Below are 57,671 nucleotides of genomic sequence, written 5' to 3' on the forward strand. Positions count from 1 at the left end.
CAACCCTTTCGACTGGCGGTTAACCATTCGAGCTTAGTTGGGACTCCTCCGCGAGGTTCTGCGCGTGCTGGACAACCTGCTTGAGGATGTTGCACTGCCGCTCGAGTTCCTTGACGCGGGTGTTGCGTTCGTTCTCCTCGATCTTCGCCGCGGCCAGCGTGGCCTGCAGTGACTCGTTGAGCGACCGTTGGGTCTGGTTGGCGATACCGCGGTAGTGGTCACGCAATTGGCGCTGGATGCCTTTGAGCCGGTCGCGGGATTCCTTGCCGACCACGAAGGCGACGTCGTCGACGAATTTGCGCATGTTGGTCTTGGCCTCGTTGCGCACCCGCGCCATGCGGTTCTCCATGTCCTCCTTGTAGGCCTTGCGGCCCAGCACCAGGCCCGCGCCCAGCGACAGCGGGTTGAACATGCCCAGACCGGCGAACGAGGTGAGCATGCCGAACATCAGCACGCCACCGTAGGAACCACGCATCCCGGTGACGACCTTGTGACCGGCCTTGATGGGCTTGGCTTCCAGCCGGGCCAGGGATTTGAACTCACCGAATCCGGCACCCATGTCGCGGGCGTCGATCTGCGGCATCTGGACCGCTTCGAGCCCGGCCTCGGTGAATGTGCGGGCCACCTCGGCGGCCAGCGCCTCAGCGCGCTGATAGGCCCACACGAAGTTGTCCCCGACCGCGGTGGCCACCGCGTCTTCGAGTTCGGCTCCGATCTCGGCCCAATGGACGGTCGGGTCGGTGGTGTCGATCACCTTCTCGGTGTGGGCACTGATGTTGCGGAACCGTTGGCGCAGGTCGTGGTCGACGTCGGCGGTCAGATCAGAGATGCCGTCGTTGAGCACCTGCTGCCATAACGCGGTCTGCTGCAGGGCTTCCTGGGCTTCCTCCTTGCGGCGTTCCAGGTCGGCGGTGAGCCGCCCGCGCTCGTCCGGGTCGTTGAACGCCGACAGCTCGGAGTTGACCGCGAGGAGTAGATGTTCTGCCGCCGAGAGGATTTCGGCCACCACGTGATCGCGGACCCGGTCGTTCTCGCGGGACAGCACGCGTTCGGAGAGGAACTTCACGATCGCGGGGAAGTTCGATTCCTCGTTGAGCTCTTTGTCATTGAGCGAGATGGCGTGGCTGCGCAGAACCGAGGAGACAGGTGTGACGGGGACGTTCAGACCGGCCCGCTGCAGGTGCGCGACATTGGCCCCGACGATCTGCCGCCAATGCGGGTACAGGTCCGTCTTCGTCGCGACAATCGTTGCTACCGGGCAGATTTCGAGGGCTTGACGGATGAATGTCAGCTCCGGCTCGGTGAACTCCTGGCTGGTGTCACTGACCATCAGCATGGCGTCGGCGTCGGGCAGCAGGCCCAGGGTCGCCGACAGGTGCGGCTGGCCGTGCCCGCCGACGCCCGGGGTGTCGACGAACGCCAGCCCGCCCTTGAGCAGGGGGCTGGGTGCGGTCACCTCGACGCGCAGCACCTCGCGGCCGCCGGCCTGCGGTGCGCGGCGCAGGTCCTGCGTGAGGTCCGACGGGGGAATCTCGACCAGTTCGGGTTCGGCACCGTCGGGCCGGGCCACCACCAGACGCGCCGACGGCTGTTCTCCGTAGGCGACGACGGTGGCCAGCACGGTGCTCTCGTCATCCCCGACGCGGGCCACCGGGATGTTGAGCAGCGAATTGAGCAGCTGACTCTTGCCCTGTTTGAGTTGGCCGGCGATCACGACGCGGATCTGCGGGTCACTGATGCGATCCTTGGCCACCCCGAGGCGTTCCACCAGATCGCCACGGTCGTTGGCCGCGGCGATCTTGGTCGTGTGGTCGATGAGCTCGACGATCACCTTGACCGGTCTGGCCGGCCCGCCGGCCGCGACCTTGCGGGGGTCGCTGGGTTGCGTCATGGATGTCCTTCCCTGCTGCCGGCCTCAACCGTAAGCGCGCGAAGGGGGTGGGGACCATCCGCGTATCGGATGGTCCCCACCCACTGCGCTATTGGGTTGTGCCGGTTCAGAACGCGTCGAAGCCGGTGTCGTTGTGCGAGGCGACGTCAGTGTCGGTGTCGTAGCTGTTGCCCGAGCCCAGCGCCGAGCTGGTGTCGTTGTGCGACCCGAACGAGGTGTCGTTGTGCGACGCCGTGTCGTTGCCCGAGGCGATGTCGTTGCCCGACGCCAACGCGGTGTCGTTGCCCGACCCGATGTTCGACTCGTAGGACGAGGAGTTGTCCTCCCAGCTGGTGCGGGTGTCGGTCTCGACCGCGGTGTGCACCGAGTTGTCCTGGGTGTTGTCGCTGCCGTAGTCCCCGCCGACCGAGGTCTGGTTGCCGCCGACGGCGTTGGTGTCGTTGTCGGTGAGGATGATCGAACCGGCATTGCCGCCGTCGCCACCCGAGGCACCACCGCTGCCGATGCCGATCAGGCTGTCGCCGCCGCTGGCACCGCCCCCGTGCCCACCGCTCATATCGACATCGCTGATCACCGGCCCGTCATTGCCCGAGATCAGGTCGCCCCCGGCAGTCTGCGAGTTGTCCTCGATCTCGTTGTCCTCACCGACCGCGACGTTGGAACCGGCACCGGCCCAGATGTCACCGTTGTTGGTGGTGTTGCCGTCGCCGAGCACCGCGCCGTCACCGCTGACGATGTCACCGGCGTTGTCCCCGTCGACCACCACGCCGCCGTTGGTGGCGGTGTTGGTGCTCTTGTCACCCAAGGTGATGTCACCGAAGCCGAGGTTGAACGCGCCCTGCTGAGCATTGGCGCCGGCGTCCTGGTTGGGGCTCATGATCGGAACATCGTTGTGGCTGGCGAAATCGGTGTCGTTGTGGCTGGCCACCTCAGGCGCGAACTGCGTCTGCGGCGAGAACGGCGAGGCGACCGGTGCCGCGAACTGCGACGGGATGCTGTGGTGGTCGGCGACCGCACGCTGCAGACCCACCACGGGGTTGCCGCCTCCGAGCAGGACGCCTGCCGGGGCCGCGGTGGCGGCGACGGCATGCAGCTGGGCGGCGGTGACGTTCGGCAGGCCGGCGTCGCGCAGGCTGCCGTCCGGGTCGGAGATGAACGACGCGGCAGAGGCCGGGCTGCGGAACAGGTCCAGGATGAAGTCGATCAGGGAGATAGCCATTTTTCAACTCTTTCAGTTGTCGCTGGGAAGTCTCTTGAGGAGTTCCCCCGCCGGTCTCTCCGGCGATCTGGAGACCACGTTATGGGCCCGCCGAGGCACCGGAAACGGGGTCGGATCCCCTCCCCGTTAGGGAGCAGTCCGGGCTCACCGCAACAACCCCGATAGGGGATTAGGGGGCCGATAGGGGATGGCGTTGTTCTGGCGATGGTCTGTGCAGGTGAGACGCAAAAACGCGCACGACCGGGGATGGTCGTGCGCGTTCGGAGCCTGCTACGGCGGTCGGGTTCAGTCGAAGATGTCGAACCCGGCATCGGTGTGGTGGTCGTCGATGACAGGCTGTGCCCAGTCGTGTTCGAGTGCTGGTTCGTCGACCGGCGCATCTTCGATCACCGGTTCGCTGACGTTCAGGGGTGCATCGTCGAACGTGGGATGGGTGAGCCCGCCGTCGGAAAGCTCATCCAGGCCCGACACCAGATCCTGGCCCGGCTGCTCGATGACGTGCCCGGCCGGTTCATCGGTCGGGACGTGGAGGTCGAAGGCATCGAACGCGGCCGTGGCGGCGCCGCTGGCCCATACATTGCCTGCTGTTTCCGCGCCCAATCCGTCGAGCCCACCCGCAGGCGCTCCCATGGAAAGCGATTCGGACACCACCGGAATCAGCTGATTGACATCAGCACTGGTGACATCGGTCAGATGCGCGTCGGCGATGGCCTGAGCCGGATCGGCCGCGTAGCGGGCGGCGGCGTCGGAATCGCGCACCAGGGACATGACAAAGTCGAGTAACGAGTTTGCCATGACATACCTTCTTCACTGGTTCCCTGGATACGGCACGACGCCGATGATGACTCGATGTTAACGAGCTGTGAACCGGCTGGGATCGGTGCCGAACCCACCCCTATCCCGGGCCGATTAGGGGACTGACCGTTAGGGGATTCGCGCCACTAGGGGAACAATCACCGGTCGGCGGGGGTACAGCCGTTAAGGTGAGGTTCGCCCAGACAACAGGAGTGACGCCTGATGACCGACTCACTGGGGTTGTCGATCGGGGTGACCAATCTGGCGGCAGCCCGCGAAGGCCGTCCGCCGGTGCTTCACCCATCGATTCTCACCCTGTCCCACGACCGCGCGCCCGAGGTCGGCGAATACCGCGGCCACGGCATGGCGCTGACCGGGTTCGTCGAGCGGGTGGGCGACCCGGTGCCCATCGTCGCCCCCGACGGCTCCCAGCATCGGGGCGAACTGGTACTCGCCGAGGCTCTCGACGCGATGGCCCGCGAAGCTGGTGGTGGCAGGCCCGTCGTGATCGCGTTTCCGGCGTACTGGGGTCCCGGCACGATCGCCGCACTGCGCGGCGCATTACACACCAAGCCCGCTCTGGCGCCCGACGGCGTACCGGCGCTGGTGCCTGATTCACTGACCGCGCTGGCCGCGCTGCAGATAAGCCCCGGCCTACCCGCTGACGGCGTCGTGGTGCTGTGCGACTTCGGCGGCAGCGGCACCAGCGTGACGCTGGCCGACGCCAGTGCTGATCTCGCGACCGTCGGGCAGACCGTGCGTTATCCGGACTTTTCCGGCGACCAGGTCGATCAGGCGCTGCTCAACCACGTCATCAGCGGTATTGCCACGGCCAACGATGCCGACCCGGCGGGTACGGCGGCGGTCGGGTCACTCGAGCGGCTGCGCACGGAATGCCGACGCGCCAAAGAACGACTCTCCGCCGAAACCGCCACCGCGGTGCCGGTCGAGCTGCCGAACTTCAACTCCGACGTCAGGGTGACCCGCTCCGAGCTCGAGCAGCTCATCGCAGGCCCGGTGGCCGCATTGCTCAACGTCGTCGAAGACACGTTACAGCGCAACAACATTGCGCTGTCCAGCCTGTCCGCCGTGGCCACTGTCGGCGGCGGCGCCGCGATCCCGTTGGTCACGCAGCGACTGTCCGAACGGCTGCGGGCGCCGGTGGTGACCGCGCCCCAACCGCAGATCGGCGTGGCGGCCGGAGCCGCACTGGTCGCCGACAAGGTGATCGATGCAGGTGCGCCCACGGGCATGGCGCCCGGGATCGACGCTGCCAGTGCCCCTACGGGATTGGGGCCCGCTGCGTGGGCGGCAGGCGCGGCGGGGGCGACCGCCGCCCAGCCCACGGCCGGCAGCCCCGAGTCCTCGACGTTCGGCGCGTTGGCCTGGTCGCAGGACGATGCTCCAGGCGATGAGCCGGTGCCCTACGCGGGGGCCGACTACAGCTACCCTCCCGACTCCGGACCGACCGCGGCGCGGCCACCCGTGGCATTCGCCCACGAAGAAGAGGCCTACCACACCGAACCGGGGCCGCTGCCCTGGTACAAACGGCCGCCGATCCTGTTCGGCGCGGCCGCGGCGGCCGCATTACTCGCTGTCGGCGGGCTGGCCGTCACCCTGACCGGAAGTACCGGAGATTCCGCGCCGGTGACCGAGACCAGCACCACGTACTCGATGGAGCCCTCGCCGGAAGGCCCACCTCCCGAACCGGTTACGACCGTGACAGTCGGACCCGACGGCCAGCACACCACGACAGTGGTGGTCCCGCCGCCTCCTCCCCCGGAGACGACGACCACGCAACCCACCACAACCACGACCAGCCCCACCACGACCACCACTACGACGACAACGACAACGACAACCACGCCGACGACGACCACAACGCGGACCACAACCACCCAACCCACAACGACGCAACCGACCACCACCGCGCCGCCGACCACCACGCCGGAGCCGATCACCACCACCGCCGAGGTACCGGACGACGGCGCCTAGGCAGGCCCGCCGAGACCACCATGGCCAATCCCCCGCCGGAACGCCCCATGGATCTGCCGCCGGCCGCGCATGACGCCGTCAGCACGGTGGCCGGTGCGCCGACGGTGCCCGTCAAGCTGCTGGTGTCCGGCGGGATCGGAACGGGCAAGAGTGCGGTCCTTGCCGCGATCCGGACCGCGCTGCGCGAGTCCGGGCGGACCGTACTCACCCGTCCGCCGCGCCCGGAGGATCCCGCGGACGTCGCATTCGTCGTTGATGATGCCCACCTGCTCGACGACGCTGAACTCGACCGGCTCACCGAGCTGAGCACCGATACGGCGTCGACCATCGTGGTCGCGACCGAACCACTCGCCCACCATGACTCGTTGCGCGCATTGGTGACGGCGCTGGAACGGGAGAACCCGGTGGTGACGCTCGGTCCCCTGCCCGCGGCAGAGGTGAACCGCCTCCTGACCGACGCATCCGAAACCACGGTCTCACCGAACAAAGTCCGGGCAGTGCTCGCCGCGACCGCGGGCCTGCCGTTTCTCGTGCAGGCGGTGGCCGGCGCCACTGCCGCACCCGAGGATGCCGCCCGCTTCGCCCTCATCGAGCGGCTGCGCCGCATCGACGAACACACCCGCGACACCCTGCTGATCACGTCGCTGAGCCTGGAGCTCGGTCCCGATGACGTCGCCGCGGCATTGCGACTGCCCAATGCCGAAGCGTTGACCCTGGTGGACCGGGCCCGCGCAGGAGGTCTGGTCGAGCCTGCCCACGATCGCCGCTTCCTGCGACTGGTCCACGCGTGCATCGCACAGATCGCCGGAACCGCCCGCCACCGCGACATCGAATTTTCCCTGCTGGGTTCCCAGTTGGAATTGTCCACGCTGTCAGCCGAACTCGCGGTGCGACTGGCAGAACACGGATTACGGGATGATCGCCTGGCCGATGCGCTCACCGAGGAGGCGGCGCGGCTACACGGCGAGCCGGCCCGCGCGGCCCGGCTGTACCGGGCCGCGGCCCAGGCCGGGTCGTCCGCGTTGCATCCCCGACTCGCCGATGCGCTGGCGTTGACCGGTGACTGCACCACCGCCGGCCGGATGGCCGACGAACTTCTGGGCTCCGACGATCCGGCCGAACGCGCTGCCGCCGTACGCATTGCCGCGAGCATCGCCATCCACGACGGCAGTGCCGCCCAGGCCGCTGACTTGTTCCGGTGGCTCGGGCCGTACCCGGACGCATCGATCAGTTCGGCGGGCGCGGTCGTCACGCTCGCCGCGGGTGATCTCGACGCGGCGCACACCGCGCTCAGCGCAGAACGCGCCGGCCCCCCGACCTCGACCGCCCGTGCGGCGCGCAGTCTGGCCGATGGTCTGTTGTTGTCGTTGGACGAGCCGTTCGCCGTGGCCGTCGCGCGGCTGGGGCAGTCCATCACCTCCGACCAGCAGTTCGACGGCGTCGCCCCGGATACCCCGGCGGCGTTGGTGACGCTGGCCGCCCTGCACGGCGGGGATCCGGTGCGGGCGCGCAGTGTCATCGGACGCGCGGTGCGTTCCGGCGACGCCGCCGACGAGGCGTCGTTCACCGCACCCCGGCACCGCCTGATGCTGGGGTGGGTACGGATGCAGGACGGACAGTTGGGCGCCGCGACCGCCGATGCGGTCGCCGCTGAAACCGGTGTGGCCCTGCATCGGCGGGATGCGCTGTGGGCCGCGGCGCTGCGCACCGCGATCGCGCGTCGCAGCGGGGACAGCGGCGCGGTGAAGAAGCACTGGTATGCCGCGATGGAGGTGCTGGCCGAGTACTCGATCGACCTGTTCTCGTTGCTGCCGCTGGGCGAATTGTGGGTGGCCGGGGCCAGGATGCGTCAGGTCGACCGCCTCGAACACACCTTGAGCCAGGCATTTGACCTGCTGGAATCGTTGGGCAAGCCGGTGCTGTGGTCGGTGCCCCTGCATTGGGCCGGGGTGCACGCCGGGATCCTGGCCAATTCACCGGAAGCGGTGGCCCCACACGGCCAGGCGCTGACCGCGGCGGCAGTCCACAGCACGTTCGCCCGCGCGCTGGCCAACGCGGGGCGCAGTTGGTTGCGGGTGCTGGCCAACCAGGTTGACACCGACGAAGTGGTGGCGGCGGCACGCGCGCTCTCCCAGTTCGGCCTCACCTGGGACGGCACCCGACTGGCCAGCCAGGCGGCGTTGCAGACCCCCGATGCCCGGGTTTCGCAGGCAATGTTGCAGCTGGCCAGGGATCTCAAGCAGACCAGCGCGGGCGACGACGCTGCGGTGGCGGTGACCACAGACCGGCCGCTCGCGACGCACGCACCGGGTAGCTCACCGGCCCGATTGTCCGACCGGGAGCGCGAAGTCGCGGAGTTGTTGCTGCTGGGCATGCCGTACCGCGACATCGGCAGTCAGTTGTTCATTTCGGCGAAAACCGTCGAGCATCATGTGGCCCGCATCCGCAGGCGGCTCGGCGCGGAATCACGCTCGGAAATGCTGTCGATGCTGCGGGCGATGATCACACCGCACGGTTGACGACAGGCAACGAGCGAACAGCACCCTGCCGTGCAGCTGAGAGCTGTACCACAGTGACCTCCAAGTTAGGCAAGCCTCGGTAGCGGTAATAAACACCCAAATGTCACTATGAGCTGAAGGAAGCTAAGTTACCGACGGGTAACCAGGCCCAAGTTACCCGCGAGTAACTCGCGATATGGAGGCGTTTCTGTGGAGAGTCTCGAACACACGCTGGTTCTGTCGAGGCTGGTTCTTGGCGTGCTCGCCACGCTCGTCGTGCTGGTGTTCGCCGGCAAACGTGTGCTGTGGCTGACGAAGCTGATCAGCTCCGGACAGATCGTGGGCGACGAGCGCGGCCGCAAGGACCATCTCGTCCAGCGCTTCCTGAATCAGAACAAGGAAGTCTTCGCCCAGTCGAAGCTACTGAAATGGTCGATCCCCGGCCTCGCGCACTTCTTCACCATGTGGGGCTTCTTCGTCCTCGCGACGGTGTATCTCGAGGCCTACGGTGTGCTGTTCAATCCCGAATTCCACATCCCGCTCGTCGGCCGGTGGGCGGTACTGGGCTTCCTGCAGGACTTCTTCGCCGTCGCGGTGCTGGCCGGGATCATCGTCTTCGCGATCATCCGCATCCGCAAGAACCCCGAGCAGCTGGGCCGCGAATCCCGGTTCTACGGCTCGCACAACGGCGGTGCCTGGACCATCCTGTTCATGATCTTCCTGGTCATCCTGACCTACGCGATCTTCCGCGGCGCGGCCGTCAACGTGCTGGCCGAGGACTTCCCCTACCAGTCCGGCGCATTCTTCTCCGACGGCATGGCCGCACTGCTCGCCCCGCTGGGCCACACCGCCAACGTGTGGATCGAGACCATCGCGCTGATGGGCCACATCGGCGTCATGCTGGCCTTCCTGCTGATCGTGCTGCACTCCAAGCACCTGCACATCGGCCTGGCCCCGATCAACGTCACCTTCAAGCGCCTGCCCGACGGCCTCGGGCCGCTGCTGCCGATGGAGAACAAGGGCGAGCCGATCGACTTCGAGGATCCCGCCGAAGACGCGGTGTTCGGCAAGGGCCGGATCGAGGACTTCACCTGGAAGGCCAACCTCGACATGGCGACCTGCACCGAGTGCGGTCGCTGCCAGTCGCAGTGCCCGGCCTGGAACACCGGCAAACCGCTGTCGCCGAAGCTCCTGGTCATGAACCTGCGCGATCACCTGTTCGCCAAGGCGCCCTACATCATCGAGGGCAAGCCGATGCCCGAGGAGGGTTCGGTCGACTTCGCCACACTGGACCACAGCGAGCACCGCCACGGTGTGTCCGAAGACGGTTTCGAACGCGTCATGGGGTCGGGCCCCGAACAGGCGCTGCGCCCCCTCGTCGGCACCGCCGAACAGGGCGGTGTGATCGACCCTGACGTGCTGTGGTCCTGCACCAACTGCGGTGCCTGCGTCGAGCAGTGCCCCGTCGACATCGAGCACATCGACCACATCGTCGACATGCGTCGCTACCAGGTCATGGTGGAGTCGGAGTTCCCCGGCGAACTCGGCGTGCTGTTCAAGAACCTGGAGACCAAGGGCAACCCCTGGGGCCAGAACGCCAAGGACCGCACCAACTGGATCGACGAGGTCGACTTCGACGTGCCGGTCTACGGCCAGGACGTGGACAGCTTCGACGGTTACGAGTACCTGTTCTGGGTCGGCTGCGCCGGCGCCTACGAGGACCGCGCCAAGAAGACCACCAAGGCTGTCGCCGAGTTGCTCTCGGCAGCGGGAGTGAAGTTCCTGGTGCTGGGCACCGGCGAAACCTGTACCGGCGACTCTGCCCGGCGCTCCGGCAACGAGTTCCTGTTCCAGCAGCTCGCCGCGCAGAACGTGGAGACCATCAACGAGCTGTTCGACGGTGTGGAGGCGGTCGATCGCAAGATCATCGCGACCTGCCCGCACTGCTTCAACACCATTGGCCGCGAGTACCCGCAGCTCGGCAGCGACTACACCGTGGTGCACCACACCCAGCTGCTGAACCGCCTGGTGCGGGACAAGAAGCTGGTGCCGGTCAAGTCCACCGGCGGCCCCGAGGTCACCTACCACGACCCGTGCTTCCTGGGTCGCCACAACAAGGAGTACTCCGCGCCGCGTGAGCTGATCGACGCCTCCGGTGCGACGCTGACCGAAATGCCGCGCCATGCCGACCGTGGCCTGTGCTGCGGTGCAGGCGGCGCTCGGATGTGGATGGAAGAGCACATCGGCAAGCGCGTCAATGTGGAGCGCACCGAAGAGGCGATGGACACCGCCTCGACCATCGCGACCGGCTGCCCGTTCTGCCGCGTGATGATCACCGACGGTGTCGACGACGTCGCCGCGGCGCGCGATGTGGACAAGGCCGAAGTGCTCGACGTGGCCCAACTGCTGTTGAGCTCATTGGACAAGTCCGCCATCACGTTGCCGGAAAAGGGCACCGCGGCAAAGGAATCCGAGGCCCGTGCGGCTGTCCGCGCCGAGGCGGAGGCCAAGGCCGAAGCCGCCGCAGCTGCTGCGGCACCTGCGGTCGAAGAAGAGGCACCGCAAGAGGCTCCGGCAGAGACGACGGCCGCAGCCAAACCGGTGACCGGGCTGGGAATGGCGGGCGCCGCCAAGCGTCCCGGCGCGAAGAAGACGGCCGCACCCGCGGCATCGACCGAGGCGCCTGCCGCGGCTCCGGTCAAGGGCCTCGGCCTCGCCGGCGGCGCGAAACGTCCCGGCGCCAAGAAGACGGCAGCCGCCGCACCCGAGGCTCCGGCGTCTGAAGCTCCCGCGGCCCCCGCTGCACCGGCCGCACCGGTCAAGGGCCTCGGCCTCGCGGCCGGAGCCAAGCGACCCGGCGCCAAGAAGTCCGCTGCCCCGGCCGCGTCGGCGCCTGCTCCGGAGGCGCCTGCACCAGAAGCCGAAGCACCGGCCGAACCGGCCAAGCCGGAGCCCCCGGTGGTGGGACTGGGCATCGCCGCGGGCGCACGTCGGCCGGGTGCCAAGAAGTCCGCTCCGGCTGCCCCACCGGCCGCTGCCGAACCGGCCCCGGAGCCTGAGCCTGCCCCTGAGCCGGCCGAAGAGAAACCGGCCACACCGGAGCCACCGGTGGTCGGCCTGGGCATCAAGCCGGGCGCGAAGCGTCCCGGCAAACGCTGACATCACTACTTTTCCAGTGGCCAGTTACGACACGCGTTCAACACGATTGCGTGTCATAGCTGGCCACTGGCCGTTAAACGATTGGACAACGGTGCGACCATGGTGGACGTGACTACCAATCAGGTGCCGTGGCAGAACACCGGGCAACACCCCAAGCCACGCACCTTCGCCCAGTCGTCGAAGCTGCAGGACGTCCTGTACGAGATTCGTGGGCCGGTACACGAGCATGCCTCGCGGCTGGAGGCTGAAGGTCACCGCATCCTCAAGCTGAACATCGGCAACCCCGCGCCGTTCGGCTTCGAAGCCCCCGACGTGATCATGCGCGACATGATCCAGGCGCTGCCCAACGCACAGGGCTACTCCGACTCCAAGGGCATCCCCAGTGCGCGGCGTGCGGTGTTCACCCGCTACGAACTCGTTGAGAACTTCCCCAAGTTCGACGTCGACGACGTATTCCTCGGCAACGGTGTCTCCGAACTGATCACCATGACGCTGCAGGCACTGCTGGACAACGGCGATCAGGTGCTGATCCCGGCGCCCGATTACCCGCTGTGGACCGCGTCGACGTCGCTGGCCGGCGGCACCCCGGTGCACTATCTGTGCGACGAGACCCAGGGCTGGAATCCCGATATCGCCGACCTGGAGTCCAAGATCACCGACCGCACCAAGGCGATCGTGGTGATCAACCCGAATAATCCGACGGGCGCGGTGTACAGCCGTGAAACCCTCACCCAGATCGTCGAACTGGCGCGCAAGCATCAGCTGCTGCTGCTGGCCGACGAAATCTACGACAAGATCCTCTACGACGATGCCCAGCACATCGCGCTGGCGTCGCTGGCGCCCGATGTGCTGACGCTGACGTTCAACGGGTTGTCCAAGGCCTACCGGGTCGCCGGCTACCGGTCGGGCTGGCTGGTGATCACCGGCCCGAAGGAACACGCGAGCAGCTTCATCGAAGGCATCAGCCTGCTGGCCAATATGCGGCTGTGCCCGAATGTTCCTGCCCAACATGCCATTCAGGTGGCACTCGGCGGCCACCAGAGCATCGACGACCTGGTGCTGCCGGGCGGGCGGCTGCTCGAACAGCGCGACACGGCGTGGACCAAGCTCAACGAGATCCCCGGGGTGTCCTGTGTGAAACCCTCAGGTGCGCTGTACGCGTTCCCACGGCTGGATCCCGAGGTACACGACATCGCCGACGACGAGCAGCTGGTGCTCGATCTGCTGCTGCAGGAGAAGATCCTGCTCACCCAGGGCACCGGATTCAATTGGCCCACACCGGATCATCTGCGCATCGTCACGCTGCCCTGGTCACGTGACCTGTCCGCGGCGATCGAACGGCTGGGCAACTTCCTGGCCGGCTACCGCCAGTAGGCACCCAAGGCGTACCTCTACCCTGTGCGGGTGACGCATTCGCATTCCCACTCGCACTCGCTGAGCGGCCCGGCCCCCCTGGGACCCTTGGCCGCCCGGATCGTCGTCGGGTTGTTGGTCGCGATCGGCGTCGCCGTGATCGCCGGTGCGGCCCTGCTCTGGCCCAGCCAGCAGAAGGTCGACATCCCGCTGCCATTCCAGAACTCCGCGGGTGGCGCGGTGACCACCGAGGCCGGCCATGTGCTGTCCAGCAGTTTGGCCGGCTGCGGCAGCCCGTCGGCCGGGGCGGTGCTGACCTCGGATCCGATCCCCGCGCCGGAGGGGGGCGGCCAATGCGTACAGAACCTCGTGACCATCGACTCCGGCCCCAACAAGGGCGCCAACACGCTGCTGGAATTCAGCGGCGGGCCCGGCCAGCCCCCGCTGGCCGCGGGCGACGACGTCCGGCTCAGCAGGCAGATCGATGACGCGGGGTCGACCAGCTACGCGTTCTTCGACTACGAGCGGGCCTGGCCGCTGATCGTCATGGCTGCGCTGTTCGCGGTGGTGATCGTCGCGGTCGCGCGCTGGCGGGGGCTGCGGGCCATGGTCGGCATCGTGGTGGCGTTCGGAGTGCTGGTGATCTTCCTGTTGCCTGCCCTGCGCGATGGGGCCGCGGCCGTGCCGGTATCACTCGTGGCGTCGGCGATCATCCTGTACGCGGTCATCTATCTCGCCCACGGAGTCAGCCTGCGGACCAGCGCGGCACTGCTGGGGACCCTCACCGCCCTGCTGTTGGCGGCCATACTCTCCTGGGCGGCAATCGAACTGGCCCACCTGACCGGACTGTCCGAGGACCAGAACAACGAGGTCGCGGCATACCTGGGCAATGTGTCGATCACCGGCCTGCTGTTGGCCGGGTTCATCATCGGCTCGCTCGGTGTGCTCAATGACGTCACGGTCACCCAGGCGTCGACCGTGTTCGAGCTCGCCGAGCACGGCGGCACCCGTCGGTCAATTTTCGTCGGGGCGATGCGGGTGGGCCGCGACCACATCGCCAGCACGGTGTACACCCTGGTGCTGGCGTATGCCGGTAGTGCGCTGCCACTCCTGCTGCTGTTCAGCGTCGCCAACCGGTCCCTCGGCGACGTGCTGACCGGTGAGAGCGTGGCCATCGAGGTCGCGAGGTCCGCGGTGGGCGGCATCGCGCTGGCCTTGTCGGTGCCGTTGACCACGGGGATCGCCGCGGTGCTCGCGACGCCCAAGGCCGCGCCACACTGACTCAGCCGGTCAGGTCCTGCTCGGTGAGTTCGGTCGCGGCCAGTGCGGCGGCCAGGTTGTCGTGACGGAACACCGAGGTGACATGGTCGTGCACCACCCGAAACGCGGCCGCATCGGTGGTGGTGCCGCCGTCCGCGTCGGTGATGGTCTGTTCGACGACGACCACGCCGTCATGCACGTACATGCGTCCCGGCGTCACGGTGGCGTCCACAGACTCCGCCCAGTCGCGCAGCGCCGCATGTCCCTGCGCAGCTCCGGCGGAGTCCCCCACTTCGATGTCGTCACTGCACAGGGTGAGCAGGGTGTCGAAGTCCTTGTCGTTCAGCGCGTCATGCCAGGCCAGTACCGTTGCGATCTCCGATGTGGTCATGAACGAAACGTACGCCACTCAGAACGGTGTGCGTTCGAGCCATCCGTCCCAGACCGCGGTGTCGCCGAAGACCTGCAGACCCAGGTCGGCCACCGTGCTCCGCCTGGTGGTGAGCAGCAGCAGGTCTTTGGCAGGCCCGCGCACCGCGACGCTGCCCTTGCCATGGTTGTGCGACCACCAGATTCCCTCTTCGTCGTTGACGACCGTCCACTCCCCTGTCGGTCCGAGACCGTCGTCAGTGGCGTGCAGATGCACGCTCTGGCCCCGGTCCACCGGCACACGGTGGTACTTCGTCGCCTCGACGCAGACCCGTTCCAGCCATTCGCTGATCGCGTCGGCGGCCAGTTCCGATGACAGTTCGTAATCGACGCCGAGGGCCAGCGCTGCGTCCGCGCGGTGCACGGTCACCTCGTGCACCCGTCGCCGGATCCACCAGCCGGCCGGTTTCGGCCCGAGAAACGTCCAGACTTTCGCGTCAGCGCCCACCCGGTCGACGGCCTTGACCACCAGCTCGGCGCCGTCGTTCAGCCATGCCATGGCACCGTCGGGATCGTCGGGCGGTTTACCATCGGGAACCTCACGGGGATCCAATTCGGTATGTCTTCGATCCTCGATTATCTGTGCAGCCCAACGGTTTCCACGACCAACATGACGGAAAAGCTGCTTGAGCGTCCAGTCCGGGCAAGAGGGCACGGGGGTGGCGGGATCGCCGGAGGCGATCAGTTCCCCGAAGGCCCGGGTCTGGTCGAGCAGCACGGCTCGGAAGTCCACATCACGAATTTACCGCTGCGCGCGCATTGCCGAGCGCGATCGGCAGAGTCGACCAACCGCGCAGCACCCGGGTGTCGCGGCGGACCTCGCCGCCGGCGAGTCGGGCGTCGGGATAGCGCTCGAAGAAAGCCCGCAGTCCGACCTCACCTTCGGCGCGGGCCAGCGCCGCACCCAGGCAGTAATGCCGCCCACCGGAGAACGAGAGGTGCCGTCCGGCGTTCTCCCGTTCGATGTCGAACCGGTGCGGGTCGGCGAACACCGCCGGATCACGGTTGGCCCCGCCCAGATGTAGGACGATCAACTCGCCGCGCTCCACCGCGGTACCGGCAACGTCGGTGTCGCGGCAGGCGGCGCGGGCGCTCAACTGCACCGGGGATTCGAGCCGCAGGATCTCCTCGACTGCGTTCGGCCACAGCTCGGGGCGGGCGGCCAGGGTGGCGAGGTGCTCGCGATGGTCCAGCAGCATCCGGATGCCGTTGCCCAGCAGATTCACGGTCGTCTCGAATCCCGCCGCCAACACCAATCCGGCGAGGGCTTTCAGTTCCGGTTCGGTCAGTGGTTCACCGGCCGCCCCGGCATCGGATGCCTGGATGAGCTGACTCATCAGGTCTTCGCCCGGGTTTCGGCGCAACTGCCGCAGGTGGGTGCCCAGCCATTCGTCAAAACCGGCAATGCCCCTGTTGACCTGCTGGTACTGGGGCCACGACAGGCCGATGTCCAGACCTGGCGCACCGAGCTCACCGAAGTGCAAGATGTTCGGCCGGTCCGGTTCGGGGACCCCGAGGATGTCTCCGATCACCGCGACGGGCAGCTTCGAGCAGTAGCGGTCGACCACATCCACGGTTTCGCTGCCCAGTTCGTCGAGCAGTTCGGTGGCGGTCTCCTCGACCCGCTCGCGCAACCGGGCCACCGCACGGGTGGTGAACACCGAGGAGACCAGCTTGCGGTAGCGGGTGTGGTCGGGGGGTTCGACCGACAGCAGCGAGGGCGGTTTCAGCGGGTGCAGCAGCCCGTTCTCGGTCTTGGCGACGACCCAGCGCAGCGACCGGGGCAGATTGCCGCCGAGTTGGGATACCCGGAAATCCTCCGAGCGCAGCAGGTCATTGACCACGCCGTAGTCGAAGGTCAGCAGCACCGCGCGACAGCGGATCACCGGGCCGCGGCCACGCATCTCATCGGCGAAGCCTGCCGGGTCAGCCCGGACCTGCGGATCGGCGATCAGTCTGGCCTGCGGGTCCCCGTTGCGCATCCCCACGGCCGACAGGCCGCGTACCACGCCGTGCAGGGCCAGCCACCGGATCCGTTCCCGCATGGGCCGAGCCTACGACCGGCCGAACTGTTGGACAAGCGTCAAACAGACTGCCTGCCCAGCGCGTGCATCCGCCACCCCGCCGCCTGCCAGCGTCCGACATCGAGACAGTTCCGGCCGTCGACAACAACTTTCGCGCGCACCGTGCCGGCAAGAGCCGCCGGATCCAACTCGACGAACTCGGCCCACTCGGTGAGCACCAGGACCGCGTCCGCACGGTCGCAGGCCTCGATCACCGACGTCGAGTAATTCAGCGTGGGAAACACCCGCTGGGAGTTCTCCATCGCCTTGGGGTCGTAGACGTTGACGGTCGCACCGTTGAGTTGCAGCATGCCCGCGACGTTGAGCGCGGGTGAGTCCCGTACATCGTCGGACTCCGGCTTGAACGCCGCGCCGAGGACGGCGATGTTCGCGCCGAGCAGTGATCCGCCGCAGGCGCGGGTGGTCAACTCGACCATCGCGGTGCGGCGGCGCATGTTGATGCTGTCGACCTCCCGCAGGAAGGTCAACGCGTGGTTGGCGCCCAGTTCGCCGGCGCGGGCCATGAATGCGCGGATGTCCTTGGGCAGGCAGCCCCCACCGAATCCCAGGCCGGCGTTGAGGAATCGGCGGCCGATGCGCGGGTCGTAGCCGAGCGCGTCGGCCAGCAGGGTGACGTCGGCGCCGGCCGCCTCGCACACCTCGGAGATCGCGTTGATGAACGAGATTTTCGTGGCCAGGAACGCGTTCGCGGAAACTTTGACCAGTTCGGCGGTCTGCAGGTCGGTGACCAGGAACGGCACTGCGTCGTCGAGCAGCGGCGCGTACAGTTCGCGTACCGCGGCTTCGGCGCGCATCGAATCATGCTGCACCCCAAGGACAATCCGGTCCGGGTGCAGGGTGTCATGCACGGCGAAACCTTCGCGCAGGAATTCCGGGTTCCAGGCCACCTCGACGTCCACCCCGGCGGGCGCCAGGCACCTGGCCCGCTCGGCCAACTCGGCAGCGGTGCCGACCGGGACCGTGGACTTGCCGACGATCACCGCGGGACGGCGCAACTGCGGAACCAGGGTGTCGATCACGGCGTGAACGTGGCGCAGGTCAGCGCCATAGTCGCCCTTCTTCTGCGGGGTGCCGACGCCGAGGAAGTGCACATCGGCGAACTCAGCGGCCTCGTCGTAGTCGGTGGTGAAGCGCAGACGCCCCGCGGAGAGGTTGTCGTTCAACACCTTCCGCAGGCCCGGTTCGTAGAACGGAATGTCGCCGGAGGCCAGTTTGGCTACCTTGCCGGGGTCGATGTCGACGCCGACGACCTCGTGGCCGAGCTCGGCCATCCCCGCCGCATGTGTCGCGCCCAGATAGCCGGTACCGAATACGGTGCATCGCATACTGCCTCTATAGGCAGCCCCGATGAGCTGGCCGCTACGCGACACTGAGCGGCAGACCAACGTCAGGTGACCGTTAGCCGCCGCAGGTCCGCCAGATCACCGGAATGGTCGTCTCACCTGGGGCGAAGCGACCATTCCGTTGATCTCGACGCAAAGAGTGAGCCGCTAGTGCCGGCCGCCACCGAAAGACGGGAACGGCCAGATGCCGCCGCCACCGCCGGATCCGCCGCGCCCGCCACCGGAACCGGAGCCTGGGTTCCAGCTGCCGGAGCCACCCGAGCCTGACCCGGGGTTCCAGCTACCGGACCCACCCGAGCCGGAGCCCGAGCCCGGGTTCCAACTGCCGGAGCCGCCACCGGAACCCGAGCCCGAACCTGAGCCGGGTCCCCAGTCGCCCGAACCACCCGAACCAGGGAACGGCCACTGCGGGCTGTCCGGTTCATCGTGCGACGGCGGCTGCCACGGCGGGGTGTCCGGCTCGTCGCGCGGCGGGCGCTGCGGCTGCCAGGGCGGACGCCACGGCGGATCGTCGTGGATCGGCGGACGGAAGAGCGGCGGCGGCAGCACCACCAACGGTGGGACGTACGGCGGGTTGTAGATCGGGGGCGGCGCAGGCAACGGCGGGGGCGCCGCCGGCGGCGGTGGTGGCGGGGCCGCGGGTGGCGGAGCCGGCGCCGGAGCCTGAGGCTGTTCGACATAGACCGTGCGCGGCGGAGCCTGCGGTGCGGGGGCCTCCTGCACGACCGGCACCGGTGCCTTGATGGTCTCCGGCGGCGGTGCGGGCGGCGGCGGCGCCTGCACCGGCTGAGCTTCCGGTACGGGTGCCGGCGGCTTGGCGGGCGCGCTCGGGATCACCGCGCTCTGCGCGGGCGACGGGCGTTGATCGACCGTGGGCCGGATGCTCACCGCAAGCGAAATGACCAGTGCCACCACGCCGAGAACGAAGATCGAGGTCAACGCACTACCGACCAGCAGGAACGGCTTGCGCCCCTCCTCGACTGGCGCGACACCGAGGGCCTCGTCAGCGACGACCGAGGAGGCCAGGTCGAACTCGGGATCGTCGACGTAGTTGCCGTTGGCCGGGGCCATCTGGGTGGCCAACCCGGCCAGCCCGGCGTAGGCACTGCCCGCGGTGGTGCCGTCACGGTCCTGCGAGTACGCCAAACCGACGGTCGACGCCTCGAAGGCGGGTGCATTGGCCGAGGCCAGTGCCGCACCGCGGGCCAACGCCAGTTCGCCTTCATCCGGTGCGTTGACCGGCAGCGACACCAGGTGCTCCAAGTGGGCCTTGACCGAGCTCACGTCCACGCCGGAGCCGACGACGAACATGCCCTGCGGCGGTGCTTCCTGCGCGTCGACGGCGGCGGCCATCTCGGTCAGCACTGCCATCGCGTCGCTGCTGTGCAGGCTGCGGGCGAGGACCTTGACGACCGATCCGTCCTCGGTCTGCACCACCGACAGCGTCGCGGTGTCGCGGTCGATGAACAGCAGCGCGGTGGTGTCGTATCCGACGGCGCGTCCGACGGCCTGTGCCAGCGCCGCGGCGGCGTGGCCCTCCGAGACGAGCATCACATCGTCGATGCCCTGAGCGGTCAGCGCGTCACGCAACGCGGACGCGTCCGAATGGTCGGTCCAGGTGACGCCGATCGATTTCAGATGGTGCCCACCGGTGGTGGCGCTCTCCTGCGTTCCGAGTATCGCGGCGACCACCTGATCGGCCGCACTCATGGTTGCCGAGCCCTCGCCGCCCGCGACGTCGAAGGCGTCGTGATCGACGGTGACGCCGTCGGCCTTCTCCCCCTCGACCAGCACCATGCGGACCGTCGTAGGTGCCATCGAAACACCCAGTACGATGTCCACCAAGCCCTCCAAAGTATTTGCTGCGCTGTATAAGTCGCCATTGCGCACACGTCCGCGCGAGCCCGACAACTAGAAACTTCATCGGCACCTACAGCTCGATCGTTACAGCGACCGCATTAGCTGATGGCTCTGAAGTTCTGGTCGGACCGCGACGGCATGGTGCTCGCCGACGCCGGTAGTTAGACCCTACTCGGCAATACGACAAACAACGCCTGCCGGTTCATCCCGGCTGCTCTTCCTCGACGGCTTCCTGGTGTGGCCGCAGGGCGTCGCCGAACGGCGTCGGGCGACGTTGTGGCAGGTGGCCGTGCACACCCTCGGCGTAAGCCGTCTCGGCGTGCTGGGTGAAGTCGACGCCGGTGGTCTCGTCCTCGGCGCTGAGCCGGAATCCCATGAACCGGTCGATCACTTTCGCCACCACGAAGGACATGGTGAACGCATAGGCGGCGACGACGACCACTGCGAGCAGCTGCTTACCCAGCTGGGCCAGCCCACCGCCGTAGAAGAGGCCTGAGGGACCCGCGGTCATCACCTCGGTGGCCAGAAATCCGATCAGCAGCACGCCGACGACACCACCGACAAAGTGCACACCGACCACGTCGAGCGAGTCGTCGTAGCCGAACCGGAACTTCAGCCCGATCGCGAACGAACAGACCACGCCCGCGGCCAGACCGACCACCACCGCGCCGAGGGTGTTGACGGTCCCGCACGACGGCGTGATCGCGACCAGACCCGCCACCACACCAGAGGCGGCACCGAACGTCGTCGGCCGCCCGTCCCTGACCTGCTCGACGGTCAGCCAGCCGAGCATGCCCAGGCATCCGGCGACGAGGGTGTTGAGGAAGATCGCGGCCGTGGTGCCGTTGGCAGCCAAAGCGGACCCGGCGTTGAAGCCGAACCAGCCGAACCACAACAGCCCGACACCGAGGAGCACGAACGGCAGGTTGTGCGGGCGCATGGCTTCCTTCTTGAAGCCGATGCGGGGCCCGAGGACCAGCGCCAGGGCAAGCGCTGACGAGCCGGAGACGATCTCGACGACCAGCCCGCCTGCATAGTCGAGGACACCCAGCTCGAACAGCCACCCGCCGGGGCCCCACACCCAGTGCGCGACGACCGCGTAGACGGCAACGGCCCATACCGGGACGAACACCATCCAGGCCGCGAAGCGCGCCCGGTCGGCGATGGCCCCGCTGACCAGCGCGGCGGTGATGATCGCGAACGTCAGCTGGAAGGTGGCGAACAGCAGCTCGGGAACCGTGCCGTGGGCGGTGGCCGGGGTGATGCCGAGCATGCCGAAGTGGTGCAGTCCGCCGATCAGGCCGCCACCGGCGTCCTCGGAGAAGGCCAGGGTGTAGCCCAGCAGCAGCCAGGCGACCGTGACGAGCGGGATCGAGATGAAGCTCATCATGATCATGTTGAGCACACCGGTGGTGCGGACCATGCCGCCGTAGAAGATGGCCAGGCCCGGGGTCATCAGCAGGACCAGGGCGGTGCTGGCCAGCAACCACGCCGTGGCCGCAGGATCGATCTCTTGCATTTGGCGAGAATGTCGCCCGCGCGTTTCAGTGGCGCGGCGATCGCGTTTCCGGCGTGTTTCCGACTCTTCACGCCCGACTGTGGGCGTCGCTCAGTGCTTGATGAAGTTCAGATGCGACCGCGACGGCGTCGGACCGCGCTGTCCTTGATACTTCGACCCGACCTTGGCGCTGCCGTAGGGATGCTCGGCCGGGCTCGTGAGCCGCAGCAGGCAGAGCTGGCCGATCTTCATGCCCGGCCACAACACGATCGGCAGGTTCGCGACGTTGGACAGCTCCAGCGTGATGTGCCCGCTGAAGCCCGGGTCGATGAACCCCGCGGTGGAATGCGTCAACAAACCGAGACGCCCCAGGGAGGACTTGCCCTCCAGCCGCCCGGCCAGATCGTCGGGCAATGTGCACAGCTCCAACGTGGAGCCGAGCACGAACTCACCGGGATGCAGCACGAACGGCTCGCCGGCCGCGGGCTCGAACAGGGTGGTCAGCTCGTCCTGCTGAATCGACGGGTCGATGTGGGTGTAGCGGGTGTTGTTGAAGACCCGGAACAAGGTGTCGAGCCGGACATCGACACTCGACGGCTGCACCAACGCATCATCGAAGGGTTCAATGGCCAGGCGTTTCGCGGTGATTTCGGCCCGGATGTCACGATCGGAGAGCAGCACCTGACGAGAGTATCGGCTGGTGATGTAACCTCACTAGCCACACACCGCCGATGTAGTTCAATGGCAGAACATCAGCTTCCCAAGCTGAATACGCGGGTTCGATTCCCGTCATCGGCTCCACAGTTTTCGCAGGTCAGTGGTCTATGCGAGACTCCGAACCGCCCGCCACAGGCAATCTTGACCGTCGTTTGACCGTGGGTCGGCTAAACGGCCCACCAGAAACCCTTTGCTGGCGCTGACCTGCGACTACGATCCTGGCGGGCAGCGCCGATCGGCCTGCCAAGCTGCGGCGTTGGGGGCGAAGCGTGCCTAGTGGCAATCTGGCGATGTTGGTTGGCAATGGATTGAGTATCGCTTTTAGCCCAAGTTTGTTTCTAAACAACATCACCACACAAGTCATCGCGAGACTAAGTAAAAAATACGAAGGACGCAGCGACGAAGTTGCTCGGGCCATGCAACAAGTGGCAATTAGGGCTCAAGCCAAGAATCCATCCGGAGACTTTGAATCACTGATCGGCGCGTTCGGTGGCCAAACCGACATCTTGGACGATCTTAGAAGTTACGCCTTGCTCACCGAAGACAATCACGACATGGCGCAGGCGATTTCCGAAGTCATGTTGTTTGTTCAGCAAGTAAGGCAGCGCGGCATCGGACACACCCTGCAAATAATTGTAGAGAATTCACATCCCGACAAAGGTTCTTACGCTAGCATTTCCAACTTTCTTAAAACCGGAATTGACGCATTCCCGAACCGCGTCACCATTGCTAACCTAAACTACGATGCTTTAGTCCTCACAGCTCTGACCGCGGAGTACAAAGATGATTTCTGCGACATGGGCGAAGGCTGGACCGCGGTAGATCTAAAACCTCTCAGCGACAGCACTTTGAAGGCGCAGACATTGCGCACGTCCAATAGTTTCCCCGCGAAGCGAATCAAACTGATCGATCTTCACGGATCGGTGACATTTTGGAAAGTCGGCAGCAGGTATCTGAAAATTCCGCTTGACATCGCGCGCGATCCGGGGGTATGGAACAAATATCGGGAAATGCAAGTTATGGCATTTCCGTTGGTTGTGCTAGCCAATCAGCATGACAAGGTGGATCACGTTAAACGCCACCCATTCCAGCTCGCCTACGATGTAGCGGATGACGATTTCCGAAACTCTGACCACTGGCTCATCGCGGGCTATTCATTCAGGGACACATGCGTGAACGATCTTCTGAAACGCGCTTGGGACATGCACCGGAAACCGCCAACGATTCTCGTCGTGACCAAGGGTGATGGCCCAACCACCAACGACGTGGAAAATGCGTTCGGTTGGGAATCCGGCAAGTTCGCCGATCACAACGCGAAGATCGAACGAACTGGGATTGACGGCTTACGAGAAACAGCCACGTGGAAATGGTTCGTCGGCGAAGAACCGCCGTTTTAGCCCCGGCGGCGCAGCGGCGTGACGTTCGGCGCTTCGACCGGGCGGCTCATCGCTTCCAGCGCGGCCATCGTTTCGGCGTGATCGTCATCGAACAGATGCGTGTAGATCGCCAGAGTCGTCGTCACCTTGGCGTGGCCCATGAACCGCGAAAGCTGCAACGGCGGGATTCCCGCCGCAACGCACAAACTCGCGCAGGTGTGGCGCAGCGCGTGAAACTTGAGCGCTGGCGGCAACACCAACGACGGTTTGGGAGATCCCGACGACTTGCGCGACTCCGGCGATTCCGACGAAACCCCGCCAAGGCGGTTGGTGCGGGCGACAGCGGGCCGGAAGACGGCTTTGTAGAACGTCTGGTGTCGGATCGGTGCCGACCAATCCAGCACCAACCGTTGCGCGGCTTCAACCGGTGAGAGCGCAGCCAACGCATCGACGGCGGTCGGCGCGATCCGCTTGCCATCGGCGTCGGTGACGCGTTTGCCGGTCGGCTTGGCTGCTTTCAGCGTCACCAAGCAGAACAGTGGTGCCGTCGGATCCTCCAGGCGCGGGTGCGCTGCCAGGTACTCGCGCAGAAGCGCCGTCGTGCTGCACATCGAGCGCACGGTGATCACAATTGACGGCGCGCTGGTCTATGACTCGCCGAAGACGAAAGTTTCACGACGCCGGGTGCCGTTGACGCAGGCGACGCGCATATCAGGGTTTGCGTCAGATTCCCGGCAACGGCCCCTACCCGCTCGTGAGTTCGTTTTCGCAGCGGTCGTTCGGTGTCGGTGTGCGCCATCGTTCCGCAGCGGTCTGTATCAAAGTTGGCATCGGCCCCTACACCGCGCACCACCGCTATCCCGGTTTGAGTATGACCAGCGGTCCACGCGGCTCCGGTCGCTCACTCGACCTCGACGCCCGGTTCAATTCCGCCAGCGAGTTCAGCCATGGCGCTGGGCTGGTCGCGCCAGGCTTCGAAGACGCCACCCCGGCGCAAGGCGGAAGGTATCGCGGCACGACGCCGCCACCCGAGCCGAACGTGCAGCTTGTTCGGGGCCGCAATGCGAAGCCACGACCGTGGTCGAGCGACTGAAGAGGTCACTAACGGCAAAACCCAAGAAGCGTCGACGCCGCACCAAAAGCGGCCGGTTCAAGAAGATCAAGAAGCGGTGAGGCATGGCCAGACGACGCATCTACAAACGCGACCGCAAAGGCAGGTTTGCGTCCGCTGGCACCTCACGCGCCAAGCGAACTGCACACAAGATCAACCGCAAGCGTCCCCGCTACGTGCGCGGCTCAGTCGGCAAGACGATGCGCGTCGGCCGTGTCGACCCTGGCGGTGAGTACGCAGGGGTCCACGTCGGTGCGTTTGCCGAATAAAGACCCACTTTGTCTGATTCGTCCCCCTCAATCTGGGACGATCGGCCAATGGCAGCAGAAATCGTGATCGCGGCGAATGACGGTGGAGATCAGCACACTGACGTGTGTCAATGCATCCACTGTGGACTAGACCATGATTTTGACCTGCCGGAAGAGTTGGTACGCGCTGCCCACGTACGGCAGGTCGTCATCTTCGCGGGTGCCGGTGTCAGCACCGAAGTGCCTACAGTTTTCCCTCAAACGATCTACCAACGCGCCGTAGAGATGCTTGCGTTAGATGAGCCTGGCTCGTTTCCCGAAGTTATTGAGGCATTTGTACAGAAATTTGAGCGGCGCGGCTTCGTGCAGATGGTGAAAGCAAAATTCGACTATATTGATAGTTTTTGGGGCCTCCGATACGACGCTAGAAAGTTTCACACAGAGCTGGCGACGATGCCGTATTTGCAAGATGTAATCACTACCAATTGGGATACATACTTCGAAGAAGAGTGCGCTGCGACTCCGTTCGTGTCCGGCGACGACATTGCACTATGGAAAATGCCAGGACGTCGAGTTTTGAAGATTCACGGCAGCATGAGCAATCTCGGAAGTCTAGTGGCGACCGAAAGCGATTATAAGGGTCGCTTGAAAGCTTTACGTAAGGGAGTAATGGGTGGGCTCCTCACGGAGTTATTAGCTACGCGTACGGTCGTTTTTATTGGATACTCGCTTACGGATTGGAATTTTCGGCGACTCTATCGCGAACTCCGTAAAGATATGGGCCCGTACTCCCCGAGGGCATATTTCGTATCGCCATTTGGCGCTGATGAGCGCCTTGAAAAGGAGTTCGACCTCATCACCCTCAAGACCAGCGGCGTAAAATTCTTAAAGGACCTCAAGAGCGCCAATCTCGGTAATTGCAATATCGAAGACTCTAGCTACGAGCGGGTGAGTCAATATCACATCGAAATCCTTAACGCCGACACATTCGCGAAGACAGTGCCTCACAAAAAATACCCGTCGATCCTGTACTGCTGGGCCTTCCATGACGGGGCCCGAGACGCGGGGCGACGCATCGAATTGCGACGGGGATCGGGGGAATATTCAAGTCGTGGCCATGTGGTGGAACTTGTCAAGATATACGAAAAGCTTCAGGAACAAGCGTGGGAAGACGGACGGTTTCACGACCACGCTTACATCGAAGGGTACCTAACCCCGCTCTTTATTATGCTCGACGACCGCGCGGACGATGACGGAGAACTTCACGGTCTCCTGGACAGTGCGCCGCGTTACTTTATCTATGGTTCGGATAGTGATATGCGTACACAGGATGAATTTCACGACGCCGTGAAGGCGAGTAACCGACGAGCTCCCAAACAACGAAAGTTCGCTCGGGAACGGTTGGCGGATCTACCCGGAGACATGATCTTGGAACACGGCCCGTTCCTGCCGGGGTTGAGCGAAGAGAACCTTTATGCCGAAAACGAGCACGCCTGACGAGAGATCTTCCTACCGACGATGGCGAGTTTGCTGTGCTCGACCGTCGTTTGACCGTGAGCAGCGGGTGAGCAAGCGAGCTACGAATGGTCTCAATAGTTCGCGATGGCCCGCGAAAACTATTTACTACCAGCGGAAATCACCGAACTGTCGCGAACCGTTGCGACCCTCGTGACCAGGGCTGATCGGGTACGAACACCTTCCCAAGCTGAATACGCGGGTTCGATTCCCGTCATCGGCTCCACAATATGTAGGTAGAAGGCCTTCCACGATTGCCGGAAAGCCCACATCGGCCAAACCTGTCAACGGCAGCTGAAAACTGATCAGCTATCGGCACGCGCTCACCCGGGTCACTGTCGTGTGCGCCGCCCGGTCACCCTGCGCTGTGGCGTGCGAGCTCGGCGAGGGCCGCAGCACGCACGTGATCCGGGCACGAGGATCGCTGGATCGAGGTCCGAGCCAGCGCGACGACTTCCGCGTCGGAGAGTCCCCACGCGAGGGTGCACCGCTCGTACTCCTCGTCCAGCGGGACACCGGTGAACAACGGGATATCGGTGTTCAGCGTGACCGGGACGCCTCGGCGCAGCAGAGCCGGCAGCGGGTGATGCTCGAGGTCCGGCACCACCTGCAGCAGCACATTCGACAACGGCGCCATGTCCAGGCAGACGTCGGCCTCGACCAGCTGGTCCACCACCGACGAGTCCTCGGGGGACCGTACCCCGTGACAGATCCGGTGTGGCCCTAGCTCGTCGATGGTCTCGCGCACGTGGCAGGCCCCGGCGCCCTCGCCGGCGTGAGGCACGGTCACCAGCCCGTGCGTGGCGGCCCGCTGAAAGAGGTCGGCGAACCGTGACGCGGGGTGGTTGGCCTCATCGCCGGCGAGGCCGAAGGCGACCACGCCGCAGCCCGCCCACCGGATCGCGAGGTCGAGCATCTGTTCCCCCTCCGCCAGTGGCCTGCCGCGGTTGACGCCGACGACCAGCCCGGCGGAATCGGCTCCTCCGCCGGCGCGCAGCCCGTCGAGAATGGCCTCGACGAGGTCATCAGCGGGACCGAGCCGCCCGGAGTAGGTGGCCGGGATGCAGTGGATCTCGGTCCACACCACCCCTGCCGCCTGCTGCCGCCTCGCCAAATCCTCGGCCAGGTCGCGCAGATCGTCGAGGCTGCCGATGACATCGCGCGCCAGCTCGTAGGCCTCGACAAACTCGGCGAGGTTCTCGAACGGCCCGGGCGCGGGCTCCGGCATCCCGTACTTGTCGGCCAGCGCAGCCGCGGAGGAACGGCTCATCGCCGCCTCGAAGTGCAGGTGCAGCTCGGCTTTGGGCAAGGCAACCGTGTCGATCATCGGCAATCAGAGGTCGTGGCCGACATACACGCTCTTGGACCAGGTGTAGAAGTCCACGGCGCGCTCGCCCTGCTCGCGGAATGTGTTTGTCGAGGAGTCGCGGACCCCGCCGAACGGCACGTTGAGGTCAAGGCCGGTCGTCGGCCGGTTGACCTTGACCACGCCGACCTGCGCCCGCGCCGCGAAGTCGTAGGCCTTGCCCAGGTCGCGGGTGCAGATCCCGGCGGTGAGACCGTACGGCGAATCGTTGACGAGCCGCAGCCCCTCCTCGTAGTCCGCCACGTCGATGACGCAGACCACCGGACCGAACACCTCCTCGGTCGCAAGCGGATTGTCGTGGGAAACTTCCGACACGACCACCGGCGCAAGGAACTGGTCCTCGTGGTCTCGGACCTCACCGACGTCGAACCCGGCCTCGACCGCGGCGTGGATCGCCGCGACGTCCTTGGCGAGCTGGGCATCGGAGACGACCGGGCCCATGGTGGTGCGGGGGTCCAGACCGTTTCCAGGCCTGACGGCGCCCGCCTTCTCGCGCAGCGCCTTGACGAAGACCTCGCGGACACCCGGGGTCACGTAGACCCGCGACGTCGCGGTGCAGGCCTGTCCGGTGAGGCTGAACGCGCCCGCGGCAACTGTGGCCGCGGCGGCATCGACGTCGGCGTCGTCGAGCACCAGATAGGCGTTCTTGCCGCCCATTTCCAGCTGCACGCGTGCGTTGCGGGCGTTGAGGGTGTCACGGATCGCCATGCCGACACTGGTGGACCCGGTGAAGGACACGGCCGCGACTTCCTGGTGGCGGACCAGCGCGTCGCCGGCGAGGGAGCCGGAGCCGTGCACCACGTTGAGCACTCCGGCGGGGAGTCCGGCATCGACCAGAGCGGTGGCCAGGTGGTTGACCGACAAGGGCGTGAGCTCGGCGGGCTTGATCACCACGGCGTTGCCGGACACCAGGGCCGGAGCCATCTTCCAGGCGGGGATCGCGATAGGGAAGTTCCACGGGGTGATCAGCCCCACCACGCCGAGCGGCTCTTGGCGGGTGTACACGCTGGTGCTCTGCATCATGCTGGGCAACGCCTCGCCACTCCGCCGCCAACCGGCGGAGCCGAAGAACCGGAGGACGTCGATGGCGCGGCGCACCTCCCCCATCGCCTCGGCGCGGGTCTTACCCTCCTCGCGGGTGAGGTCGGTCGCGATGTCCTCGTGCCGCCGGCGGAGCAGGTCGGCGGCATCCATGAGGACGGTGCCACGCTGCACGGGAGTCAGCGCGGCCCAGCCCGGCTGGGCGTCCCCGGCAGCAGCTACTGCGTCGTGCACGTCGGCGGCGCCGGCCGAGGGCGCGACGGCGACGACGTCCTCCGGGTTGGCGGGGTTGCGACGCTCGACGCTCGGGTCGCCGACCCAGGTCCCGTCGATCAGGTTCTGCGCGTTGGTCATATCGTCTCCTGGAATCTGTCGGTTGGGATTGGTCGAGGCCTGCTCAGAGGTGGGCGAGCAGGCCGCCGTCGCAGCGCACGGCGCTGCCGGTGATGTACGACGCGGCGGAGCTGCACAGGAAAGCGGCCAGTGCGCCGAACTCGTCCGGCGTGCCGTAGCGACCGGCCGGGATCCTCGCCTGCGACGCGGCACGGACCTCCTCGGGACTGCTGCCCTGACGCCGGGCTGCGGCCTCGTCGAGGGCAGCGACCCGGTCGGTCGCGATGCGGCCGGGAAGTTGCAGGTTCACGGTGACCCCGTCGGCGGCCACCTCGGAGGCCAGGGTCTTCAGGTACGCCGCGAGCGCGGCCCGGCCGACATTGGAGGCCGCCAGCATCGGGATCGGGGCCTGCACGCCGCTGGACCCGATCGCAAGGATCCGCCCCCAGCCTTGCGCGCGCATATGCGGCAGGGCCCGCTTGACCAGCGCCACGTGGGCCTTGAGCAGCAGGTCGCCGATGATGTCGACGTCCTCGGCGTCCAGATCGACAGCGGCACCGGGCTTCGGGCCCGGTCCGTTGAGCACGACGATGTCGGGGTTGCCGTACGCCTCGCGCGTCGAGGTGAGCAGCCGCTCCACCGCTCCCGGTTCGGTGAGGTCGACGGAGACCGCAATCGCCGACGGCAGCGACGAGGCGAGCCGCTCGGCGCGCTCGACGCTCCGGCCGGTGATGACCACGTGCGCGCCTTCGGCAGCGAGTGCCCGTGCGGTTGCCGCGCCGAGGCCCCCGGTGGAGGCGAGCACGAGCGCGACGCGGTCTTTGATTTGGAGATCCATTCAGCGTCCTTCCACGGTGTCGATGTGTGCGGCCAGGACCGGCGCCAGTGACTCGGGCAGGCTCCGGCCGGGCGGTCGTACCCCGGACTCGGCGATCAGTCCGCGTCGGCGCAGGCACTCCTTGCGCACCGCCAGCGCGATGCCGACCTGCTGCTCGAACGTGATCAGGGGCAGGTGGTCTAGGAGCGCAGCCCGTGCCTTCATCCGGTCCCCGTCCTGCCAGGCGCGAACCGTGGCGACCAGCGCCTCGGGGTAAGAGAAGCCGGTCATGGCGCCAGCCGATCCGCAGGCGAGCTCGTCGAGCAGGTTGATCCCGCCGAGGCCACCGAAGACGGGGACGTCGACGCGTCTGGTCAGCTCCGCCACGCCCACCGGAGTGGGAGGCGCCTCTGCCTTGACCGCGGTCACGAACGGCGACTGGGCGACCACATCACCCAGTACACCGGCGGGCACGTGGACACCGCTGATGACCGGGTAGTCCTGGACGACGACGTCGGCGCCGGTGGCCTCGTTGACCGCCCGCAGGTGTGTCGCGAGGGTGGTGCGATCGGCGCTGTTGGCCTGCACCATCACCCCGGCGAGCCGGTCGGCGACCAGGTCGACGGCCATCCGCGCCTCGTCAATGACCGGCGCCGTGGCCAGGCCGGTGCAGCCGACCACGAGTGGCAGCTCGGTGGTGTCGAGCACCGTCTCGAGGACCCGGCGGCGTTCCTCCCACGACAGCTTGGCCGCTTCGCCGAAGACACCCAGCACGGTCAGGCCGGTGGCGCCGACCGCCTCGGCGTGCTCGGCCAGCTGGGCGACGCCGTTGTCGTCGACCTCGAGGGTGGATCCGGAGAAGGGGGTGGCCAGCACGCCCCACACACCGGGTTGCATCAGCTTGTTCACCGGTCACTCCAGTTCGGCTTGCGTTTCTGTTGGAAGGCTTCGACGCCCTCGGTCGCGTTCGGGCTGACCAGGGCCTCCATCAGCGCCGGCAGTCGCGCGGCGTGCGCCTCCCTGGGGGACAGCTGGGCGGTGCGGTTGACGACCTGCTTGATCGCCCGGAGCGAGGTGGGCGCGCACGCGAGGATCTGCTCTACCCAGCGGTCGACCGCTGCGTCGAGCTCGGACGCCGGCACAACCTCGTTGACCAGGCCCATGTCGGCCATCTCCTGCGCCGAAGCCTTCCGCCCGGTGAGCAGCAGGGACATCGCCTGCGTGTGCGGGATCCGCTCGCGGAGCTTGACCATGCCGCCGTCCAGCGGTAGGCGGCCGACCCGCGGCTCGGTGAGACCGAACCTGGCGTGCTCCGCCGCGACAACCAGGTCTGCGCCGAGCACCGTCTCCATCCCACCGCCGAGTGCGTAGCCGTTGACCCGCGCAATCACCGGTACGTCGAGCGTCTCACGCAGCGACAGTCCTGCGAACCCGTTCGGGTCGAGGTCGGCCCAGTAGTCCACGCCGGTCTTGCCTACGCCACCGACCGACATGTCGGCGCCGGTGCAGAACGCCTTCTCCCCGGCCCCGGTGACCACCACGACGTGCACGCTGGGGTCGTTCTCGATCTGGTCCCAGATCTCGTTGCACCGCCGGGTGCTCGTTGCGTCGAGCGCGTTGAGCACGTGCGGGCGGTCGAAGGTGACGCGGGCGACGTGGCTCTTCAGGTCGTAGCGGATCTCGTCGGTCACCGTGCGGCCTTCCTCGTTCATCGGATCGTCCCCTCGTTGAGGACCGCGGCGATCTGCTCGTCGGAGTATCCGAACTCGCGCAGGACCTCCTGGTTGTGCTCACCGAGCATCGGCGCCGGGCGGCGGATCGTGTTCGGGGTGCCGCTGAGGCGGATCGGCGCGTTGAGCACCTCGACCTTGCCGCCGTGCGGGTGGTCCATCTCCACGACCATGCCGTTGCACACGGTCTGCGGATCGGCGAGAGCTTCCTCGAGGGTGCGTACGGGCGCGCAGAGGATGTCTTGCTCCTCCAGCCGGGACACGAAGTGCTCGGTGGTGTCCTGTGCGAACCGGTCGCGGAAGATCTTCTGCAGCTCGGGGCGGTGCTCGAACTGATCCTCCAGGGTCTCGAAGCCCGGCCGGGTGGAGAGGTCCTCGTCGAATCCGAGGGCCTTGGAGATGTCGCGCAGCGGGTTCTCCTTGAACGCACCCACCATGCACACCGCGCCGTCGGCGGTCTCGAAGACGCCGGACAGTGGCATCGCGGCCCAGTTGATCTCCTTGCCGCGGTTGAGCTGGCTGGCGGCCTCCTGCATCTGCATGTGGAGCATCGAGTCGTACATGTTGACCTGCACCTTCTGGCCCTCGCCGGTGCGGTCCCTGGCGATCAGCGCGAGCAGAATGCCCTGGGCGAGGTGCATGCCCGTGGTGTAGTCACACAGCGTGGTCGGGTAGACCGTCAGCGGCGTGGCGTCGTCGGCGCGGCGCCACATCACGCCGGAGTAGGCCTGCGCGATTACGTCCTGCCCGCCCTTGTGGGCGTAGGGCCCTGTCTCCCCGAAGCCTGTGCCGGAGGCCCAGACGATCCGCGGGTTGAGCTGCTTGCAGTCCTCGTACCCGAAGCCCATGCGTTCGATGACGCCGTGGCGGAAGTTGCTGACCACAACGTCGGCACGCCGTACCAGGTCACCAATGACGTCCTTGCCTGCGTCGGTCCGGGTGTCGACGGTGATGCTGCGCTTGTTGCGGTTGATCGAGAAGAACACCGGGTTGTCCTGGCCCGCGGGGTCCGGGAACGAGCTTCGGCTCAGGTCACCGACCTTCGGGCGCTCGACCTTGATCACCTCGGCGCCGTAGTCGGCGAGCATCTGCGTGCAGCTGGGGCCCATATAGACCTGGGTGAAGTCGAGGACGACGACTCCGTCGAGGGCGTTGCTGGTCATCGGACGGTCTCCTTGTGCTGGTCGGGGTGGTCGTCGGCGGGGGCCCGGCTGCCCTCGTCGATCGTGGCGTTGTCGGATGGCTGGTCGCCCGGGTCGGCGCCCTGGTCGCGCATCCTGGTCTGGATCTCGCTCGCGGGGACCTCACGGACCGTGAGCCCCTTCTGCACGGCGAGCGCCGCAGCGATGCCGGTGGCCTGGCCCTGCGCCATGCAGGGTGGGATCTCCCGGGACATCCGCTGTGCCTCCGGCGTCGCGGAGTAGTGGCGGCCTGCGACGAGCAGCTGGTCCACCCCGCGAGGAAGCAGGGATCGGTACGGCGTGTAGTAATCCCGACCGCGGGCGACACTGTCGCTGAAGTGGCGCCGGTTGACCACGTCGTCCTTGGTGACGACGTACTCTCCCTGGAGCAGCCGCGTCTGCCGCACCCCCATCTGCTGTGCGACGTCGACGATGTAAGCGTTGCCGAAGCCGGGCAGGTCCTCGCGGATGGCCACCAGCGCGTTCTCGATCCGCTCCCTCGCGACGAACTCGGCGTTCGTCAGCGACTCGGGATCGGCGCCGTCGAAGCCGGTCATGTGCGGGGTGTTGCACCACACCACGCCAGGCACCGGTGTCTTGAGCCACCACAGCTCCCAAGCGCCGCCGAGAAGCCGCTTGATGCGGCGGTTGATGGCGCGGGCCTCACGCGGGTTCTCCTGCTCGAACCTCTCGGCGGCATCGGTGTCGACCCCGCCGAGGCGGAACACCAGAGTCACGAGGTACTTGTCGTGCTCGTACGGCGCCCCGGTCCGCGAAGCAACATCGATGTCACCGGTCGTGTCGATCACGACGTCTCCCATGATCGCCTGCGGCCCGACCTTGGTCTCGACCACGACGCCCTTGAGTGCACCGTCGTCGATGATCGGACGGGAGAACCAGCTGTGCATCCGCAGGTGCACACCCGTCTCCCGGACCAGCTCGTTGGAGGTTATCTTCCAGCCGTCGGGGTCGAACGCGACCGCGTAGCAGATCGGCTTGGGGTTGGTGTGGGAGTGGAAGTTGAAGAGGCCGTAGCGACCCCACTTGTTCCAGAGCTCGGTCGAGGCGTACCACTCCTCGCGCGGCGGGTAGACAGCGAGATTGCGGCGGGCCATACGCTCGACGTACTCGTTGACAATGCCCTGCACGGTGATCTCGTTGCCATTCACCATGTCGTCGAGCACGAGGACCATCCCGCCCGAGGCAAGCCCCCCGAGGGCTGAGTAGCGCTCGACGAGGGTCACTTCGACGCCGCTGCGGGCCGCGGCCACCGCGGCGCTCACGCCGGCCGGACCGCCTCCGACCACGACGACGTCGGAGCGCCTGACGACCGGAGCATCCACCTGATGGCTGCTGACGGCGAGGTTGGGGGTGTTCATGTGCGCACTCACTTTCCGGCGAAGATCCCGCTCTTGCGGCGGGCGATGACATAGAGGACGACGCTGACCGCGGCGAGCGCGGCGGTGTAGGCGGGGAAGACCCAGATTTGGCTGATGCTCTGCAGCCAGACCAGTAGGTAGGAGGCGGTGCCTCCGAAGGCTGCGACTGCGACGCCGTAGCCGAGGCTGGTGCCGGTCGCGCGGCAGTACTTCGGCATCAGGCTGGTCGACACGACGTTGTAGAGGGTCATGTTCGCCACCAGGAACAGGCCCCCGACGAGCAGCACGACCGTGAATGTGGTCAAGCCCGGGCCGGCGTAGAGCAGCATCATGAAGACGGAGGGGATGGCCAACAGACGCGTGCCGATGAACGTCTTCGACAGCGTGATCCGGTCGGCGAGGCGGCCGGTGATGATGGAACCGACCAGCAAGATGACGCCGAGCGCGGTGGTGGCGGCGAAGATCTCGGTCGGATCCTCGCCGAAGGAGCTGCGGGCCAGATTGGGCAGGCCGACGTTCCATGCGTAGTTGTAGGCCTGCGCACCGCCGACCACGAAGATCATCGCGACGAGGCCGATCCAGTGCTTGCGGACGCCGCCCCAGGTGCCGGCGTTCTCCTCGGCCTTCTCCTCCTCGTGCAGCGTCTCGGGGAGGGTACGGCGCAGGTACAGGACGAAGAAGCCCATCACGGCGCCGAACAGCATCGGCACCCGCCACCCCCACTCCGACATCGTGTCGCCGCCGATGAAGTAACTGGTGAGGAAGCTGACCAGAGAGGCGAGCAGGATGCCGAAGTTGACGAAGAAGCTGATGTAGCCCGCTGCGCGACCCTCGTGCCCGGCGGGATTGAGCTCCACGGCGTAGGCGGTCGACAAGGGTGCCTCAATGCCGGTCGAGACACCCTGCAGAATCCGGGAGACCAGCAACAGGACGCCCGCCCACACGCCGATCGTGTCGTAGGTCGGCATCACGGCGATCGCCAACGTGGTGACTGCCATCAGGCTGATTGACAGCAGCATCACGCGGCGACGGCCCACCCGGTCGGCCACGTTGCCGAGGATCACGCCACCAAGCGGGCGCATCACGAACCCGACCGCGAACACGGCGAGTGTGTCGAGGGTGGCGGACACCGGGTCCTGTGGTGCGAAGAACTGGGGACCCAGGTAGGCGGCAAGCAGACCGAAGACCATCCAGTCGTACCACTCGAGGGTGTTGCCCAGGCCGAGCGCGAGCATCGTGCGCCTGCTGGCCGGTGGTCCGGCTGACGCGGGGCCGCGGTCTGGGGACGTGTCGTTCACGGCGGTCGAGGACCGTGGGGCGGGGGTGGTTGTCATGGGGTTCTCCGGTTCTCCGGTCCGATTTCGGACGCACTCGGCCAAGTCCGTGACCCTTCGGGCGCACGGAACGGCGGTTGTTGAGGTGGATGAGGTGCGCTCGACCGGGTGCCGGTCGGGCAGGGGCTACCAGGTGGGCGGTGTGCTCACCCAGATAGCGGTGCACTCCTCGGTCTCGGAGGGATTTACGTACCAATGGGGAATGTTGGACGCGTACCGGATTGAGTCACCGGCGTGGAGCCGGTGACGGATGCCGTCCAGGTAGACGTCCTTCGTGCCTGACAGGACGATGCCGAACTCTTCGCCGTTGTGGTGGTACGGCGTGGCGCTCGTGTCGTAGCCGGGTGGGGTCACCACCCAGTTGGCCTCAAGGGCGCCGTTGAGGTCGGGAGTGAGGAGCTCGTAACTCCCGCCGTCGTCGTTGGTCAGCCCATGGCCGTCCAGCCTGCGCCGCTCGTTCTTGCGAACGACGACCGCCTTGGTCTCGGAGGCCTCGAGCAACTGTCCGATCGGCATCTGCAGCCCGTGGGCGAGCTGGACCAACGTGGCGAAGGACGGGTTGCCGTTGCCGCGCTCGATCTGGCTGATGAGCCCGGAGCTGACACCCGCGGTCTCCGCGAGCCGCTCGGTGGTGAGCTGACGCTCCTTGCGTAGCATGCGGATCCGCGATCCGAGGTCACCGAGCATGGCGTCGACCAACATCTTGTTGTTGTTCGGTTGGCCCTTGCCCATGTGTCCTCCATCACCCTGTCCGATGGAGAGCATTCCTGAGTAGCTTCACTATGTCAACAGTTTCTTCAGTTAAATGAAGGATGCCCGGAGGGTGCCGCTCGGCCGGTGGTCTCGTGCCTATGGGCGCGCTTGAGGCGCTGGGTCAGGACCCGCCGGAGGATTGCGAGCCGCGCGTGTTCGAGCTGATGCTGCGCGGCCCTGACCGCGAGCCCGCCCCAGACGACAGTTCAGGGCGCCGCCGGAAGCTGCGGTGCCACCAATCGAAGATGTTTGTGCGGCACAAGCGCTTCCCGCAGCGGCGACCGGATATTCGCCAGGCTCACCAGGCCCCCATCGCTGCGCTTCGGCACCGTCCCACCCGGTCCGATCACCCCTGCTATAGCGTTGTACGGACATCCGCCGTACACTCAAGGTATTCAGACACAAGTTAGGAGGTGCCATCAATGGCTGCGAAAACGGAACGCGTGGAGTTCCGAATGGAAGAGGCGAGCTTGGTGCGCATCCAGCGGGCCGCAAGCGCGGTTCATGAGCAGACATCGGAGTTTGTGCGCAAAGCTGCACTTCAGCGGGCTGAAGATATCTTGCGGCAGGAGCTGGTGACGGTCATGGAGTCTGAACAGTTCGATGCGTTGATGTCCTCGTTGGATGTTGCAGACGCTGCGCCGCGACTGGCTGCGGCCGCACGTAAGCCCGCGGTGTTCAAGAGGCGCTGATGCACTTGGAGTCCGCGCGCCTAGAAGACAACCACATACTTGAGTGGTTCGACTGCGGTAAGGAACCGTTGAACAAGTGGTTGGTCGATGATGCTGCGCGCGCGGACAGCAGTGGCATCGCACATGTCTATGTATGGACTCCGCTCGGTGAGCCCAAGGTTTGCGCCTACTTCGCCATATGCCCGACCGAGGTAGCCCGAAAGGATGATGGGGTACCTGGCAGCCTGGCTGGCGGATACTCCAAAATCCCGGGTTATCTCATAGCGCGATTAGCGCTCGACAGTTCGCTGCACAGAAGCGGCTACGGAGAGCAGCTACTAGTCGACGCCCTCGGCAAGGCTGTAGCCGCATCTGAGATCGGCGGCGGCCGCCTAATCGTTGTGGACGCTATCGATGCCGAGGCGGAGGCGTTCTACGCACATTTCGGCTTTACCCGGGTGAAGAACCGCGAAGGCCGGCTGGTGATGAAGGTTTCCACCGCCGCGAAAGCGCTTGGGGAACGCTGGCGCGACTAGCTGTTCACTGAACGCCTTTGGCTACCACTCCGTATCTCCCCGCATAAACGCCCGTGAATCGTGGTGCCCGCATCTGCATCTAACAGTATGATGCAACCGCGAGATGGTCTGCAGCACAACACTTTAACGAACGAATACGAACGCCAATAACCTCAGAATCGCCAAGCTGAATACGCGGGTTCGATTCCCGTCATCGGCTCCACTATCTGCGCCGCGGATTCGCCAGCATGCGTTCCCGGAGGCTGTCGTAGATCGGCGCCCCACCCGCAAGCTCGGCCACCAGGACGGCCGCCACCGTGGCCGCCAGCATCGGCACGGCCACCGAGGTCGTCGCTGTCATCTCGATCACGATGACAATCCCGGTGACGGGAGCTCGAACCACCGCGCCGAAGAACGCCCCCATGCCGATGATGGCCATCGACACAGCCAGCGTCGGGTGCTCACCGGGCAGCACCGCGTTGGCACCGGCCGCACACACCATCCCCCAGAGCGCGCCGACCGCGAGCAGGGGTGCGAACAGCCCGCCCGGCAGCCCGGTCGAGTACGACAGCGGGCCGGCGAGGAAGCGGACGACGAGGTAGCCGGCCATCACCGTGACGCCGAATTGCGTGCCGCCGAGCAGTGATTGGGTCAGGTCGTCGCCACCGCCGACGGTGTTGGGATCGACGAACATGACCAGCCCGATCAAGGCGCCGACGACCGCTGCCCGCACGATCGGGGGCACCCGGCGCATCGCCGCGGCCCGGTCCAGCAATGCCAACACCAGCCGGTTGTAGAGCAGGCCGAGAATCCCGGTCAGCAGCCCGAAGACTACGAACACCGGTAGCAGTGAAATCGGCTCCGCAGCAAGGTGTTCCACGGAGAAGTCGGGATGGTTTCCGTTGATGAGTCGCGAGCAGCCCACCGCCACGGCGGTGGCGGTCAGGGTCGCCAGCACGATGCGGAAGCGAACCGACTTGCTCACTTCTTCGAGCGCGAACAGGGCACCGCCGATCGGCGCGTTGAAGGCCACTGCCAGACCGGCCCCGCCGAGCGCGGTCTGCATCAGCCGGATGTCGGGGTCAACCAAACGGAACAGCTTCGCAGCGGCGGCGCCGATGGCCGCACCCATGTGCACCGTCGGCCCTTCCCGGCCCAGGACTCCGCCGGATCCGATGGCCAGCAGTCCCCCGACGAACTTCGCCGGCACCAGCCACAGGCCGGCGGGACGGGCAAGGCGCTGGTGGACGGCCTCGACGTGCTGAATGCCGCTGCCCGCGGCGAGCGGCATCCACCGCACGATCAGGGCAGCCAGCGTCGCTCCGAGGGCCCCGACGGCGATCGGTATCAGCCAGCCCGGCCCGGGCAGCCCATGCGCCCAATCGACGAGGTCAACCCGCATGCCGTCCGCCACCCGAAGGCACCAGCGGAACGCGCCGCCGATGATGCCGATCAGCACCCCGGCGATCGCGGCGGTCACGCAGATCAACACCAAGCCGTACCGGGATTCACTCGAATCGTCTTGCCCTGGAGCCTGTTCCGTCATAGGGTCAGAAGCCCTCGACCAATCGGTTCGACATCCTGAGACGGTGCACGCCCCAAGTCTGGCAGAAACCGCCGCCGATAGGACCAGCGGCGTAACGAGACGCGACAATTAAGCGATCACCCGTATGACGTGCCACCACCCTTAGGAGCAATGCATGGCCAGGAACAACCGGACCCGCACGGCGCTTGCCGCGGTCGCCGTTCTGGCCGCCACCGCGATTCCAGCCACTGGTGCCGTCGCCAACGCCACGCCCACCGAGTTTCCCAATGTGGACGCCTACCCCGCCGTCAACCTCCCCGACTACTACGTCACGGCCGCACACCCGTCCGGGGCGCGGTGGAGTTTCAGCACGCCCAGCGGCATTGAGTGTTCGGCATCGATGATCGCCGACCTGGGAATCTATTGCTGGGGCGCGCTCGGCGCGGACGATGACTCCGACCAGGTGTGGGCGTCGCTGGAGAAGGCCGGCCGCTTCAGCACCGCCGAACAGGGCGGGTCCGACTCCGGGACACTGCTACCGGTGGGTTCGAAGATCGAGACCCCCAGCGGCATGGTGTGCGCGGTGCCGACCGCCCAGGAATTGGCGTGCCGGGCCCAGAAGCCGGATTCGTGGCCGGACACTCCCAGCCCCGGGGCACGGCTACAGGAGTACGGCGTCCACGGATTCGTCCTGGAGCCCTCCGGCAGCTGGGCATTCTGAGCCTGCACACTTGGGTTCGCAGTTCCTGGCTATGTTGAGTCAGGAATCCGACCAAAGGAGCGGCCATGGACTCCGACACGATCTGGCGCACCATCGACGAACAACGCGGACTGCTCGCCGATCTCCTCGACACCCTCGATCCCCCACAGTGGGCGACACCGTCACTGTGCACGGACTGGACCGTGCGCGACGTCGCGGTCCACATCACCCACTCGCACGCCAGCCCGACGGATCTGGCCCGGGCGGCGCTCAAGTCGGGCTTCCGGATCGACTCGATGATTCACCGGATGGCGGTGGCCGACAATGCCGATCCGGCTGCCATCACCGCACGGTTGCGTGCGATGGCCGGCTCCCGGCAACATCCGCCGTTGACCAAGGAAGTGGATCCGCTGCTCGACATCCTGGTTCATACCCAGGACATCTGCGTGCCGCTCGGCATCGAGCGTCCGATGCCCACCGACGCTGCCGTCGCGGTCGCGGAACGGTTGTGGCAGATGAAGTTTCCGCTCAGCCCGCGACGCGACCTGCCGGGCTACCGCTTCGTGGCAACGGACGCCGGATTCGCGGCAGGACCTCAGTGGGGGGCACTCCGTGAGGCTCCCATTCGGGATATCGTGATGATGTTCGCGAGGCGGCTCGACGTGCCCGATTCCGAGCCTGACGCCGACAGCGACGACTGAGCGGTCACGATTCGCAGGCGATCCCATCGCCATCGCGGTCGCCCCGCGACCAGTAATCAGCATCGCCCTGCGGAATGTCCCACCGTCCGTCTTGATGCGCTTCTGTGCAGTTGGCGTAGGGCCCGGTGCCGGCGGCAATCGGCGCCAGGCCGGTACCGGCGGCGGCGATCGCGGCGAAGATAAGAAGTGTGCGAATGACCATGAGCCCCACCTGATCTTGATATTAACGTGGACGTAAATCACGCAGAGCGTAGCGGTTCCGTGACGTCGCTCACAACTTTGGTTGCATTCGCAACAACACCGCACACGACGCCGTCGGCCTGCTCAGCCGCGCCGAGGCTCAGACCGCGACTCGATGACCCGTTGCCGCACGACGGGATAACAGGCCAGGCCGACGAGGAGAGCGCAGAGGTGGCCGATGGCCGTGAAGTTCACGTGGACGACGAGGGCCGCCCCGAAACAGACCAAGGCCACGCCGAGGTACACCCATCTCCACGGCCGCGGAATCCGATAGACCAGCACGCCACCCACTCCGACAAGGAAGTAGCTGACCCCGATGTCGCGGGCGTGGACGAGCCGTTCCGGAGCGAGGTGATCGCGGATCGCCAGATACAGCAGACCTTCACTGACGTAGGTAGAAACCACATGCGCGGTCAATCCGACTATCAGCCAACGGATTTGCCCAATCCAGCGCTCAGCGGGTGCGAGGATGAGCGTGAACAGCACCAGGTACGGCGTCCAGAAACGTCCATCGATCCAGAACAGGCTGGTGAACAACACATAGAGCGGATCGGTCTCGAGGTGATGGATGTTGGTCGAGCTCTCCACCAACAGGTCATGCAGCTGTCGTCCGTGCATCTGGCGCTGGACGATCGTGGTGGCCAGCAATGCGACCAACCACAGATACGTCAACGGTGCGCTGAGGACATATCGCCACCCAGCCGTCAACCACTGCTTCAGCTGCACACAACGAGTATGTGCCGGTTATTGCAGACTGCCGATTCTTGTGCGCAACATGTCCGCAAGAAGCTCTGTCTGTCGATCATCGAACCCGATCTCCCCGCACCGATCCGGCCAGTCGGACGCGGTGTCGACAAGGTCGTCGATCATCCTCGTCGTTGCGCGAGGCCTGATGCCGAGACGTTCGCCGGCATCAACGAAGTTGGCCCGAGTCAGCCGATTGGCGCGGCCGAATATATTGAGTGCCATAGGATCCCGCCATCCCAGGTAGGGCTGCGTGCAGAGCAGGGTCGTACGCGGGGGTTGGTTGCCAGACCCCGTCAGGGTCGTAGATCGACAAATTCTTACCGTGCAGGTCGCCATTTCCGATAAGCCAGGAAAATACAACGGTTTTGAGCAATTCGACGGTCGTAGCCACCTTCGAGCCGCCGCCTCGCGCGCATGCCTCAGCAAGGGAGCGGTCACCGACGTAAACGTCCGCTTCGCCCACCTCACGTAAGTCGGGAAGCGTCATCGGGCCGTCGCACTCACGGCGCGCGCTATGCGCGCAATCTCAGGCCTAGCACCCTCGATTTGTGTTTTGGTGCCGGCCATGTCGCTCCTATGCCTGCTATTTAACGCTTAACCCTCAGTCGGCTCGTCGTCCTCGAAGAACTCCCTGATCGCGGCGAATCCCCCATGTCGTGCCGCTTGGTACGCCCAGATGGCCGCGACGATGGGCAGTGGCCCGAATGCCACCCACCACCGCGCCGACGGCGGGACCAGTTCGGCGATCACCTGTGCGCTCGGCCGGCCGTCGACCATGGCGGGCAGCCACTCGTGCAGCAGGATCGTCAGCATCCGCGTCGCCTCGAACGGTCCGGCGATCGTGGCCAGCACCCAACTCAGCGCGCTGATCAGCAGCGCCCACGGCCACGCCAGCAGCAGCGACTGGTCATCGACGATGTCGGCGGCCGAGCGAACCGACTCGGCGACGAATCCGAAGCCCAGCGCGACCAGCAGCACCCCGATCTGGGCAGCCAGCAGATCGTCGAGCACCGAGTTGGCGAGTTCATCGGCGGTGCGGGTCGGCAGCCCGAACGCCAGGGACAGCAGCCCGGCCAACAGCGCCAGCAGCGCCCACGCCGACGCCGAGTCGTCGATCCGCATGAAAGAGGCCGTCAGGATGCGCACCACGAGCCGCGACGAGGTGGCCGGGCTTGTCCGGTACAGCATCATCACCACCAGCCCGGAGATGACGATCGAGGTCAACCAGGCCACCACGGCCGCACAGATGATCACCAGCGCAAACGACCCGATCACCGCAACCAACTGCGAATTCTCGCTTTGACCGTTACGGACGACGAGCAGGGGCACGGAGCCGATCGCGACCACGGCCAGTGTGCGCACCAGGATCGGAAGCGTGAATCCGGCGATGTCGGCGGGGTCGAGGTCGGGATCGCTGCGGCGGATCGCCGCGACCTCGGCGCTCATCACCGATCGCGCCCGCCGAAACGATATTTTGCCGGCCACACCGGGAATCTAAGCTGCGCGCCGGTGCCACCTCGGCTGACACGCTCGACGACCACCGCCGGGAACGGCTCAGCGCAGGTAGGTTTCGCCGCCCGTGGGGTAGCCCCCACCTTTGGTGGTGATGTGGACGTGGTCGTAGTGCCCGTAGCCGCCGCTTCGTGCGCCGCCGTCCGGGGTGTAGTACGTGCCACGCCAGATGCAGTCCTGCAGTCCGAATCGTTTCGCGTTCTTGAATGCGTAGGCGACGATCTCGTCGCCGAGCGCGATGCCCGCCGCGCTGCTCGGGTTGGGAATCATCACGTCGAGCGCCAGGCCGTTCGGATGCCACCTCAAGGAGTCCGGACGTACCCCGCCGATGCTGTGAATTTCGGGGAAATCCGCGCTGATGCTGCGCGCCGCCAGGATGGTCTTGACCTGTAGGCCCCGTTCGGGGGCGATGCCGACGGGGAGCAACTTCGGAATGTCGATCACCCGCCATCGCGAGGCCGCAATCACGTGGGGAGTGACCACTTTCATGCCCGATTCGGGGGCAGGCCGGGGCGGCTGGGCCGGGGCGGGCGGTTTCGCGACCATCTCCATGCCCGAAGGCGCGGCGCCCTCAGGAGCGGGGGCGGCGACGTCTTTGGCCGGCGGTGAATATCCCGTTCCGCCTGCTGCAAATAACACGGCCGCCGGGGCGATCAGCCCAGCCATCACAGCCGACGATTTTCGTCTGCTGCTAGCTACGCGGTGTCGACCCACACGGAGCACCATACGAGCTGCCCCGGGCACTTGCAGCAACGGATCCGTGATCTGAGAGTTTCCACAGAGTCCTGCCAAATTTCACAATTTTACGTTTTCGCTGGTCAGCCAGCTAACTGGCGTGCATTTCCGCGGTGAACGTCATCCGGTCGCCGCGGTACAACGAGCGGCGCTGTTCGATGGGGATTCCGTCCTGGTCGTATGACACCCGATTGAGCAGAAACATCGGGGTTCGGGTGTCGACGGAGAGCAGCGCGGACTCCCGGGAATCCGGCAGGGCGGTGTCGATGGTGTCCACTGTGCGTGCGAACCGAATTCCCCTACTCCGTATCTCTGCGTACAGCGATACCCGGTGATCGAAAGTCTCCCGCAGTCCCGGGTAACGGTCCGCGGGCAGCTTCGTGGTCTCCAGGCCGACCCGGACGTCGTCGGTCGTCAGGACTCGCTCCAGCTGGACGATCGGGGCGCCCACTGCGATCGCGAGTTGAGTCGCCAGAGTCTCGTCCGCGATCAGGTCGGACCAGCCGACGAGGATTCGACCTGCCCTGAGCCCCTGCTCCTTGGCGGCCTCGGTGTAGGACCCGATCGCGAGGGGCTGCAGCACTTTGGGTTTGGACACGACGGTGGTGCGGCCACGACGTTCGACCCGTCCGGCCAGGAGCAGCTCACGCAACGACTGGCGGACCGTTTCGCGTGCGACATTGAACCTTTCGGCGATCTCACGCTCGGACGGGAAAGGGTCGCCGACGTCCATATCGTCGAGAATGCGGTCCAGTTGGGCTCGGACGACCTGGTGCTTGAGAACTCGAGGTTCTGCACTCGCAGTCACCTCGACACCTTACCAATATCTGGTACAGACCATGGTATAGACCAAGAAGTTGACGGCTGTTTACCTGCCGTTCCACCCACGTGTGCCCGCTGGTATAGACCACCGCCCAAGGTAGGTCACGCAGCAGAAAGCCGCATCCGCCGTACGACACCATGCGCCCCTCCGCCCCCGAAAGGTCCAGCGTGTCATGAAGATCCGCACCCGTATCACCACAATCGCCGCCGCAGCCGTCGGTGTCGCCCTCGTCATGTCCGGTTGTTCCGGTTCAGCCGACTCCGACGCACTCACCGCCAAGGGCTTCCCCGAGACCCTCACGCTGGCGGCCATCCCGGCCGAGAACTCGACCGACCTCAAGGCCAGCTACGACCCGCTGATCAAGCTGCTGGAGAAGGAAACCGGCGCCAAGGTCGAATTCGTCCAGGCTTCCGACTACGCCAGCGTGGTCGAGGGACTGATCGCCGACAACGTCGACCTCGCGTTCTTCGGCCCCTTCGCGTACGTGGTGGCCGGCATCAACGGCGCCGACATCACCCCGGTGGGCGCCGTCATCAAAGACGAGGGCACGCAGCCCGGCTACCAGTCGTACGGTCTGGCGCGCCCTGACGAGTCGAACATCAACGGCCTCAAGGACTTCGCGGGAAAAAAGGTCTGCTTTGTCGATCCGGGTTCGACTTCCGGATTCCTCTACCCCACCGCCGGGCTGATCGAGGCCGGCGTCATCAAGTCCGGCACCGAGGCCGACATCTCCGCGGCGATGACACCGATCTACGCCGGCGGTCACGACTCCTCGGCGTTGGCGATTGCTTCCGGTGACTGCGATGCCGGATTCGCCTTCGACACCATGGTCGACAAGACGATGATCGCCAAGGGCGATCTCAAGCCCGGGCAGCTCAAGACAGTCTGGAAATCGGACATGATCGCCGGATCGGTGTTCGCCGCCAACAACTCCCTCGGCACCGAAGCCGTCGACAAACTCAAGTCCCTGTTCACCGAGAAGGTCAACGTGAAAAACCTTCAGGCCGAGGGGTTTTGTGAGGGCGACGGCTGCCGGATCACCGATGAGCGCGCATGGGGCTTTGTGCCGGTGGATGATTCCGCCTACGGCGGTGTGCGTCACGTGTGCGAGGTGACCGGTTCCGACAAGTGCAAGGGCTGACCGCAGATGTGCTCCTCCGGGCCCGACCAGCCGGTTGCCGGTGACGATCTCGTCGTCATCGCGCGCGACGTCACCAAGCGATTCGGCGACACGGTCGCATTGGACCACGTATCCCTCGAGGTGCGGCGCAGCGAACTGGTTGTGCTGCTGGGCCTCTCCGGCTCGGGCAAATCCACGCTGCTGCGCTGCCTCAACGGACTGCAACCGGTGACCTCGGGCAGCGTCGAAGTCGGCGGCACCCGCGTCGACCAGGCCTCCGTCCGGAAGGTCCGCGCGCTGCGACGCAACGTCGGCTTCGTCTTCCAGCACTTCAACCTGGTCGGGCGGCTGAGCTGCCTGGAGAACGTCCTCATCGGCAGCCTCGGCCGAATGCGGTTGCCCCGCTACGGCACGCTGACCTATCCCAGGCAGATGCGCATCGAAGCGCTCACCCATCTGGACCGGGTCGGGCTGGCCGACTTCGCCGATCGGCGCGCCGACACCCTTTCCGGCGGTCAGCAGCAGCGCGTCGCGATCGCACGCACGTTGATGCAGAAACCCGGACTGCTGTTGGCCGATGAGCCGGTGGCGTCTCTGGACCCCGAGAATGCCGGTGTCGTCATGGATCTGCTGTTCCGCGTCTGCATCGAGGAGAAGCTGACCGTGGTGTGCACACTGCACCAGGTCGATCTCGCCCTGGGCTGGGCCCATCGCCTCGTCGGGCTGCGCAACGGCCAGAAGGTTCTCGACCGGCCGGCGGTCGGCATGACCCGGGAGGACGCGATGCGGATCTACCAGCGGGTCGATCCCGCGGTCACCGGCTCCTCCGCCACCCCGTCATGAACACAGACCTCGCCGAGCGACCGGCGACCGACCGCAGACCGGGCGTCCCCGGGCTGCTGCACCTCATCACGGTCGTCGCGCTCATCGCCGCCATCGTCTCGGCGTGGTCGATCGACTTCGCACCCTTTACCCTGCTCGACGGCGTCGACGAGGTGGTGGCCCTGCTGGAACGGATGGTCCCGCCCCGGCTTGACGACCCGGGCCGCATCGCCGGACTGGCCGTCGAGACACTGCTGATGGCCGTGCTGGGCACCGTGCTGGCGACCGTCGTCTCGGTGCCGCTGGCGTTCCTGGCCGCCGGCAACACCACGCCACACCCCGCCGTTCACGCGGCGGCCCGCGGCCTCATCACGTTCTGCCGGGCGATGCCTGACCTGCTGTTCGCGGTGCTGTTCGTCCGTGCGCTCGGAATCGGGGTATTGCCAGGGATTCTCGCTTTGGCACTGCACTCCATCGGCATGCTCGGAAAGCTGTTCGCCGACGCCATCGAGCAGTCCGACAACCGCCCCCGCGAAGCCGTCCGCAGTACCGGGGTCGGCTACTTCCGCGAGATGCTCAACGCCGTCGTCCCGCAGGTGATCCCGGCGTGGATCGGCACCTTCGTCTATCGGGTGGACATCAACCTGCGCACCTCGGTGGTGCTGGGATTCGTCGGCGCAGGCGGCATCGGCTTCGCGCTGCAGGATGCGCTGCGCGGCTTGATCTATCCTCGTGCCCTCGGCATCGTCTGTGTGATCCTGGCCATCATCGCCGCGATGGAACTGCTGTCCATCGTCATGCGCCGGATGTTGCTGACACCCGCACAGTCGAATCCCGGCCGTGACCGCGCCGTCCGCTTCGCTTTCACGGGCCTGCTCATCGGCGCCTGCGTCGCGGCGTTCGTGGTGTTGCGGATCAATCCGCTGTCGCTGTTGACGTGGGTGGGTCCGTCGATCGAGATCTTCACCCGGATGGTGCCGCCCAATTTCGACGCCCTGGGGTCCGAGTTGTTCAGCGCCGCCGCCCAGACCGTGGCGATCGGTGTGGTGTCGACGGCCATCGGCATCGTGCTCTCCGTGCCGGTCGGCATCCTCGCCGCCCGCAACGTCACACCCCACCCGGCGTTGTACTGGGCGGCCCGGACCTGGATCCTGTTGGTACGTGCGGTCCCCGAGCTGATCCTGGCCGTCGTGTTCGTCGCAGCGCTGGGCCTCGGACCGATCGCAGGCACGTGCGCGCTGGCCATCGGGTCGGTGGGCTTTCTCGCGAAACTCGTCGCCGATGCCGTCGAAGAGATCGATCCCGGCCCGATGGAAGCGGTCCTGTCGGTCGGTGGCGGTTGGTGGAAGACGTTGTTCGCCGCGGTGATTCCGCAGGCGATGCCGGCGCTGGTGGGGTCGAGCCTGTACCTGTTCGACGTCAACGTACGCACGTCGACCATCCTCGGCATCGTCGGTGCCGGCGGCGTCGGCTACCTGTTGTTCGAGTCGATCAGGACACTGAACTTCGATGTGGCGGGCGCCATCGTGATCGTCATCTTCGTCATCGTCTATGCCATCGAGCGGTTGTCGGGATGGATCCGTTCACAACTCGTATGACGGTGGCGCCACCGACAGTCGTCACGCCGCGCGCAGCCCGGTGACCGCGAACAGTTCGACATCGGCGACATGCCCGCCGGTCCACACCACGAGCGTCAGGGCACCTGGTTGTGGGGGCGTTGTCATGGTGATCGGCACCGACCACGGCCGGGCCTGCCCTCCGGCGGCAGTACAGCAGTGCTCGGCGAGCGCCCCCTCGTGGCCGAGTTGGTGGACCCGCAGCTGGAGGCTCTCGTCGACTCCGGTGATCGTGCCACCCGTCGCGATGGTCGGCCCGACGGTCGCACCGTATGCGGGTTCTTCCAGCGTCAGCACGTCATCGCGGGTACCAACGACCTCCCACGGTGCGCCCGGGTCGGCGCCGAAGCGGGCCAGGTGGATCGTGGCCGCGGTCCTCGGTTTGCCGTTGGGCAGCAGGTGCCCGACCCCGACCCATGCCTCGCCGTCTTCTTCGGTGACACCGGTGGTCCGATCGATCTCGGCGAAGCCCAGGTAGTTCTGGCTGAAGAAGAGCGCCGTTGCCGCGGCGTCGGCGTGCCAGGGCGAATGGCCCTGTTCAGCACCGCCGTGTGACCAGCGGTCGGCCTCCTCCTGGGAACCGAACGGCCACAGCGGAAGATAGCTGAAAGCGAAGGGCTGTGACGGGGCGGGAGTTGCGTTCACCGCACCGCATGCGACGAGCAGCACCGTGAGCGCCAGGCACCATCCGATGGTGACACATCGATACCTGCCCGCCATCGGTGACCGATCAGCCCTGGAAGACCCTGATCCAGTCGACCAACATCTCGGCCGGATAGTCGCCCCCACTCGGATCGCGGCCGCCGGAGCCGCCGACCGCGATATTGAACACCGGCACCATGGTGTAACCCGGATCGTTGAATGGCCAGTCCGCCAACGAGTTTGCCGGGACCTCGAAGTACGGCTCCATGCCAGGGGCATAGTCTTTCCAGAAATACATCCCCTGCGGCGTCCACGACATGCGCCAGGTGTGCCACCCACTGTCGATGTCATGCGGGTTGGTGGCGAACGACTCACCGTCCAGCCGGGCGTGCACGGTGGTGCCCGACGGCCAGTCCCGGTTGCCGTACCACTCGACGAGATCAACCTCGCCACCACGGACCGGATTATCGTTGAGCAGCCAGAATGCCGGCCAGGCACCGTCCGTCAGACAGTTGAGCTTGACGCGGGCCTCCCAGGTGGTGCCGACGCCGCCGCGCCAGTTCCCCACAACTTTGGCGCTGGCATATTTTTCCTGAACCGTGGTGCCCGGCCCGCGCGTCGCGCGGATCACGAGGTTGCCGTTGCCGTCCTGGAACGCGTGTTCCTGATCGGTCACATACCGTCCCATGTTGAACGGCTTGTCCCACTCGACCGGATTCTTGATGGTCTCGCGCTCCGGCACCAGATGCCACCAGGCCGGATCGGGCGGCGCCCCTGCCGGACCGTTGAATTCATCCTGGAAAATGAAGGTGGGAGCTGCCTCGGCAGCCGGCGGAGTGGGCGTTCCGGGTGCAGGCGCCGCCGGCCCCGGTCCGGGTGGGTTATCCCCGATAACCGGGTCAGCACTGGCGATCCCAGCAGGCAGCGCCGCCGCTGCCACCCCCAGACCCACCATGAACATCACACTGCGACGATCCATTTCAGGCACAGCCACACAATAGATGGGCTGCCGAGGATACGGCGTATTTGGGTGGCGGAACACGTTGGCGACCGCGTCGTCATTCGTTGCTGCGCGACGCCGTCAGAGTTTCGTCATAGTCACCACGAAACCCCCGTTGGCCAAGGCAGATTCGCCCTGAACTTTTGCTCATCCTGCGTTACACAGGAGAAACATCGGCCGTTCAGGTTGCGAACCGTGAATTTTCCCGAAAGATGCTCGACAACCGGCCGACATGGCGTACAGCTGTATCGGGAAATGTCCGGGTTGAAACCCAAGGGGAATAGATGATCTTGCCGCGCAGAGCGCTGACCGTTGCCACCATTGCCACCCTGGCCGTATTCGGGGCGGCCGGATGTGGCGGCGGAGGCGGGGGCGGGAGCTCCAGCGCCAAGGACGGCGGCGAGATCAACGTCACCATGACCTCGTTCCCCGACTACATCGACCCACAGTTGTCCTACACGCTGGAGGGCTGGGAAGTCCTCTACGACACCTACACCCCGCTGCTCACCTATCGGCATGCCAAGGGGGTCGACGGCGCGGAGGTGGTGCCCGGCTTGGCCAAAGCCATGCCCGAAGTCTCCCCCGACGGCAAAACCTACAAGCTGACGCTGCGGCCGGACATGAAGTATTCCGACGGAACACCCATCAAGGCCTCCGATTTCACCTACGCGATCCAGCGGTTGTTCAAGACGAACTCCGGCGGCTCGGTGTTCTACGGCGTCATCGTGGGCGCCGACGAGTACGCCGAGGGCAAGGCCGACACCATCAGCGGAATCAAGACCGACGACGCCACCGGTGACATAACCATCACTCTCAAAGATGCCAACGGCACCTTCGACAACATCCTGGGGCTGCCGTTCGCCGCACCGGTGCCGCCGAGCACCCCGCTGGACAAGGATGCGACCAACAACCCGCCGCCGAGCAGCGGGCCGTTCACCATCACGAAGGTCGACGCACCACACACCGTGACGCTGGAACGCAATCCGCAGTTCCAGACAGTCAAGGACGCAGGCGCCGACGAGGTGGCCGATGCGCATGTCGACAAGATCATCGTCACCCAGAACAAAAGCAACAGTGCGCAGGTGACCGGCGTCGAACAGAACAAGATCGATTTCATGCACGATCCGCCGGACGCCGATCGGCTGCCCGAGGTCAAGGCCCGGTTCAGCGACCGATTCCGGATGGAGGATTCGATCAACACCTACTACTTCTGGATGAACACCCAACAGGCCCCGTTCAACGATCTACGGGTCCGCCAGGCGATCAACTATGCGATCGACCCGGAGGCCCTCAACCGCGTCTTCGGTGGCCGACTGCACCCGACGCAGCAGATCCTGCCGCCCGGGATGCCCGGATACGACGAGTACAAGCTCTATCCGACTGATCTGAACAAGGCCAAACAGCTTATCGCCGAGGCCAATCCGGCCGACCGTGATATCACCGTGTGGACCGACGATGAGCCCGACCGCAAGCGGATCGGCGAGTACTACCACGATGTGCTGACCCAGCTCGGCTTCAACGCAACGCTCAAAGTCATTGCCGGCGATGTCTATTGGACGACGATCGGCAACCAGACCACCCCGGATCTCGATACCGGGTTCGCCGACTGGTTCCAGGACTTTCCGCACCCCGACGACTTCTTCCGTCCGTTGATCAACGGCAAGAGCATCCTGCCGACCAACAGCAACAACTTTTCGCGAATCAACATCCCCGATCTCGACGCCAAGATGGATCAACTGCGAAATCAACAGATGTCGGATGACGTCAAGAAGGGTTACGCGGATCTGGACCGTGCCTACATGGAGCAGGCAGTGTGGGCACCGTACGGCAACGAAGAGTTCACCACCTTCCTGTCGGATCGGATGGACTTCGACACCAGCTACCACCATGTGCTGTTCAACCAGGACTTCACCTCGTTTGCCCTGAAATGACGGTGGTTGCGGTCGAGGGGCGCAGTCCCTGGTACCTGGCATGGGTCCGGCTGCGCCGCAACAAGTTGGCACTCGCGTGCGGTGTTCTGTTCGTACTGATCGTGCTGCTCTGCCTGGCCGCCCCGCTATGGGCCGACCACGTGGCGCACACGTCCCCCAACGAGAATCACATCACCGACAAGGTCCTGATCGACGGGGCTCAGACCAACGTCGTATCGCCCGACGGCACCCCGATCGGGCCGGGTCTGCACGGCCGGTACCTGCTCGGTGCCGACCAGAATGGCCGTGACGTCATGGTGCGGTTGCTCTATGGCGGTCGCACCTCGATCTACATCGGCCTGGCCGCGGCCGTCACCACGACGGTGCTGGCAGTGGTCATCGGACTGCTTGCCGGGTATTACCGAGGCTGGGTGGACGCGGTGTTGTCCCGGATCATGGACGTGGTGTGGGCGTTTCCGGTACTGCTGCTGGGGATTGCGCTGGGTACGGCACTGGCACTCGGCGGGCTGAAACTCGGCCCGATCCAGGTGGCAGGCGACTCGATCTGGATCCCGATCCTCATCATCGGCTGCGTCTACGTGCCGTATATGGCACGGCCGATCCGCGGTGAGGTGCTGGCCCTGCGACAAAAGGAGTTCGTCGAGGCGGCAGTCGCCATGGGCAAGGGGCCGCTACGCATCATGGTTTCGGAATTACTGCCCAACATCATCTCGACAATCATCGTCTTCTTCACCCTCAACATCGCCAACAACATGCTGCTGGAATCGGCGCTGTCGTTCCTCGGCGCCGGGGTGCGCCCGCCCAACGCGTCGTGGGGCACGATGATCGCCGACGGCTATCAGACCATCTACACCGCGCCACATCTGACGATCGTGCCTGGTTTGATGATCGTGGTAACGGTGCTGGCGCTCAACGTCTTCGGGGACGGGCTGCGCGATGCGCTCGATCCGAAGGCCAAAATCCGGCTGGAGCACTGAACAATGATCCGGTTTGTCGTCCGACGCGTGCTGGGCATGATCGCGGTCCTGTTCGCGATCTCCCTGCTGGTGTTCGTCATCTTCAACGTGATCCCCAACTCCGATCCCGCGGCCCGCATCGCCGGCAAGAACGCGAACCCGGAGCTCATTGCCCGAGTCAGCCACGACCTCGGCCTCGACCGGTCGATACCGGTGCAGTACCTGACCATGATGAAGCAGATCCTCACCGGTCAGCTCACCTCGTACGCCAGCGACCGCAATGTGGCCCAACAGATCTGGGAGGGTCTGCCCGCCACGATGTCGTTGTGCATCGGTGCGGCGGTGTTGTGGATGGCTCTGGCCATCTGGTTCGGATATCTCAGCGCGGTGCATGCGGGCAAGTTCACCGACCGGGCGCTGACCATTCTGTCGCTCGTCGGCATCTCGATGCCGGTGTTCTGGCTGGCCGCGATTCTGCTGTACTTCCTGACCTACAAGGTGGAGTTGTTTCCCGCCAGCAGCTACGTGCCGCTCACCGAAGATCCGGTGCAGTGGATGTATCATCTGATCCTGCCGTGGATTACGCTGGCGGTGCTCTTCGTCGGGTTCTACAGTCGGGTCCTGCGGACCAATATGCTCGATGTCGCCAACGAGGACTACGTGCGCACTGCCCGCGCCAAGGGCATCAAAGAGCGGCAGGTGCGGTTACGTCACATCCTGCGCAACTCGCTGATCCCGATCGTCACCTTGTTCGGACTCGATTTCGGCGCGGTGGTGGGCGGGGGCGCCATCCTCACCGAAACCGTGTTCAACATCAACGGAGTCGGCCTGTATGCCGGCGAGGCGATCCGCACGCTGGACCTGCCACCGCTGATCGGGGTGACGATGTACGGCGCATTCTTCATCGTGCTGTTCAACACGATCGTCGATCTGCTCTACGCCTATCTCGATCCACGCATCCGGCTCGGAGAGGCAGCCGCAATATGAGTGCAGTTCTTCAGGTCACCGATCTGCAGGTCAGCTTCACCACCGAAGGTGGTGTCGTGCGGGCGGTCGACGGTGTCTCTTTCACGCTGAACCCCGGCGAGATCCTCGCTGTGGTCGGCGAATCCGGATCCGGCAAGAGCGTCACCGCGCAGACGCTGATCGGCCTGACCCGGGGCCACAACGCGGTCATCGAAGGCTCGGTCGATTTCGGCGGCCGCGAGATCAACGGTCTCGACGGCGACGCACTGCGCGACATCCGTGGTGAGCACATCGCCATGGTGTTCCAGGACCCGATGACCTCGTTGAATCCGGTGTACCGGGTCGGTGATCAGATCATCGAGATGATCCGGGCGCACCGCGATGTGTCGAAGGTCCAAGCCCGCGCACAGGCGGTGGAACTGCTACGGGCGGTGGGTATCCCGCACCCCGAGCACCGGGTGTCGGATTACCCGCACGAGTTCTCCGGCGGCATGCGCCAGCGCGTGATGATCGCGATGGCGCTGGCGCTGGAGCCCGAGGTGCTCATCGCCGACGAACCGACCACGGCTCTCGATGTGACCGTGCAGGCCCAGATCCTCCGTCTGGTAGAACAACTCAACCGCGACCGGGAACTCGCGGTGCTCCTCATCACCCACGATCTCGGTGTCGTCGCGGAGGTCGCCGACCGCGTTGTGGTGATGTACGCCGGCCAGATCGTCGAGAACGGCACACTCGATGAGATCTTCTACGATCCGCAGCACCCCTACACCTGGGGCCTGCTTGGCTCGCTACCCCGGGTGGAGGATTCCCGTCCGGTGCGGCTGCCGCAGATCCCCGGGCAGCCGCCGTCGCTGCTCAACCCACCGGCCGGCTGCCGGTTCGCGCCCAGGTGCGCGCACCGGTTCGACAAGTGCGCCGAACCCCCGCCGCTGCAGAACCCCGATGGCGGAACCCATCTGAACCGCTGCTGGCTGAACCCCGCCGACAAGAGGAACCTCCGGTGACCGCGCTGCTGGAAATGACCGATCTGGTCAAGCATTTCCCGATCAAGTCCGGTGTCGTCATCGACCGTGAGGTGGCGCGGGTGCGGGCGGTCGACGGCGTCAGTCTGACCCTGAACCGGGGCGAGACGCTGGGACTGGTCGGCGAGTCGGGTTGTGGCAAGTCGACCCTGTGCCGCGTCATCCTGCAGCTGACCAAGCCCACCTCGGGTTCGGTCCGCTTCGATGGCGAGGAGCTCGTCGGCCGGTCACAGCGCGACCTGCGCCCGATCCGCCGCCAGATGCAGATGATTTTCCAGGACCCGTACGCCTCGCTGAATCCACGCAAACGGATAGGCCAAATCGTCGGTGACCCAATGGAACTGCACGGTCTCGCCAGTGGTGGGCAACTGCGGCGGCAGGTGCACGAACTGCTGGAGCGGGTGGGCCTGCAGGCTGAGCACTACAACCGCTATCCGCACGAGTTCTCCGGGGGGCAGCGCCAGCGGATCGGGATCGCCAGAGCCTTGGCGCTGAGACCCAAGCTCATCATCGCCGACGAGCCCGTCTCGGCGCTCGACGTATCGGTGCAGGCCCAGATCATCAACCTGCTCAAGGACCTTCAGTCCGACTTCGGGTTGTCATACCTGTTCGTCGCGCACGATCTGGGGGTGGTCCGCCACGTCTCGAACCGCGTCGCGGTGATGTACCTGGGAAAGATCGTCGAGAACGCCGATGCGGACGGCCTGTACGGCAAGCCGTTGCACCCGTACTCGGGCGCCCTGCTGTCGGCGGTGCCCATTCCCGATCCACGTCGTAATGCGGCGCGCGAGCGGTTGGTGCTCGACGGCGACGTACCCAGCCCGATCAATCCGCCTGCGGGCTGCAGTTTCCACACCCGCTGCCCGTGGTGCTCCGAGGTGTGCCGCAGCGAGGCGCCGGCCCTGATCGACCACTCCCCTGGACACGCGGCCGCGTGTCATCATCCCCGCGGATAACCGTCAAGGGTACGGCTGGAACGGATTCTGCGGCTGCTGCGGGTACTGGGGGTATTGCGGGTATTGCGGGTATTGCGGCTGCGGCGGTCCCGTGTTCGGCACCTGAATAGGGATGGGCACCGGTACGAACGGCACCGTGACGTAGCTCGTGGTCATCGGATTCGTCGTGGTGGTCGTTGTTGTCGGCGTCGTCGTCGTGGTGGTCGGCGTCGTCGTCGTGGTTGTTGTGGTGGTTGTCGTCGTTGTTGTGGTCGTCGTCGGAGGCGTTGTCGTGGTGGGGGCCACGTGGGTGGTGGTCACCGGTGGCGGCGGAGGCGGCGGGGCCTCCTCGGTCACCGTGACGGGCGGGGGTGGTGGGGCCTCGGTGACCGTCACCGGGGGCGGTGGCGGTGGCTCGACCACACTGGGCACGGGTTCCTGGGTCAGCGGCTTCGGTTCGGCTGTGCGGACTTCCGATGTGGGCGCGCTGCCCGACGAGCCCGTCAGCGCATAGGCGACGCCGCCGATGGCGATGAGCACCAGCACCGCGGCGATGCCGAACGCCGCCAACGGCAGCCGCTGCCAGATACCGGGAGGCGTTTCGATCGGCCCGGTGGGCGGCACGTACTGCACCGCCGGTCGTGCGGAAGTCTCACTGCCGTAGGACTCCATCGAGTCCGGGCCGGTGTAGGGCACCACATCGTCGCCGTGGTCGTCCTGCGACCAGGCCAGCGCCCGGAAGGTGGATGAATCCGCCGCTGCCGCAGGTATTTCGAGAGCCGGCTCAGTGACCGGCGCAGCAGCGACGCCCAACGTCGGCGCCGCACCGGTCATCGCGTCGGAGTCGGCCGCATAGGCGGCGTAGAGCGCGGCGCCGATCGCGCCATCCAGCGCGGGCTGCGGTGTCGTCACCACCACCGCGCGGGAATGCTCCGAGATCCGTTGGGTGATCAGGGGAATGTTGGCACCGCCACCGATGGTCACCACCGCCGACACTGCCGCCCAGTTGATCCTGTTGCGCTCCAACGCATTTTCCAGCGCATCCAACGCACCGGTGAGCGGCTGCTGCATCAGCGCATCGAGTTCGTTGCGGGTGACGCGCACGGTCTCGGAATAGCCGGGCAGTTCGGCCACCAGGTCGGTCGCGGTCACCGCCGACAACCGCTCCTTGGCCTGACGGCATTCTTCACGCAGCCGCGCGAGTGATCCGACGGCCGCAGTACCGGCGGGGTCGATGCCCCCGGCCTGGGCGATGCCGTCGAGCACATGGGTCAGCAGGGCCTGGTCGATCTGATCACCGGAGAAATCCGGGTAGCGGGTCGTCTCGTCCATCGGCTCGAACGAGACGGCGGCATCGGCGAGCGTGATACTGGTGCCCCCGCCGCCGAAATCCATCAGCGCCACCACCCCGTCGGGCGGCAAGCCGGGGTTTGCCCGCAAGGCCGTCAGTGAGGCGACCGCGTCGGAGACCAGCCGCGCCCGCGCCAGGCTCGGATTGGTGCGCAGCGCATTGCGCAACGCACGCAGCGTGGGTGCGCCCCAGTGCGCCGGGACCGCGACGGACAACTGCGACGATGGCCCGCCCGCGGTCTCGACCATGGCGTCCAACGCCTCGACCAGCAGGGTGTCCGCCGGGTAGGACGATCCGTCGGGCGCCACGAGCGGCACCGGATCGCCGACGCGTTCGACGAACCCGCCCAGGGTGATGCCGTGTCCGGGTTCGGGCACGCCGACCTGCGGCGTCCGGTCTGTCGACAGCGTCAACACCGATCGCCGGCTTATAGGTTGATTGCCGACCCGCGCCGCAACCAAGTTGGTGGTCCCGATCGACAACCCCAACGGGGTAATCTGCTCAACCATGGTCAACATCCCCGAACGAGCTGGTCAGCTCCGGATTCTCGGAGCTGTAAGGCTCTCCAAGCTGACAGATGAATCGACCTCTCCTGTTCGTCAGCGTGAGCGTATCCAGTGGTGGGCATCCGGCAACGATGCCACGGTTACCTATGTGTCCGAAGACATGGACACGTCCGGGGCGGTTGATCCATTCAAACGCGAGTCGCTCGGTAAGTGGCTGACCGACACTCCTCCAGAGCCTTGGGATGTGCTGGTCGCTTGGAAGCTCGACAGGATCTCACGGTCGTCTATGGACACCGAGACTTTGCTCAGGTGGTGCCTAGATCGAGGCAAGCGCATCGTTTGCGTAGACG

General features: G+C 65.9%; 51 protein-coding genes and 1 tRNA gene (1 of these 52 only partly in view). 22 read left to right on the plus strand and 30 right to left on the minus strand.

The annotated features are described in order from the left end of the window. Positions 1–19: 19 nt before the first annotated feature. From iniA to M1247_RS31955, 3 genes are all read right to left on the minus strand, one after another. Complete coding sequence (gene iniA / locus M1247_RS31945) at positions 20–1,891, minus strand: isoniazid-induced dynamin-like GTPase IniA (protein WP_317160445.1); 1,872 nt, start codon at positions 1,889–1,891, stop codon at positions 20–22. 106 nt (positions 1,892–1,997) lie between these two features. Next, positions 1,998–3,110, minus strand: coding sequence for an IniB N-terminal domain-containing protein (locus M1247_RS31950; protein WP_317160446.1), 1,113 nt, complete (start codon positions 3,108–3,110; stop codon positions 1,998–2,000). A gap of 285 nt (positions 3,111–3,395) precedes the next feature. Then, entirely contained in the window at positions 3,396–3,905 is a 510-nt protein-coding gene (locus M1247_RS31955; protein ID WP_317160447.1) for an Rv0340 family IniB-related protein, read from the minus strand. A gap of 222 nt (positions 3,906–4,127) precedes the next feature. Here M1247_RS31955 and M1247_RS31960 point away from each other — a divergent pair, with 222 nt between their 5' ends. The 5 genes from M1247_RS31960 (at position 4,128) to M1247_RS31980 (ending at position 14,191) form a co-directional block, all read left to right on the plus strand. Next, positions 4,128–5,900: an Hsp70 family protein gene (locus tag M1247_RS31960; RefSeq protein WP_317160448.1), complete on the plus strand. Its 1,773-nt coding sequence runs from the start codon at positions 4,128–4,130 to the stop codon at positions 5,898–5,900. Positions 5,901–5,920: 20 nt separating this feature from the next. After that, on the plus strand, positions 5,921–8,419 hold the full coding sequence (gene iniR / locus M1247_RS31965; RefSeq protein ID WP_317160449.1) for an isoniazid response ATPase/transcriptional regulator IniR: 2,499 nt from the start codon (positions 5,921–5,923) through the stop codon (positions 8,417–8,419). Positions 8,420–8,608: 189 nt separating this feature from the next. Then, positions 8,609–11,557: a (Fe-S)-binding protein gene (locus M1247_RS31970; protein ID WP_317160450.1), complete on the plus strand. Its 2,949-nt coding sequence runs from the start codon at positions 8,609–8,611 to the stop codon at positions 11,555–11,557. 99 nt (positions 11,558–11,656) lie between these two features. Next, a complete protein-coding gene (locus tag M1247_RS31975; RefSeq protein ID WP_458695273.1) occupies positions 11,657–12,931 on the plus strand; it encodes a pyridoxal phosphate-dependent aminotransferase in 1,275 nt (424 codons plus the stop codon). 30 nt (positions 12,932–12,961) lie between these two features. Beyond that, a complete protein-coding gene (locus M1247_RS31980) occupies positions 12,962–14,191 on the plus strand; it encodes a YibE/F family protein (RefSeq protein WP_317160452.1) in 1,230 nt (409 codons plus the stop codon). A gap of 1 nt (position 14,192) precedes the next feature. Here M1247_RS31980 and M1247_RS31985 read toward each other — a convergent pair whose 3' ends face one another. From M1247_RS31985 to dcd, 7 genes are all read right to left on the minus strand, one after another. Then, positions 14,193–14,561 (minus strand): nuclear transport factor 2 family protein, encoded by a 369-nt coding sequence (locus M1247_RS31985; protein ID WP_317160453.1) that lies wholly within the window; start codon positions 14,559–14,561, stop codon positions 14,193–14,195. A gap of 18 nt (positions 14,562–14,579) precedes the next feature. Then, positions 14,580–15,332 (minus strand): maleylpyruvate isomerase family mycothiol-dependent enzyme, encoded by a 753-nt coding sequence (locus M1247_RS31990; RefSeq protein WP_317160454.1) that lies wholly within the window; start codon positions 15,330–15,332, stop codon positions 14,580–14,582. Between the two features lies 1 nt (position 15,333). After that, the gene (locus M1247_RS31995) at positions 15,334–16,644 is read right to left on the minus strand and encodes a cytochrome P450 (protein WP_317160455.1); all 1,311 of its coding nucleotides are present in this window, start codon (positions 16,642–16,644) and stop codon (positions 15,334–15,336) included. Between the two features lie 38 nt (positions 16,645–16,682). Next, positions 16,683–18,008, minus strand: coding sequence for a UDP-glucose dehydrogenase family protein (locus tag M1247_RS32000; RefSeq protein ID WP_317160456.1), 1,326 nt, complete (start codon positions 18,006–18,008; stop codon positions 16,683–16,685). Between the two features lie 165 nt (positions 18,009–18,173). Continuing rightward, positions 18,174–19,868, minus strand: a complete 1,695-nt coding sequence (locus M1247_RS32005) for a DUF7159 family protein (protein WP_317160457.1) — start codon at positions 19,866–19,868, stop codon at positions 18,174–18,176. Positions 19,869–20,088: 220 nt separating this feature from the next. After that, complete coding sequence (locus tag M1247_RS32010) at positions 20,089–21,405, minus strand: ammonium transporter (protein ID WP_317160458.1); 1,317 nt, start codon at positions 21,403–21,405, stop codon at positions 20,089–20,091. A gap of 90 nt (positions 21,406–21,495) precedes the next feature. After that, positions 21,496–22,065, minus strand: a complete 570-nt coding sequence (dcd, locus tag M1247_RS32015; protein WP_317160459.1) for a dCTP deaminase — start codon at positions 22,063–22,065, stop codon at positions 21,496–21,498. A 46-nt stretch (positions 22,066–22,111) separates the two neighbouring features. Between dcd and M1247_RS32020 the strand changes: the two genes are divergently transcribed. Further along, positions 22,112–22,185, plus strand: a tRNA-Gly gene (locus tag M1247_RS32020). A gap of 185 nt (positions 22,186–22,370) precedes the next feature. Beyond that, on the plus strand, positions 22,371–23,498 hold the full coding sequence (locus M1247_RS32025) for an SIR2 family protein (RefSeq protein WP_317160460.1): 1,128 nt from the start codon (positions 22,371–22,373) through the stop codon (positions 23,496–23,498). Here M1247_RS32025 and M1247_RS32030 read toward each other — a convergent pair. Then, a complete protein-coding gene (locus M1247_RS32030; RefSeq protein ID WP_317160461.1) occupies positions 23,495–24,088 on the minus strand; it encodes a tyrosine-type recombinase/integrase in 594 nt (197 codons plus the stop codon). The genes M1247_RS32025 and M1247_RS32030 overlap by 4 nt on opposite strands. Before the next feature lie 565 nt (positions 24,089–24,653). On the opposite strand from M1247_RS32030, the gene M1247_RS32035 reads away from it, so the two are divergent. Both M1247_RS32035 and M1247_RS32040 read left to right on the plus strand, forming a co-directional pair. Continuing rightward, positions 24,654–24,857 (plus strand): hypothetical protein, encoded by a 204-nt coding sequence (locus tag M1247_RS32035; protein ID WP_317160462.1) that lies wholly within the window; start codon positions 24,654–24,656, stop codon positions 24,855–24,857. A 48-nt stretch (positions 24,858–24,905) separates the two neighbouring features. After that, positions 24,906–26,333 carry an SIR2 family protein gene (locus M1247_RS32040; RefSeq protein WP_317160463.1) on the plus strand — a complete coding sequence of 476 codons (1,428 nt, stop codon included), beginning with the start codon at positions 24,906–24,908 and terminating at the stop codon, positions 26,331–26,333. A gap of 373 nt (positions 26,334–26,706) precedes the next feature. Here the strand turns inward: M1247_RS32040 and add are convergent, their stop codons facing one another. The 9 genes from add to M1247_RS32085 all read right to left on the minus strand — a co-directional run bounded on the left by add (position 26,707) and on the right by M1247_RS32085 (position 36,264). Then, the gene (add, locus tag M1247_RS32045; protein WP_317160464.1) at positions 26,707–27,678 is read right to left on the minus strand and encodes an adenosine deaminase; all 972 of its coding nucleotides are present in this window, start codon (positions 27,676–27,678) and stop codon (positions 26,707–26,709) included. Positions 27,679–27,684: 6 nt separating this feature from the next. Then, positions 27,685–29,112, minus strand: a complete 1,428-nt coding sequence (locus M1247_RS32050; RefSeq protein ID WP_317160465.1) for an aldehyde dehydrogenase family protein — start codon at positions 29,110–29,112, stop codon at positions 27,685–27,687. 43 nt (positions 29,113–29,155) lie between these two features. Continuing rightward, positions 29,156–29,929: an SDR family oxidoreductase gene (locus M1247_RS32055; RefSeq protein WP_317160466.1), complete on the minus strand. Its 774-nt coding sequence runs from the start codon at positions 29,927–29,929 to the stop codon at positions 29,156–29,158. Then, positions 29,930–30,817 carry a dihydrodipicolinate synthase family protein gene (locus M1247_RS32060; protein WP_317160467.1) on the minus strand — a complete coding sequence of 296 codons (888 nt, stop codon included), beginning with the start codon at positions 30,815–30,817 and terminating at the stop codon, positions 29,930–29,932. Next, the gene (locus tag M1247_RS32065) at positions 30,814–31,620 is read right to left on the minus strand and encodes an enoyl-CoA hydratase-related protein (RefSeq protein ID WP_317160468.1); all 807 of its coding nucleotides are present in this window, start codon (positions 31,618–31,620) and stop codon (positions 30,814–30,816) included. Before M1247_RS32065 ends, M1247_RS32060 begins: the two co-directional genes overlap by 4 nt. Beyond that, positions 31,617–32,801 carry a CaiB/BaiF CoA transferase family protein gene (locus M1247_RS32070; protein WP_317160469.1) on the minus strand — a complete coding sequence of 395 codons (1,185 nt, stop codon included), beginning with the start codon at positions 32,799–32,801 and terminating at the stop codon, positions 31,617–31,619. Before M1247_RS32070 ends, M1247_RS32065 begins: the two co-directional genes overlap by 4 nt. Continuing rightward, entirely contained in the window at positions 32,798–34,198 is a 1,401-nt protein-coding gene (locus tag M1247_RS32075; protein ID WP_317160470.1) for an FAD-dependent oxidoreductase, read from the minus strand. Before M1247_RS32075 ends, M1247_RS32070 begins: the two co-directional genes overlap by 4 nt. 8 nt (positions 34,199–34,206) lie before the next feature. Continuing rightward, the gene (locus M1247_RS32080; RefSeq protein ID WP_317160471.1) at positions 34,207–35,532 is read right to left on the minus strand and encodes an MFS transporter; all 1,326 of its coding nucleotides are present in this window, start codon (positions 35,530–35,532) and stop codon (positions 34,207–34,209) included. A gap of 126 nt (positions 35,533–35,658) precedes the next feature. Continuing rightward, positions 35,659–36,264, minus strand: a complete 606-nt coding sequence (locus M1247_RS32085; RefSeq protein WP_317160472.1) for a helix-turn-helix domain-containing protein — start codon at positions 36,262–36,264, stop codon at positions 35,659–35,661. Between the two features lie 443 nt (positions 36,265–36,707). On the opposite strand from M1247_RS32085, the gene M1247_RS32090 reads away from it, so the two are divergent. Further along, on the plus strand, positions 36,708–36,977 hold the full coding sequence (locus M1247_RS32090; RefSeq protein WP_317160473.1) for a type II toxin-antitoxin system TacA family antitoxin: 270 nt from the start codon (positions 36,708–36,710) through the stop codon (positions 36,975–36,977). Continuing rightward, positions 36,977–37,492, plus strand: a complete 516-nt coding sequence (locus tag M1247_RS32095; RefSeq protein WP_317160474.1) for a GNAT family N-acetyltransferase — start codon at positions 36,977–36,979, stop codon at positions 37,490–37,492. Before M1247_RS32090 ends, M1247_RS32095 begins: the two co-directional genes overlap by 1 nt. Positions 37,493–37,694: 202 nt before the next feature. Here M1247_RS32095 and M1247_RS32100 read toward each other — a convergent pair whose 3' ends face one another. After that, positions 37,695–39,017, minus strand: coding sequence for a H(+)/Cl(-) exchange transporter ClcA (locus M1247_RS32100; RefSeq protein WP_317160475.1), 1,323 nt, complete (start codon positions 39,015–39,017; stop codon positions 37,695–37,697). 154 nt (positions 39,018–39,171) lie between these two features. On the opposite strand from M1247_RS32100, the gene M1247_RS32105 reads away from it, so the two are divergent. Continuing rightward, positions 39,172–39,717, plus strand: coding sequence for a hypothetical protein (locus M1247_RS32105; protein ID WP_317160476.1), 546 nt, complete (start codon positions 39,172–39,174; stop codon positions 39,715–39,717). 65 nt (positions 39,718–39,782) lie between these two features. Beyond that, a complete protein-coding gene (locus tag M1247_RS32110) occupies positions 39,783–40,397 on the plus strand; it encodes a maleylpyruvate isomerase family mycothiol-dependent enzyme (RefSeq protein WP_317160477.1) in 615 nt (204 codons plus the stop codon). 4 nt (positions 40,398–40,401) lie between these two features. On the opposite strand, the gene M1247_RS32115 is transcribed toward M1247_RS32110, so the two are convergent. The 6 genes from M1247_RS32115 to M1247_RS32140 form a co-directional block, all read right to left on the minus strand. Further along, a complete protein-coding gene (locus M1247_RS32115) occupies positions 40,402–40,599 on the minus strand; it encodes an excalibur calcium-binding domain-containing protein (RefSeq protein WP_317160478.1) in 198 nt (65 codons plus the stop codon). A gap of 122 nt (positions 40,600–40,721) precedes the next feature. Continuing rightward, positions 40,722–41,357, minus strand: a complete 636-nt coding sequence (locus tag M1247_RS32120; protein WP_410506977.1) for a rhomboid-like protein — start codon at positions 41,355–41,357, stop codon at positions 40,722–40,724. A 193-nt stretch (positions 41,358–41,550) separates the two neighbouring features. Continuing rightward, a complete protein-coding gene (locus M1247_RS32125) occupies positions 41,551–41,871 on the minus strand; it encodes a HipA domain-containing protein (RefSeq protein ID WP_317160480.1) in 321 nt (106 codons plus the stop codon). Between the two features lie 107 nt (positions 41,872–41,978). Continuing rightward, positions 41,979–42,830: a hypothetical protein gene (locus tag M1247_RS32130; RefSeq protein ID WP_410506978.1), complete on the minus strand. Its 852-nt coding sequence runs from the start codon at positions 42,828–42,830 to the stop codon at positions 41,979–41,981. Between the two features lie 108 nt (positions 42,831–42,938). Next, on the minus strand, positions 42,939–43,610 hold the full coding sequence (locus M1247_RS32135) for a VldE C-terminal domain-containing protein (protein ID WP_317160482.1): 672 nt from the start codon (positions 43,608–43,610) through the stop codon (positions 42,939–42,941). Between the two features lie 112 nt (positions 43,611–43,722). After that, positions 43,723–44,439, minus strand: a complete 717-nt coding sequence (locus M1247_RS32140; protein ID WP_317160483.1) for a GntR family transcriptional regulator — start codon at positions 44,437–44,439, stop codon at positions 43,723–43,725. Between the two features lie 187 nt (positions 44,440–44,626). Between M1247_RS32140 and M1247_RS32145 the strand changes: the two genes are divergently transcribed. Genes M1247_RS32145 through phnE form a run of 3 tightly spaced genes read left to right on the plus strand, consistent with a single transcriptional unit; the run spans position 44,627 to position 47,994 of the window. Continuing rightward, on the plus strand, positions 44,627–45,595 hold the full coding sequence (locus M1247_RS32145; protein ID WP_317160484.1) for a phosphate/phosphite/phosphonate ABC transporter substrate-binding protein: 969 nt from the start codon (positions 44,627–44,629) through the stop codon (positions 45,593–45,595). Between the two features lie 6 nt (positions 45,596–45,601). Further along, positions 45,602–46,417, plus strand: coding sequence for a phosphonate ABC transporter ATP-binding protein (gene phnC, locus M1247_RS32150; protein ID WP_317160485.1), 816 nt, complete (start codon positions 45,602–45,604; stop codon positions 46,415–46,417). Next, positions 46,414–47,994, plus strand: a complete 1,581-nt coding sequence (gene phnE / locus M1247_RS32155) for a phosphonate ABC transporter, permease protein PhnE (protein WP_317160486.1) — start codon at positions 46,414–46,416, stop codon at positions 47,992–47,994. The genes phnC and phnE overlap by 4 nt, the downstream gene beginning before the upstream one ends. 21 nt (positions 47,995–48,015) lie before the next feature. Here phnE and M1247_RS32160 read toward each other — a convergent pair whose 3' ends face one another. Then, positions 48,016–48,657, minus strand: a complete 642-nt coding sequence (locus tag M1247_RS32160; protein WP_317160487.1) for a hypothetical protein — start codon at positions 48,655–48,657, stop codon at positions 48,016–48,018. An 85-nt stretch (positions 48,658–48,742) separates the two neighbouring features. Beyond that, entirely contained in the window at positions 48,743–49,633 is an 891-nt protein-coding gene (locus M1247_RS32165) for a glycoside hydrolase family 16 protein (RefSeq protein WP_317160507.1), read from the minus strand. A gap of 305 nt (positions 49,634–49,938) precedes the next feature. Between M1247_RS32165 and M1247_RS32170 the strand changes: the two genes are divergently transcribed. From M1247_RS32170 to M1247_RS32190, 5 genes are read left to right on the plus strand one after another with little or no spacing between them, the layout of a single operon-like run. Continuing rightward, positions 49,939–51,585, plus strand: a complete 1,647-nt coding sequence (locus M1247_RS32170; protein WP_317160488.1) for an ABC transporter substrate-binding protein — start codon at positions 49,939–49,941, stop codon at positions 51,583–51,585. After that, the gene (locus tag M1247_RS32175; protein ID WP_317160489.1) at positions 51,582–52,562 is read left to right on the plus strand and encodes an ABC transporter permease; all 981 of its coding nucleotides are present in this window, start codon (positions 51,582–51,584) and stop codon (positions 52,560–52,562) included. The genes M1247_RS32170 and M1247_RS32175 overlap by 4 nt, the downstream gene beginning before the upstream one ends. 3 nt (positions 52,563–52,565) lie before the next feature. Next, complete coding sequence (locus tag M1247_RS32180) at positions 52,566–53,528, plus strand: ABC transporter permease (RefSeq protein ID WP_317160490.1); 963 nt, start codon at positions 52,566–52,568, stop codon at positions 53,526–53,528. Next, positions 53,525–54,511: an ABC transporter ATP-binding protein gene (locus tag M1247_RS32185; RefSeq protein WP_317160491.1), complete on the plus strand. Its 987-nt coding sequence runs from the start codon at positions 53,525–53,527 to the stop codon at positions 54,509–54,511. Before M1247_RS32180 ends, M1247_RS32185 begins: the two co-directional genes overlap by 4 nt. After that, positions 54,508–55,485, plus strand: coding sequence for an ABC transporter ATP-binding protein (locus M1247_RS32190; RefSeq protein ID WP_317160492.1), 978 nt, complete (start codon positions 54,508–54,510; stop codon positions 55,483–55,485). Before M1247_RS32185 ends, M1247_RS32190 begins: the two co-directional genes overlap by 4 nt. 3 nt (positions 55,486–55,488) lie before the next feature. Here the strand turns inward: M1247_RS32190 and M1247_RS32195 are convergent, their stop codons facing one another. Further along, entirely contained in the window at positions 55,489–57,324 is a 1,836-nt protein-coding gene (locus M1247_RS32195; protein WP_317160493.1) for an Hsp70 family protein, read from the minus strand. Between M1247_RS32195 and M1247_RS32200 the strand changes: the two genes are divergently transcribed. Continuing rightward, a protein-coding gene (locus tag M1247_RS32200; protein ID WP_317160494.1) for a recombinase family protein crosses the window boundary here: on the plus strand, positions 57,323–57,671 show its start. The gene runs 1,139 nt beyond the window's last position; only the first 349 of its 1,488 coding nucleotides appear in the window; it begins with the start codon at positions 57,323–57,325; its stop codon lies beyond the right edge, outside the window. The genes M1247_RS32195 and M1247_RS32200 overlap by 2 nt on opposite strands.

This window comes from Mycobacterium appelbergii (assembly GCF_032883035.1).
Lineage (GTDB): Bacteria > Actinomycetota > Actinomycetes > Mycobacteriales > Mycobacteriaceae > Mycobacterium > Mycobacterium appelbergii.

Excerpts from the sequence above, each read along its gene's own strand:
- M1247_RS31950 (WP_317160446.1), bottom strand. The coding sequence starts at position 3,110 with ATGGCTATCTCCCTGATCGACTTCATCCTGGACCTGTTCCGCAGCCCG.
- M1247_RS32000 (WP_317160456.1), bottom strand. The coding sequence starts at position 18,008 with ATGCGATGCACCGTATTCGGTACCGGCTATCTGGGCGCGACACATGCG.
- M1247_RS32090 (WP_317160473.1), top strand. The coding sequence starts at position 36,708 with ATGGCTGCGAAAACGGAACGCGTGGAGTTCCGAATGGAAGAGGCGAGC.
- phnE (WP_317160486.1), top strand. The coding sequence starts at position 46,414 with ATGAACACAGACCTCGCCGAGCGACCGGCGACCGACCGCAGACCGGGC.
- M1247_RS32100 (WP_317160475.1), bottom strand. The coding sequence starts at position 39,017 with ATGACGGAACAGGCTCCAGGGCAAGACGATTCGAGTGAATCCCGGTAC.
- M1247_RS32095 (WP_317160474.1), top strand. The coding sequence starts at position 36,977 with ATGCACTTGGAGTCCGCGCGCCTAGAAGACAACCACATACTTGAGTGG.
- M1247_RS32105 (WP_317160476.1), top strand. The coding sequence starts at position 39,172 with ATGGCCAGGAACAACCGGACCCGCACGGCGCTTGCCGCGGTCGCCGTT.
- M1247_RS32040 (WP_317160463.1), top strand. The coding sequence starts at position 24,906 with ATGGCAGCAGAAATCGTGATCGCGGCGAATGACGGTGGAGATCAGCAC.
- M1247_RS32175 (WP_317160489.1), top strand. The coding sequence starts at position 51,582 with ATGACGGTGGTTGCGGTCGAGGGGCGCAGTCCCTGGTACCTGGCATGG.
- M1247_RS32185 (WP_317160491.1), top strand. The coding sequence starts at position 53,525 with ATGAGTGCAGTTCTTCAGGTCACCGATCTGCAGGTCAGCTTCACCACC.
- M1247_RS32070 (WP_317160469.1), bottom strand. The coding sequence starts at position 32,801 with ATGACCAGCAACGCCCTCGACGGAGTCGTCGTCCTCGACTTCACCCAG.
- M1247_RS32115 (WP_317160478.1), bottom strand. The coding sequence starts at position 40,599 with ATGGTCATTCGCACACTTCTTATCTTCGCCGCGATCGCCGCCGCCGGT.
- M1247_RS31960 (WP_317160448.1), top strand. The coding sequence starts at position 4,128 with ATGACCGACTCACTGGGGTTGTCGATCGGGGTGACCAATCTGGCGGCA.
- M1247_RS32075 (WP_317160470.1), bottom strand. The coding sequence starts at position 34,198 with ATGAACACCCCCAACCTCGCCGTCAGCAGCCATCAGGTGGATGCTCCG.
- M1247_RS32145 (WP_317160484.1), top strand. The coding sequence starts at position 44,627 with ATGAAGATCCGCACCCGTATCACCACAATCGCCGCCGCAGCCGTCGGT.
- M1247_RS32035 (WP_317160462.1), top strand. The coding sequence starts at position 24,654 with ATGGCCAGACGACGCATCTACAAACGCGACCGCAAAGGCAGGTTTGCG.
- M1247_RS31995 (WP_317160455.1), bottom strand. The coding sequence starts at position 16,644 with ATGCGGGAACGGATCCGGTGGCTGGCCCTGCACGGCGTGGTACGCGGC.
- M1247_RS31985 (WP_317160453.1), bottom strand. The coding sequence starts at position 14,561 with ATGACCACATCGGAGATCGCAACGGTACTGGCCTGGCATGACGCGCTG.
- add (WP_317160464.1), bottom strand. The coding sequence starts at position 27,678 with ATGATCGACACGGTTGCCTTGCCCAAAGCCGAGCTGCACCTGCACTTC.
- M1247_RS32085 (WP_317160472.1), bottom strand. The coding sequence starts at position 36,264 with ATGGGCAAGGGCCAACCGAACAACAACAAGATGTTGGTCGACGCCATG.
- iniR (WP_317160449.1), top strand. The coding sequence starts at position 5,921 with ATGGCCAATCCCCCGCCGGAACGCCCCATGGATCTGCCGCCGGCCGCG.
- M1247_RS32110 (WP_317160477.1), top strand. The coding sequence starts at position 39,783 with ATGGACTCCGACACGATCTGGCGCACCATCGACGAACAACGCGGACTG.
- M1247_RS32170 (WP_317160488.1), top strand. The coding sequence starts at position 49,939 with ATGATCTTGCCGCGCAGAGCGCTGACCGTTGCCACCATTGCCACCCTG.
- M1247_RS32030 (WP_317160461.1), bottom strand. The coding sequence starts at position 24,088 with ATGTGCAGCACGACGGCGCTTCTGCGCGAGTACCTGGCAGCGCACCCG.
- M1247_RS32010 (WP_317160458.1), bottom strand. The coding sequence starts at position 21,405 with ATGCAAGAGATCGATCCTGCGGCCACGGCGTGGTTGCTGGCCAGCACC.
- M1247_RS32055 (WP_317160466.1), bottom strand. The coding sequence starts at position 29,929 with ATGGATCTCCAAATCAAAGACCGCGTCGCGCTCGTGCTCGCCTCCACC.
- M1247_RS31975 (WP_458695273.1), top strand. The coding sequence starts at position 11,657 with ATGGTGGACGTGACTACCAATCAGGTGCCGTGGCAGAACACCGGGCAA.
- phnC (WP_317160485.1), top strand. The coding sequence starts at position 45,602 with ATGTGCTCCTCCGGGCCCGACCAGCCGGTTGCCGGTGACGATCTCGTC.
- M1247_RS32195 (WP_317160493.1), bottom strand. The coding sequence starts at position 57,324 with ATGGTTGAGCAGATTACCCCGTTGGGGTTGTCGATCGGGACCACCAAC.
- M1247_RS32165 (WP_317160507.1), bottom strand. The coding sequence starts at position 49,633 with ATGGATCGTCGCAGTGTGATGTTCATGGTGGGTCTGGGGGTGGCAGCG.
- M1247_RS32050 (WP_317160465.1), bottom strand. The coding sequence starts at position 29,112 with ATGACCAACGCGCAGAACCTGATCGACGGGACCTGGGTCGGCGACCCG.
- M1247_RS31955 (WP_317160447.1), bottom strand. The coding sequence starts at position 3,905 with ATGGCAAACTCGTTACTCGACTTTGTCATGTCCCTGGTGCGCGATTCC.
- M1247_RS32065 (WP_317160468.1), bottom strand. The coding sequence starts at position 31,620 with ATGAACGAGGAAGGCCGCACGGTGACCGACGAGATCCGCTACGACCTG.
- iniA (WP_317160445.1), bottom strand. The coding sequence starts at position 1,891 with ATGACGCAACCCAGCGACCCCCGCAAGGTCGCGGCCGGCGGGCCGGCC.
- M1247_RS32180 (WP_317160490.1), top strand. The coding sequence starts at position 52,566 with ATGATCCGGTTTGTCGTCCGACGCGTGCTGGGCATGATCGCGGTCCTG.
- M1247_RS32130 (WP_410506978.1), bottom strand. The coding sequence starts at position 42,830 with ATGAGCGCCGAGGTCGCGGCGATCCGCCGCAGCGATCCCGACCTCGAC.
- M1247_RS32080 (WP_317160471.1), bottom strand. The coding sequence starts at position 35,532 with ATGACAACCACCCCCGCCCCACGGTCCTCGACCGCCGTGAACGACACG.
- M1247_RS32125 (WP_317160480.1), bottom strand. The coding sequence starts at position 41,871 with ATGACGCTTCCCGACTTACGTGAGGTGGGCGAAGCGGACGTTTACGTC.